Annotated in this window: 44 protein-coding genes and 1 other RNA gene (2 of these 45 running past the window's edge); 18 read left to right on the top strand and 27 right to left on the bottom strand. The window is 55.5% G+C overall.

Annotation, left to right across the window (positions count from 1 at the left end; all coding sequences use genetic code 11):
* A protein-coding gene (locus L384_RS20345) for a BapA/Bap/LapF family large adhesin (protein WP_023323642.1) crosses the window boundary here: on the bottom strand, nucleotides 1-10,140 show its 5' portion. It extends 1,284 nt beyond the left edge of the window; only the first 10,140 of its 11,424 coding nucleotides appear in the window; the start codon lies at nucleotides 10,138-10,140; the stop codon falls past the left edge of the window.
* A gap of 893 nt (nucleotides 10,141-11,033) precedes the next feature.
* Entirely contained in the window at nucleotides 11,034-11,951 is a 918-nt protein-coding gene (locus L384_RS20350) for a LysR family transcriptional regulator (RefSeq protein WP_023323641.1), read from the bottom strand.
* 98 nt (nucleotides 11,952-12,049) lie between these two features.
* On the opposite strand from L384_RS20350, the gene L384_RS20355 reads away from it, so the two are divergent.
* Nucleotides 12,050-12,772 carry an SDR family oxidoreductase gene (locus tag L384_RS20355; protein ID WP_023323640.1) on the top strand — a complete coding sequence of 241 codons (723 nt, stop codon included), beginning with the start codon at nucleotides 12,050-12,052 and terminating at the stop codon, nucleotides 12,770-12,772.
* A gap of 39 nt (nucleotides 12,773-12,811) precedes the next feature.
* Here L384_RS20355 and L384_RS22745 read toward each other — a convergent pair whose 3' ends face one another.
* The 8 genes from L384_RS22745 to L384_RS20390 are packed head-to-tail and all read right to left on the bottom strand — an operon-like array spanning nucleotide 12,812 to nucleotide 24,659.
* On the bottom strand, nucleotides 12,812-13,237 hold the full coding sequence (locus L384_RS22745) for an SDR family oxidoreductase (protein ID WP_050583628.1): 426 nt from the start codon (nucleotides 13,235-13,237) through the stop codon (nucleotides 12,812-12,814).
* Nucleotides 13,238-13,272: 35 nt separating this feature from the next.
* Nucleotides 13,273-15,471 (bottom strand): glycoside hydrolase family 2 protein, encoded by a 2,199-nt coding sequence (locus tag L384_RS20360; protein WP_023323638.1) that lies wholly within the window; start codon nucleotides 15,469-15,471, stop codon nucleotides 13,273-13,275.
* Nucleotides 15,440-18,160, bottom strand: a complete 2,721-nt coding sequence (locus L384_RS20365) for a hybrid sensor histidine kinase/response regulator (protein WP_023323637.1) — start codon at nucleotides 18,158-18,160, stop codon at nucleotides 15,440-15,442. The genes L384_RS20360 and L384_RS20365 overlap by 32 nt, the downstream gene beginning before the upstream one ends.
* 2 nt (nucleotides 18,161-18,162) lie before the next feature.
* Nucleotides 18,163-18,597, bottom strand: coding sequence for a globin family protein (locus tag L384_RS20370; RefSeq protein ID WP_022651691.1), 435 nt, complete (start codon nucleotides 18,595-18,597; stop codon nucleotides 18,163-18,165).
* Nucleotides 18,594-19,988 (bottom strand): DUF3131 domain-containing protein, encoded by a 1,395-nt coding sequence (locus L384_RS20375; protein WP_023323636.1) that lies wholly within the window; start codon nucleotides 19,986-19,988, stop codon nucleotides 18,594-18,596. Before L384_RS20375 ends, L384_RS20370 begins: the two co-directional genes overlap by 4 nt.
* Nucleotides 19,973-21,520 carry a DUF3131 domain-containing protein gene (locus L384_RS20380; protein WP_023323635.1) on the bottom strand — a complete coding sequence of 516 codons (1,548 nt, stop codon included), beginning with the start codon at nucleotides 21,518-21,520 and terminating at the stop codon, nucleotides 19,973-19,975. The genes L384_RS20375 and L384_RS20380 overlap by 16 nt, the downstream gene beginning before the upstream one ends.
* A complete protein-coding gene (locus tag L384_RS20385; protein ID WP_003862249.1) occupies nucleotides 21,517-22,848 on the bottom strand; it encodes a DUF3131 domain-containing protein in 1,332 nt (443 codons plus the stop codon). Before L384_RS20385 ends, L384_RS20380 begins: the two co-directional genes overlap by 4 nt.
* Entirely contained in the window at nucleotides 22,845-24,659 is a 1,815-nt protein-coding gene (locus L384_RS20390) for a glycosyltransferase family 2 protein (RefSeq protein WP_023323634.1), read from the bottom strand. The genes L384_RS20385 and L384_RS20390 overlap by 4 nt, the downstream gene beginning before the upstream one ends.
* Nucleotides 24,660-24,941: 282 nt before the next feature.
* Here L384_RS20390 and opgC point away from each other — a divergent pair, with 282 nt between their 5' ends.
* The 5 genes from opgC to L384_RS20415 are packed head-to-tail and all read left to right on the top strand — an operon-like array spanning nucleotide 24,942 to nucleotide 29,047.
* On the top strand, nucleotides 24,942-26,159 hold the full coding sequence (gene opgC, locus L384_RS20395) for an OpgC domain-containing protein (protein ID WP_023323633.1): 1,218 nt from the start codon (nucleotides 24,942-24,944) through the stop codon (nucleotides 26,157-26,159).
* A 10-nt stretch (nucleotides 26,160-26,169) separates the two neighbouring features.
* The gene (locus L384_RS20400) at nucleotides 26,170-27,069 is read left to right on the top strand and encodes a hypothetical protein (RefSeq protein WP_003862255.1); all 900 of its coding nucleotides are present in this window, start codon (nucleotides 26,170-26,172) and stop codon (nucleotides 27,067-27,069) included.
* A gap of 8 nt (nucleotides 27,070-27,077) precedes the next feature.
* The gene (locus L384_RS20405) at nucleotides 27,078-28,292 is read left to right on the top strand and encodes a PP2C family protein-serine/threonine phosphatase (RefSeq protein WP_023323632.1); all 1,215 of its coding nucleotides are present in this window, start codon (nucleotides 27,078-27,080) and stop codon (nucleotides 28,290-28,292) included.
* Nucleotides 28,282-28,620 (top strand): STAS domain-containing protein, encoded by a 339-nt coding sequence (locus L384_RS20410; protein WP_023323631.1) that lies wholly within the window; start codon nucleotides 28,282-28,284, stop codon nucleotides 28,618-28,620. The genes L384_RS20405 and L384_RS20410 overlap by 11 nt, the downstream gene beginning before the upstream one ends.
* A 7-nt stretch (nucleotides 28,621-28,627) precedes the next feature.
* Nucleotides 28,628-29,047, top strand: coding sequence for an ATP-binding protein (locus L384_RS20415; RefSeq protein ID WP_022651685.1), 420 nt, complete (start codon nucleotides 28,628-28,630; stop codon nucleotides 29,045-29,047).
* Between the two features lie 100 nt (nucleotides 29,048-29,147).
* On the opposite strand, the gene L384_RS20420 is transcribed toward L384_RS20415, so the two are convergent.
* The 6 genes from L384_RS20420 to L384_RS20445 form a co-directional block, all read right to left on the bottom strand.
* Entirely contained in the window at nucleotides 29,148-30,323 is a 1,176-nt protein-coding gene (locus L384_RS20420; RefSeq protein ID WP_023323630.1) for a cupin domain-containing protein, read from the bottom strand.
* Nucleotides 30,324-30,334: 11 nt separating this feature from the next.
* Nucleotides 30,335-31,126: an HpcH/HpaI aldolase family protein gene (locus tag L384_RS20425; RefSeq protein ID WP_022651683.1), complete on the bottom strand. Its 792-nt coding sequence runs from the start codon at nucleotides 31,124-31,126 to the stop codon at nucleotides 30,335-30,337.
* Nucleotides 31,108-31,851 carry an alpha/beta fold hydrolase gene (locus L384_RS20430; protein ID WP_023323629.1) on the bottom strand — a complete coding sequence of 248 codons (744 nt, stop codon included), beginning with the start codon at nucleotides 31,849-31,851 and terminating at the stop codon, nucleotides 31,108-31,110. The genes L384_RS20425 and L384_RS20430 overlap by 19 nt, the downstream gene beginning before the upstream one ends.
* An 8-nt stretch (nucleotides 31,852-31,859) precedes the next feature.
* Complete coding sequence (locus tag L384_RS20435) at nucleotides 31,860-32,624, bottom strand: SDR family NAD(P)-dependent oxidoreductase (RefSeq protein ID WP_023323628.1); 765 nt, start codon at nucleotides 32,622-32,624, stop codon at nucleotides 31,860-31,862.
* A 3-nt stretch (nucleotides 32,625-32,627) separates the two neighbouring features.
* Entirely contained in the window at nucleotides 32,628-33,950 is a 1,323-nt protein-coding gene (gene hisD / locus L384_RS20440; protein ID WP_023323627.1) for a histidinol dehydrogenase, read from the bottom strand.
* 75 nt (nucleotides 33,951-34,025) lie between these two features.
* Complete coding sequence (locus L384_RS20445) at nucleotides 34,026-35,264, bottom strand: MFS transporter (protein WP_003862274.1); 1,239 nt, start codon at nucleotides 35,262-35,264, stop codon at nucleotides 34,026-34,028.
* Nucleotides 35,265-35,572: 308 nt separating this feature from the next.
* Between L384_RS20445 and L384_RS20450 the strand changes: the two genes are divergently transcribed.
* The 5 genes from L384_RS20450 to L384_RS20470 all read left to right on the top strand — a co-directional run bounded on the left by L384_RS20450 (nucleotide 35,573) and on the right by L384_RS20470 (nucleotide 41,519).
* Nucleotides 35,573-36,643, top strand: coding sequence for a LacI family DNA-binding transcriptional regulator (locus L384_RS20450; protein WP_003862277.1), 1,071 nt, complete (start codon nucleotides 35,573-35,575; stop codon nucleotides 36,641-36,643).
* Nucleotides 36,640-37,611, top strand: a complete 972-nt coding sequence (locus tag L384_RS20455) for a nuclear transport factor 2 family protein (protein WP_015571630.1) — start codon at nucleotides 36,640-36,642, stop codon at nucleotides 37,609-37,611. The genes L384_RS20450 and L384_RS20455 overlap by 4 nt, the downstream gene beginning before the upstream one ends.
* Before the next feature lie 105 nt (nucleotides 37,612-37,716).
* Nucleotides 37,717-38,859, top strand: coding sequence for a nuclear transport factor 2 family protein (locus L384_RS20460; RefSeq protein ID WP_015571629.1), 1,143 nt, complete (start codon nucleotides 37,717-37,719; stop codon nucleotides 38,857-38,859).
* On the top strand, nucleotides 38,860-40,155 hold the full coding sequence (gene hisD, locus L384_RS20465; protein WP_022651679.1) for a histidinol dehydrogenase: 1,296 nt from the start codon (nucleotides 38,860-38,862) through the stop codon (nucleotides 40,153-40,155). It begins immediately after the preceding gene.
* Nucleotides 40,156-40,208: 53 nt separating this feature from the next.
* On the top strand, nucleotides 40,209-41,519 hold the full coding sequence (locus L384_RS20470) for an amidase (RefSeq protein ID WP_023323626.1): 1,311 nt from the start codon (nucleotides 40,209-40,211) through the stop codon (nucleotides 41,517-41,519).
* A 421-nt stretch (nucleotides 41,520-41,940) separates the two neighbouring features.
* Here the strand turns inward: L384_RS20470 and L384_RS20475 are convergent, their stop codons facing one another.
* The 5 genes from L384_RS20475 to L384_RS20495 are packed head-to-tail and all read right to left on the bottom strand — an operon-like array spanning nucleotide 41,941 to nucleotide 45,650.
* Nucleotides 41,941-44,274, bottom strand: a complete 2,334-nt coding sequence (locus tag L384_RS20475) for a primase-helicase zinc-binding domain-containing protein (RefSeq protein ID WP_023323625.1) — start codon at nucleotides 44,272-44,274, stop codon at nucleotides 41,941-41,943.
* Nucleotides 44,275-44,288: 14 nt separating this feature from the next.
* Nucleotides 44,289-44,609 carry a DUF5375 domain-containing protein gene (locus L384_RS20480; protein ID WP_023323624.1) on the bottom strand — a complete coding sequence of 107 codons (321 nt, stop codon included), beginning with the start codon at nucleotides 44,607-44,609 and terminating at the stop codon, nucleotides 44,289-44,291.
* A complete protein-coding gene (locus L384_RS20485; protein ID WP_017692848.1) occupies nucleotides 44,606-44,833 on the bottom strand; it encodes a hypothetical protein in 228 nt (75 codons plus the stop codon). The genes L384_RS20480 and L384_RS20485 overlap by 4 nt, the downstream gene beginning before the upstream one ends.
* On the bottom strand, nucleotides 44,830-45,387 hold the full coding sequence (locus L384_RS21600) for a host cell division inhibitor Icd-like protein (protein WP_071789838.1): 558 nt from the start codon (nucleotides 45,385-45,387) through the stop codon (nucleotides 44,830-44,832). The genes L384_RS20485 and L384_RS21600 overlap by 4 nt, the downstream gene beginning before the upstream one ends.
* The gene (locus L384_RS20495; RefSeq protein WP_023165627.1) at nucleotides 45,384-45,650 is read right to left on the bottom strand and encodes a helix-turn-helix transcriptional regulator; all 267 of its coding nucleotides are present in this window, start codon (nucleotides 45,648-45,650) and stop codon (nucleotides 45,384-45,386) included. Before L384_RS20495 ends, L384_RS21600 begins: the two co-directional genes overlap by 4 nt.
* Nucleotides 45,651-46,187: 537 nt before the next feature.
* On the opposite strand from L384_RS20495, the gene L384_RS20500 reads away from it, so the two are divergent.
* The 5 genes from L384_RS20500 to L384_RS20520 all read left to right on the top strand — a co-directional run bounded on the left by L384_RS20500 (nucleotide 46,188) and on the right by L384_RS20520 (nucleotide 51,672).
* Nucleotides 46,188-46,931, top strand: coding sequence for a hypothetical protein (locus tag L384_RS20500; protein WP_023323622.1), 744 nt, complete (start codon nucleotides 46,188-46,190; stop codon nucleotides 46,929-46,931).
* A gap of 2 nt (nucleotides 46,932-46,933) precedes the next feature.
* The gene (locus L384_RS20505; protein ID WP_023323621.1) at nucleotides 46,934-47,152 is read left to right on the top strand and encodes an ogr/Delta-like zinc finger family protein; all 219 of its coding nucleotides are present in this window, start codon (nucleotides 46,934-46,936) and stop codon (nucleotides 47,150-47,152) included.
* A 28-nt stretch (nucleotides 47,153-47,180) separates the two neighbouring features.
* On the top strand, nucleotides 47,181-47,744 hold the full coding sequence (locus L384_RS20510; protein ID WP_023323620.1) for a phage polarity suppression protein: 564 nt from the start codon (nucleotides 47,181-47,183) through the stop codon (nucleotides 47,742-47,744).
* 300 nt (nucleotides 47,745-48,044) lie between these two features.
* Nucleotides 48,045-48,992 carry a HamA C-terminal domain-containing protein gene (locus L384_RS20515; protein ID WP_023323619.1) on the top strand — a complete coding sequence of 316 codons (948 nt, stop codon included), beginning with the start codon at nucleotides 48,045-48,047 and terminating at the stop codon, nucleotides 48,990-48,992.
* A gap of 22 nt (nucleotides 48,993-49,014) precedes the next feature.
* Entirely contained in the window at nucleotides 49,015-51,672 is a 2,658-nt protein-coding gene (locus L384_RS20520; protein WP_023323618.1) for a DEAD/DEAH box helicase, read from the top strand.
* Between the two features lie 12 nt (nucleotides 51,673-51,684).
* On the opposite strand, the gene L384_RS20525 is transcribed toward L384_RS20520, so the two are convergent.
* The 3 genes from L384_RS20525 to smpB form a co-directional block, all read right to left on the bottom strand.
* Nucleotides 51,685-52,878, bottom strand: coding sequence for an integrase domain-containing protein (locus tag L384_RS20525; RefSeq protein WP_023323617.1), 1,194 nt, complete (start codon nucleotides 52,876-52,878; stop codon nucleotides 51,685-51,687).
* Nucleotides 52,879-53,061: 183 nt separating this feature from the next.
* Nucleotides 53,062-53,425, bottom strand: a transfer-messenger RNA (tmRNA) gene (gene ssrA, locus L384_RS21595).
* Between the two features lie 89 nt (nucleotides 53,426-53,514).
* Nucleotides 53,515-53,997, bottom strand: a complete 483-nt coding sequence (smpB, locus tag L384_RS20530; RefSeq protein WP_003863115.1) for an SsrA-binding protein SmpB — start codon at nucleotides 53,995-53,997, stop codon at nucleotides 53,515-53,517.
* Between the two features lie 156 nt (nucleotides 53,998-54,153).
* On the opposite strand from smpB, the gene L384_RS20535 reads away from it, so the two are divergent.
* Entirely contained in the window at nucleotides 54,154-54,591 is a 438-nt protein-coding gene (locus L384_RS20535; RefSeq protein ID WP_196344390.1) for a type II toxin-antitoxin system RatA family toxin, read from the top strand.
* The gene (locus tag L384_RS20540) at nucleotides 54,581-54,868 is read left to right on the top strand and encodes an RnfH family protein (RefSeq protein ID WP_003863119.1); all 288 of its coding nucleotides are present in this window, start codon (nucleotides 54,581-54,583) and stop codon (nucleotides 54,866-54,868) included. The genes L384_RS20535 and L384_RS20540 overlap by 11 nt, the downstream gene beginning before the upstream one ends.
* A gap of 61 nt (nucleotides 54,869-54,929) precedes the next feature.
* Here L384_RS20540 and bamE read toward each other — a convergent pair whose 3' ends face one another.
* The 3 genes from bamE to nadK form a co-directional block, all read right to left on the bottom strand.
* Nucleotides 54,930-55,268, bottom strand: coding sequence for an outer membrane protein assembly factor BamE (gene bamE, locus L384_RS20545; RefSeq protein WP_003863121.1), 339 nt, complete (start codon nucleotides 55,266-55,268; stop codon nucleotides 54,930-54,932).
* Between the two features lie 138 nt (nucleotides 55,269-55,406).
* Nucleotides 55,407-57,068, bottom strand: a complete 1,662-nt coding sequence (gene recN / locus L384_RS20550) for a DNA repair protein RecN (protein ID WP_023323616.1) — start codon at nucleotides 57,066-57,068, stop codon at nucleotides 55,407-55,409.
* A gap of 85 nt (nucleotides 57,069-57,153) precedes the next feature.
* On the bottom strand, nucleotides 57,154-57,671 hold the 3' portion of the coding sequence (gene nadK, locus L384_RS20555; RefSeq protein WP_003863124.1) for an NAD(+) kinase. The gene runs 361 nt beyond the window's last position; only the last 518 of its 879 coding nucleotides appear in the window; its start codon lies off the right edge, out of view; the stop codon is at nucleotides 57,154-57,156.

Raw genomic sequence — 57,671 nt, 5'->3', positions numbered from 1 at the left:
CGCGTTGATCCGCAGCGTACCGTACTCGCCGGTGATCTCCGTCAGACCGCTGCTGTTCACCGCCACGCCGTTAACGTCGGAGACTACGGTACCCGCTGGCGCAATATCATCCGCCAGCACATCGCCGGTGGTGCTCTCGCTCACGCTTGCCACGCTGTAGACATGATCCTGCAAGACGTTCAGCGTGTAGGCCGTCAGCGCGGTGATCCCCGCCGCCGTATTGAGCAGGAACAGGTACTCGCCAGCGGGCAGGTTCAATGTCAGCTGCGGGGAGGTTCCGCCCAGCAGCGGCGCGCGCAGCCAGCCGGGTTCAACGCGCATCTGCTCGAAGGTCTGCGTCGCATTGTTGAACTTATAGATGTAAAGGTCGAACACCGAGGCCAGCGCGACGCCGCCCACGGACGCCTGAACGGTCATGGTGCGGGTGGTGCCTTCTTCCACGTTATAGATGATCGGGTTGGCCAGATCGTCCAGCAGGTTCAGCCCCAGCGTATTGCCAAGGTTGATCCCCACCAGGGTAAAGCCGCCCTGCGACGAGGTGCCGTTGTTGATCGCCTCCACGGTGGTATCGAAGGTCAGCGAGGCGGTATCGTCCACGGCCACGATACCGCTGCTGCTGGTGCCTTCGCCCAGCGACAGCACCAGATTTGCCGAGGCGCTGGTGCCGTTGTGGGTGATGGTGTAGGTAAAGTTCTCCGTGCGGCCAATGACGGCGGCGCTGGTGTTGGTCAGGTTATAGGTATAGCTGCCGTCCAGGTTGATGGTCAGCGTGCCGTACTGCCCCTGAATCACTGTGCCGTCAGCCGTAACGCTGGTGGTGGTGCCCTGGGCGTTGGTGACCGCAGTGACGGTGGTGCCCGCCGGGGCGTTGTCGCTGCCTGCGGTTGGATCCACGTCGGTGATGACGTTACCGACAATGTTGGTTTCGCCGGACACGGTGCCTGCGCTGGTCTCTTTCACCGCCACATCGAGGCTGGTGTAAGAACCGGTTGCCAGCAGGTTAGTGTTGTAGCTCAGGACGCGATACTGACCATCCGCCAGACCGGTCAGGTTCAGCGACACCCCCGTCGCGCCGAGGGTCAGCAGGTCAGCGAACTGCGGCTGTCCGGTATCGACCACGGTGGTCCAGGTGTTGTTGGCGGCGTCAAAGCGCTGTACCACCAGCTCAAGGGTATTGAGCAGGGAAAGAACGGCACCCGTGGCGTTGGCGTTCACGGCAATATCCGCACTGCCGCCGTTGCCGACGGTGAAACCTACCTGCGCGGTGTCGTTGCCGAGCAGCGTCAGCACGTTACCTACGGCACCCACCAGCAGGAAACCATAGTCGCTGTACTGCGAGTTGGTCACCGTTGCGGTGGTCGTCAGCGCCAGCTCTTCAACGTTGGTGCTGGCAGAGAGCGGCACCACCGGCGCAAGGGCTGAGCCGGGCAGCGAGACGTTCCCTGCCGCATCGGTGGCGGTGATTTGCAGCGTCTGGCCTTCCGTCTGTTTATTGAGGAAGGTGTAGCTCCAGGATCCGTTGCTGTCTGCCGTGGCGGTGACCGTTGAATTGTCCGCCAGACGGATGGTGACGGTGCTGCCCGCTTCGGCGCTACCGGTCAGTACGCTGCCGTCTGCGTTGAAGGTCCCGGTTGGAGCCGTTGGCGCAGTGAGATCGACAATGACGGTGGTCGACGTGGAAATCGGGCTGGTGCCCGAGCCGTTGCTCGCCGTGGCGGTGAAGGCATGTGGCCCTTCGCTCAGCACCGGTGTGGTGAAGCTCCAGTTGCCGCTGGCATTCGCGGTGACCGTGCCCATCAGCACCCCGTTGTTATAGAGGGTGATGGTCGCGTTCGGCTGCGCCGTGCCGCTCAGGGTTGGCGTAGTGTCATCGGTGGTTTTCCCGTTGGTCAGGTTGCCCGTCACCGTGCCGACGTTATCGTCGATGTTAGCGATAACCGGCGCGTTCGGGATCGTGGTGATCGGGGCAATCACGGAGGTGGTGATACCCGCGTTACCGGCCTTATCGGTAGCAAAGACAATCAGTGACTCCCCGCCGGTCTGTGGAGGGGTGAGGGTGGCGCTGAAGTTTCCGCTGCCGTCCGCAACGGCTGTGCCAAGCACGGTTCCGGTGCTGCTGGTGATGGTGACGGTACTTCCCGCTTCCGCCGTACCGGTAACCTGCGTCCCGTTGGTGATCACCGCCAGCCCGGTTGGGGCTGCTGGCGGCGTCAGGTCAACGTTGATCGTGATAATCGGCGATGGCGCGCTGGTATTGCCCGCGGCATCGGTGGCGGTGGCGGTGAAGCTATGCGCGCCTTCGATCAGCGTGGTGCTGGTTTGCGGCAGCGTCCAGTTGCCGTTGGCATCGGCAGTGACGGTTCCCACCAGCGTCGTGCCGTCGTAAATACGTACGGTGGCATTGGCTTCCGCCGTACCGTTTAAGGTCGGACGGGTGTCGTTGGTTGGGTTGGTGCCGGTGACAGGGCCGGTGACGGTTCCCACATCATCCACAATCGAGGTGATTGCCGGTGCGACAGGGGCGGTGGCATCCACATTGATGGTGTAACCCCCGGTCTGTGCGCTGGCGTTGCCCACGGCGTCGGTGGCGGAGAAGGTCAGATTATGCGGCCCGTCAGCCAGCGGGGTGGACGGCGTAAAGCTCCACGCGCCGCCGGTGGCGACCGCGGTGCCAATCTGTACCCCATTGTCGTAGATGGTTACCGTCGCGCCGGCTTCTGCCGTACCGGTGAGCGTTGGTCGTGCATCGTTGGTTAACCCGCCGTTGGCGACAGGCGTCGCAGCATTACCGACGTCGTCGGTGACACTGGTCAGCACCGGTAGGGCTGGCGGCGTGGTGTCAATGATCAGGCTGAAGTCGGCGGACGGCGCGCCGGTGTTACCCGCCTGATCCGTTGCTTCTGCGGTAAAGGTGTGTGACCCGGTGCCCAGCGGCAAGGTGATATCGACGGTCCAGTTGCCGTTAGCATCGGCAGTACCGGTGCCCACCAGCGTAGTGCCCTCATAGATATTCACGGTGGCCAGCGGCTCGCTGGTCCCCACCAGCCGCGGGAGAGGATCGTTCGTGGTCTGGCCGGAGCCAATCGCCCCGGTGATGGTGCCAACATCGTCTATCGCCTGGGTGATAACCGGCGCGGCAGGCACAGTTGTATCCACAACCAGCGTAAAGCCCGGTGAGGCAGGACTGATGTTGCCCGCGGCATCGGTTGCCGTGGCGGTCCAGGTGTGGCTGCCGTTTGCCAGCGTGCCGGTAGTAAAGCTCCATACGCCGTTGGCATCAGCCACGGCGGTGCCCACCGGCTGACCATTCTCATAGATGGTAATGGTCGCGTTGGCTGCCGCGGTGCCGTTCAGCGTTGGCGTGGTGTCGTCTGTGCTTTGTCCCGAGGCGACCGGGCCCAGCACGGGACCGGCATTGTCGGTGGCAGGGGTAAAGACCGGTGCTTCGGGCACCGACGTATCCACCGTCAGGTTGAACGGTGGCGAGGTGACCCCGGTATTGCCTGCGGCATCGGTGGCGTTAAAGGTAATGGTATGCGGCCCTTCACCCAGCGCGGTGGTCGGCGTGAAGGTCCAGTTACCCTGGGCGTTGACGACCGCCGTGCCGATTTCCACATCATCGACAATAACGTGCACCGTTGCGCCCACTTCCCCCGTACCGTTGAAGGTTGGACGGGTGTCGTTGGTGGAACCGTTGCTGGCGATGATTCCCGTTCCCGGGCTGACATCGTCTATCACCGTGGTGACCACCGGGGCCGCAGGGCCAGTGGTATCCACCGTAAAGGCGAACACTGGCGAGTTGGCGGAGACGTTTCCAACATCATCGCTGGCGTTTACGCGCAGGTTATACGTCCCGTCCGTCAGGACCGGATCCGGCGTAAAGGTCCAGTTACCGTTGCCGTCGACCGTAGTGGTACCAATCTCCACGCCGTTATTCAGAACGTGAATAGTGGTGCCCGCCTGGCCGGTGCCGCTCAGGGTTGGCGTGGTGTCATTGGTCACCTGCCCGGCAGTAAGCGGGCCGGTTACACCACCCGGGGCGTTGTCGCTGACCGTAACGATCGCCGGCACCTGTGGCGCAGTAAGATCGATTTCGACGCTCCAGGCGTTGGACGGCTGGCTGACGTTGCCCTGCGGATCCGTGGCTCTGACGGTAAAGTCATGCGTCCCTTCGCCGAGGGCGGTTTCAGGAGTAAATGTCCAGACGCCGGTACCGTCTGCTGCCACGGTACCAATCTGCGTGGTGCCATCAAAAATGGCGACGACGCTGTTCGGCTCAGCGGTACCGGTCAGGGTTGGCGTGGTGTCGTTGGTTGGATCGCCGCTTGGAACAGGCGTTGCCGCATTGCCTGCGTTATCCGTCACGCTGGTAATCACCGGCGTGGTGGAGACGGTGTCGACCACAATGGTGATCCCGGCCGACGGGGTGCTCTCATTGCCTGCCGGATCGGTGGCGGTCACGGTCAGGGTGTGGCTGCCGTCGTCCAGCGCAGGCGGCGTGTAGCTCCAGGTGCCAGTCGGACCGACAACAACGGTGCCCAGCGGGTCGCCGTCATCGTACACCGTAATGGTGTCCCCGGCCGTGCCTGTCCCGGTCAGGGTAGGACGGTTGTCGTTGGTGCTCTGCCCGTCGGCGATTGGCCCGGTGATCGGACCTACGTCATCGGTCACCGCACCGATGGCTGGCGCTGTCGGGGCGGTAAGGTCGACGGTGACGGTCGCGACAGGCGACTGCCCGCTGGTCGCGCCGGTGGTAGTGTTTGTAGCGGTCACGGCGAAGGTGTGTGGCCCTTCCGTCAGCGGCAACAGAGGCGTGTAGCTCCAGTTGCCGTTTGCATCCGCAACAACGTTGGTCAGCGGAACCAGCACCCCATCCTGATAAATGGCGATCACGCTGCCCGGATCGGCGGTGCCAGTAAGGGTAGGCGTGATGTCATTGGTGGTTTTATCTTTCACATCGCCAGTGACAGGATCGACGTCATCGTTGATCGCCGTAATCACCGGCACCGCAGGCAGATCGAGCGGGGAGTCCGGCACGTCAAAGGTGGTTGACGGGCTGGCATTGCCTGCGGGGTCCGTGGCGATCAGCGTCAGCGTCGCGGCATCCAACTGGGCCGGGGAGAGGGCAATGGAGAAGGAGCCTCCCGTCGCGACCCCGGTCCCGATGATATTGCCGTTGGCGTCACGAACCGTCACCGTGGTTCCGTCATCCGCCGTCCCGGTCAGCGGGGTGCCCTCCGCGGCAATGGTCATATTCGTTGGCGTTGCAGGCGGCAGGGTATCCACCGTCACGCTGAGATCGCCGGAGCTGGCGGAGGTATTCCCCGCCGCGTCACTCGCGACCACTGAGAAGGTATGCGGCCCCTCGTTGAGCGCAGGGTCGGCGGTCCAGGACCATGTCCCGTTCGGCTGAACCTCCACGACCACCGGCGAGGCGACACCATCAACGGAGACGGTGACGCTCGAACCCGGCTCGCCAATCCCGGTGAGGGTTGGCGTACCGTCGCGGGTGTAAAGCACGCTGTTGGTCAGCTGGCTGTCAGAGACGGCGTCAATTTGCGGCACGGTTGGCGCCTGCGTATCAACCTCCACCGTAAAGACCGGACTTACCGGGCTAACGTTACCGGCATCGTCCACCGCGGCGACGGTGATATTCAGCGGGCCGTCGGTTTGTGTCGGCAGGGTATAGGACCATTCATTATTGACGACCTCTACGCGCGCGACTTCCACGCCGTTGTTGTAGATGATCACCGTCTCGCCGGTGGTGCCGGTTCCGCCGATGCCTGGCGTAGTGTCGTTGGTAGACTCGCCATTCTGCACGCCACCAATGGCACTGATAACCGGAGTATCCGGGGCGAGGGTATCGACCGTTATCGTGATACCGGCTGATGGCACAGATTCATTCCCGGCTTCATCGGTGGCGGTCGCCGTGTATTCGTGCGTCCCTTCGCCAATGTTGCTCTCAGGACGCCAGCTCCAGTTACCGTTACCGTCCACCGTAACGCTGCCCACGGCCTGCGGCTCGCCTGTACCCACCTGGTCATAGATGGTAATGACGTCATTCGGCGTACCGGTGCCACTCAGAACCGGACGCGGATCGTTGGTGGATTCGCCATCCAGCACGGGTCCGGTGATCTGGCTTACGCTGTCTGTCACCGTTGGGGTTCCCGGTTGGGCAGGCGCGTCAGTATCAATGGTAATGGTCACCGGCGTGGACGGCGCGCTTTCGTTCCCGGCGCTGTCCTGGTTAGTGACCGTCAGGGAGAGATCGTAGGTGCCGTCAGGGAGCGGATCATCCGGCGTCCAGCTCCAGTTACCGTCGCCATCGATCTCGGCTTCACCAATTTTAGTAGCGCCATCGTAAATGTTCACGATATCCCCCGGCGTGCCCGAGCCGCTCAGGGTTGGCGTGGTATCCCGGGTGGTCTCCCCTGGATTCAGAGCCGTCCCCGGCGTGCCGCCGTCCGGGTTGACGGTGATCTCAGGAATATCCGGCGTTGCAGGCGCGGTCGTGTCGATCGCCAGTTCAAACGGCGGCGAAATGGTGGTGTTACCCGCCTCATCCGTTGCGTGGACCGTCAGCGAGTGCGGGCCGTCCGTCAGCGGCGTGGTTGGCGTAAAGCTCCAGCCGCCGCTGCCGTCGAGCACCGCCGTGCCGAGCAGGGTGGTTCCGTCATAGATCGTGATGGTGGTGCCGTCCGGTGCGGTTCCCTGCAACTGCGGCAGCGTGTCGTCGGTGGTGTCCCCGCTGTTAAGCGGAAGCTGCACGGGCCCCACGTTATCGGAGACGGTGTCAATGGTGGCCGCTGGTGGCGGGGTGGTATCGACGGTAAGGGTAAAGCCGGCTGATGGTGCGCTGGCGTTACCGGCCGCATCGCTCGCGACGACGGTGAACGTATGCTGCCCGTTCACTAATGGGGTAGCAGGTGTGAATGTCCATGCGCCACCGCTGTTAACAACGGCAGTACCAATATCCTGTCCGTCCAGGCGGATCGTCACGGTGGAGCCCGGCTCACCGGTACCGTTCAGCGTCGGGAGCGTGTCGTTGGTAGTTTCATTGGTGTCGAGCGCACCCGTGCGGCCCGGTACGTCATCAATGACCTGCGTAATGGCCGGCGCGCCCGGCGCGGCGGTATCCACCGTGATGCTCCAGGTGTTCGATGTCCCGCTGAGGTTATTATTGGCGTCAACCGCCGTCGCCGTCAGCACGTGCCCGCCGTCCGGTAGCGCGGTTTCCAGCGTGATGGACCACTGACCGTTCGCCGAAACCAGCGCGGTGCCAAGCACGGTAGTACCGCTGTAGAGGGTGATGGTGGTGCCAGGCTCGCCCGTTCCGTTGATGGTTGGCGTGTTGTCGTTGGTGAGACCGTTCTGGCTGACAGGACCGGTGACGCCTGGGGCATCATCCACCACGCCCGTGATGACAGGGGTTTGTGCCGCGGTGATGTCCGGCGCGTCAAACGGCGCGGTCGGGCCGGTGTTTCCGGCGGTATCGGTGGCATCGGCGGTCAGGGCTTCGCCGTTGGCTTTCGGCGGGATCAGTTCAACGCTGAAATTCCCCTGATCGTCGGCGACCGTTTCCCCGACCTTCACGCCATTTTCACGGATGGTGACGGTGCTGCCCGGCTCGGCTGTACCGGTTACGGTGGTGCCGTCGGCAGAGATCACCACGTTTTCCGGTGCCAGCGGTGGGGTGCTGTCTGGCGCGTCGGCAAAGCCAGACGGGCTGGTGTTACCGCTGCCGTCGGTGGCCGTCACTTCAAGGGCTTCGCCGTTGGTCTGGGCTGGCGAAATCGGGATGGTGAAGGTGCCGTCCGGGCCGGCGGTGGCCTGGCCGATGATCGTACCGTCCGGCGCTTTAATGATAATCGTGCTGTTTGGCTCGGCGGTTCCGCTGACGCTGGCCCCGTCTTCCGCCACCACCAGGTTGCCCGGTGCGGCAGGTGGGGTGATATCCGCTGCGTTGACCAGCGCCGGTGAGCTCTGGTTGCCTGCGGCATCGGAGGCGACCACGGAGATAATCTCGCCGTTGGTCTGCGCAGGGTTCAGGTTGACGACATAGTTGCCGTTGCTGTCGGCAGTGGCGGTCCCGATTTGCAGCCCGGCATTGTTGGTGATGACGATTTTACTGCCCGGCTCGGCGGTACCGGTGATCTGGGTGCCTGCGGAGTTGAGCGTCGCAACCGGCATGTCTGGCGGCGTAAGATCGACGGTAAAGTTGATCGGCTGAGACAGACCGCTCTGGTTGCCTGCCGCATCGGTTTCCCGCAGGGTAATCGAGTGTGCGCCTTCTGCCAGTGGACTCGTCGGCGTGATGCTCCAGGTGCCGTTCGGCAGAACGGTGGTGGTGCCGATAACAACGCCGTTATCGTAAACCGTGATCGTGCTGCCCGGTTCGCCTCTGCCCGTCAGACGTGGCTCTGAGGCATCGGTAAACTGCCCGGCACCGATCGCTCCTTTCAGTACGCCCGTGTCGTCGTTAATGATAAACCCGGAAGGCGTTTGCGGCGCGGTGACATCTACCGTTACGGTAAAGACCGGCGAGGCCGGGCCAGTGTTACCGGCGACGTCGGTGGCGCGCACGGTAAGCTGGTGGCTGCCTTCGCTCAGGTTCACCGACGGCGTAAAGCTCCAGCTTCCGTTGCTGCCCACAATCGCTGTGCCAATGGCAATGCCGTTATCATAGATGGTGACCGTCGAGCCCGCTTCCGCCGTACCGGTGAGCTGTGGCCGTGGGTCGTTGGTGCTGCTTCCACTCCCGAGTGTGCCGGTGCCAGGCGCAACATCATCGGTGATGCTGACGATCGCTGGCGCGCCAGGCGCGACGGTATCGACCACGAAGCTTACCGCCGTGGACGCCGGGCTAGTATTGCCTGCGGCATCGGTCGCGGTGGTGGTAATGGCGTGGTTGCCTTCAGACAGGTTGGTCGACGGGGTAAAGCTCCATTTCCCGGTGGCATCGGCTGTGGCGGTACCAATCGGTTTCCCGTTGTCATAGAAGGTAATGACGGTGCCGGCTTCACTGATGCCGCTGAAGGTCGGGCGGGCATCGTCCGTGCGTTGTCCGTTGCTCAGCGGGCCTGTTTCGGCGCCTACGTTATCATTGACGGTGACAATCTCCGGTGCATCCGGCGCGGTTAAATCCGGTGCCGTGACCTGAACGCCCGGGCTGGTATTGCCGGACGGATCGGTGGCGGTAGCGGTGATCTGTTCCCCGTTGGTGAGCGGCGTACCCAGATCAATCGTAAATTTCCCGTCGCTACCCGCTTTGCCCGTTCCGATGGTGTTGCCATCGGCATCTTTCAGGGTAACGGTGCTGCCCGGCTCAGCGGTACCGGTGACGGTTTTGCCGTCAGGGGAGACCTCAAGATTGGCCGGGGCATCCGGTGCGGTGAGATCCGGTGCCGTGGCCTGACCGCCCTGGCTGGTATTGCCGGATGGATCGGTGGCGGTGGCGGTGATCTGTTCCCCGTTGGTGAGTGGCGTACCGAGATCAATCGTAAATTTTCCGTCGCTGCCCGCCTTGCCCGTTCCGATGGTGTTGCCATCGGCATCTTTCAGGGTAATCGTGCTGCCCGGCTCAGCGGTACCGGTGACGGTTTTGCCGTCAGGTGAGACCTGTAGATTGGTGGGGGCATCCGGAGGCGTGGTATCTGGCTCGGAAGGATTTCCCGGATTGCCGGGATTCGGGCTGTTGTTATCGTCATCTCCGCCACCTCCACCGCCAGTTCCCGCCGCAATGGCAATCCCACCTGCGGCGGCCAGGCCACCCAGCACCCAGGGCCACGCAGCGGCGCCGCCGGCATCACTCCCTGACGCCGCCAGTAATGCATCGGTGGAGGCGATGGATTCATAGGTTGCGGCACCGGTTGGATCTTCAATCCACCACAGCGCACCGTCGCTCTCCTCAAGCACCAGCTGGCTCACGCCCTGCGCGTCGGTGACGTAGAAATTCTTGAGGGTAATCACTTCGCCCGAGTTGAGGGTAATCACCAGATCGTTTCCGCTGCGGGAGTAACCTGAGATGTCGGCGCGATCCACGTTAAGTTTAACGATTGAGGAGTGATCGAGTGTTATCTGTGTCCCTTCCGTGGTCGTTTCCACGCCAGTTAATTTAGATATAACAGATATTTGGCTCATACAATTATTACTCCAGCTGAGTGATTGGTTACGGCGTGTAAAACAAAGCCATCGTTTCTGAAGAGACGAACGCGCTCCCGGCGTAAATACTGTTTAATAAACAGGATTTACCGTTACTTTCTTTAGCGCGACCGATGCCCGCCAGGATTAAAAGTGGCAACCTCAGGGCAAAGCTAATTATTTACACAGGAAATAGTTGTTTATTTATATGTTTGCGATTTATAAGCCTTATTATTTGTGCAGGTATTGATTTATTTCGTTATGAAAATGATATAGCTATAAATGTCTGAATATGCAAATTAAGTGTTCGTAAACCCAGTACGGCTATTGCAGGGGCGATTAATTGATAGCGTTAATATATTTCGTTAGCTATGAGGGCGCGTGGGTAAAGGGTTTTGGCGTTAAAGGTGCAACCCTTAAAACGCTGCTGGTGGGGCGATAATAATAATTAAAATGTGCGGTAAATATTTAATTTTGGTTAGGTTTAATTTCTGCTTAATAGTAATTTAAGTTAGGGTGAAATATCTGGTGTATGATATATTTTAAATTCTCTCATTTATAAAATATATTTTTACGTGCGGGTTAATTTCTGCTACTCCAAAAATAACGTGATTTCTTCTCATGTTTAATAAATAAAAGGCCGCAAGCGTGGCCTTTCAGAGGCAATCGGTATTAGCCTAAAGAAATTAAGCCGATTTCCACGAGGGCGGCTAATGTCAAAAGAATAAAGAGGATAACAACTATTGGTCTGTACATTTTTAAGGTTCCATCCTTGTGTGAAGTCCTGCCCATCGTGTCCGTTGTCATTTTCCATGGTAATGACGTGCTGTCGTTGATGCTCATCAAAGGGACGCAGCAGATTGAGGAAAATCTGCATTCAGGGTTGGAACCATTCAACGCTGTGTGGGTTGCGTGGCGGGGAGCTGTCGCCACTGGCGGATGTGCTCGATCAGGGCTCTGAGCTTGGGGGCCATATTGTGGCGCTGGGGAAAATAGAGATAAAAACCAGGAAAAGATGGAAGAAACGCATCCAGTAAGGAAACCAGCTGTCCTGATTCAATGTACGGTGTGAAGGTGTCCTCGGTGGCAAAGGTTATACCACCGCCGGCCAGCGCGAGGCTGAGCATAAGACGCAGATCGTTAGTGGTGATTTGTGGTTCAATTGCCACATCGAAAGGGACGCCTGCTTCCTCAAACTCCCAGCGATAGGGGGCAACGTCCGGGGAAGGGCGCCAGCCGATACACCGATGAGCGACCAGCTCACGGGGATGCGCCGGTGCGCTGTGTGTCGCCAGATAGGAAGGTGAAGCCACCACCCGTTCACGCTGCTGGCCCGTAAGGGGAATCGCGATCATGTCTTTTTCGATAACTTCGCCCAGTCTCACCCCAGCGTCATAGCCCGCTGCCACGATATCGAATTCCTCATCTGACACGAAGACATCAAGCGATACCGCAGGATGCGCTGCCGCAAACGAGGCGAGCAGTGGGCCAGAAAGAAACGCTTCCGCTATTGAGGTGACAGCGATCCTGAGCTGTCCGCGCGGCATGCTGTCCGAGGTGACATCGTCAAAGGCCGCCTCAATGTTGGCGATGGGCCCCAGCAACGATTTATGCAACCGTTCACCCGCTTCGGTGAGCCTTACCGAGCGCGTGGTGCGCATCACCAGCAGGGTCTGAAACCCATCTTCGAGACGTCTTATCCCCTGGCTGACAGCGGAACGGGTGATGCCCAGCCGCCCGGCGGCCGCGCTGAAGCTGCGCTCCTCGGCGACCGCCAGAAAAAGCGGTAACAAATTAAGATCAATTTTCATTGTTTAACATTGCTAACCAGTGAGTCCAGTAAAGGCAGGATACAAGAAACAATGTTGAGACTCTATGATTGCTTTGAACTCAACTGAAGGAGCAAAACATGAACAAAGTGATCTTAATTACCGGTGCCTCCAGCGGTATTGGAGAAGGTATTGCCAGAGAGCTGGGAAAGGCAGGCGCAAAAGTTTTCCTGGGGGCACGCAGGCTGGAGCGCATCCACGCCCTGGCTGATGAAATCCGCAGCGCAGGAGGAGAGGCAGAGGCTCAGGTATTAGACGTTACCAGCCGCCAGTCTATGGCCGCCTTCGTTGAGGCAGCACGGGAAAAGTGGGGCCGCATTGACGTTCTTATTAACAATGCGGGCATTATGCCTCTGTCTCCGCTTTCGGCTGGCAAGCAGGATGAGTGGGAACGCACCATTGACGTGAATATTAAGGGGGTACTGTGGGGAATTGGCGCGGTTCTGCCGATTATGGAAGCCCAGAACTCGGGGCAGATCATTAATATTGGCTCGATCGGTGCCTTGTCCGTCGTGCCCATGGCCGCCGTCTATTGCGCGACCAAATTTGCGGTCCGGGCCATTTCCGATGGTTTGCGTCAGGAAAGTTCAAACATCCGCGTGACCTGCGTCAACCCCGGAGTGGTGGAAAGCGAACTGGCCTCGACCATTACGCACAAAGAAACCATGGCGGTGATGGATGCGTACCGGGCTATTGCTCTCAAACCAGCTGATATCGCTCGCGCCGTGCGCCACATCATCGAGGCGCCTGAGAGTGTCGATACCACCGAAATCACCATCAGACCTACGGCCTCCGCAAACTAACGTAGCGGGTCAGGCATCAGCCTGAACCGCTTCACTCTCTTACCACGGCTGTTCGGGCGGCATAATAAACAGCTCTGCCACGTTCACATGTTCCGGTGCCTGCAACACGTAAGGAATCGAGTCGGCGACATCATCGGCTTTCAGGAACGTCATCTTCTCCTTCAACTGTTCCATCGGTGCACGATAATTTTTGTCACTGATATGCTCGAATAATTCACTTTCAACGGCACCCGGCTGAAGCGAGGTGACGCGAATGTTGAACTGAGGCGCCAGCTCCACGGACGGGGGGGTTATATGCCGCTGCCAATGGTCGAGGAAACTTTCGCAGCGGGAAAACGGGTTACGCTGAACGTGCAGATGCAGCCCGACGTCGGGACCGGTTTTTCCATGCGGGCAGTGCACCTGGAAGAACATGCGCCCGGCCAGGCCAGATGCTGGTTCGTTAACACGCTGAAAGGCTGACATGCCGGGTATCAATAGCATCGTTGGGTAGCCAGCATTCATTGCTCAGGAGGGCTTTCCACTCTCTCATTGCGCTGGTTGGAACCCACGGTGTTACCGGCGCGATCCGAAATCTCATACTCAATGGTAACGTTATGCCTGGTGGTCGGTGTGACGGTGATGTCCTTGATCCTGCTGCCCGAATCGGGGGGAAGCGTGAGGCTTGTATTGCCTTTAGCCAGCACCCGACCATTTTGCTTCACCTGCCACTTCAGACGACACGCCTCACAGGCGGACCAGGTGTCATTGATCGCCCACAGGCGAACCGTTGCTTCGCTTCCCTGACGCCACACCGCCGTCACGGGTTCAATCGACGGCAGAATGGGCTGATAGGCTTTTTGCAGGGCGTAGTAGCCCGCTTTCGGCTTACGCAGATAATCCACGACGCCCCAGTTGATGGAGGGCCAGGTTTCTACAAACATAAAGTGGAAGAGGGCAGTTACCGGCTGGTAGCGCTGCCGACGATAGCTCTCTGCCGCCATTGCCACCAGCTCTGCCTGGTAACGCTGGGTGTTGGCAATCATCTCCTGAATGGTATTGCCCCGCGGAATATTGGCAAATCTAAAGGTCTGGAAGGGCTGGAAGTTATGGTATTTCCAGTGCGTCCAGCCGGGATCGTCGGCGGCGGTGCTTTTCGGCCACATCAGGCGGGCGGGAATGATGGTTTTCAGGGTTGAGAGTCGCGGTAGCGCCTGAGCGCCAAACTCCGTGATGATCGCGGTTTTGGCGGGGCCAAGAAGATCGCGCATGGTGCCAAAGTACCATCCGGCCCAGTAGTGTTCTTCCACCGCAGAAAAACGATGCACTATGCGCGAGGTATCTTGCGAAAGCGCGTCTCCGACGCGTTTCGTCAGCGTCTGGTTCAGGTTTTTATTCCAGTCGGGAAAGCGTTTTTCCATCCACGGTGAATTCCATGGCGGCTCGTTATGACCGCCCCAGACGATAATGGCCGGGGAATTACCAAACTGTTCAACCATCTCGCGGGTCTGTCGCGCGGCATTATCCGCGAAGGCGTCGCTGTTATTGTAACCCCATTGCAGGGGGACATCCTGCCAGATCATCAGCCCCATTTCGTCAGCCACATCGTAAAGTGCCCGGCCTGCCACATGCGAGTGAACGCGTATCGCGTTGGCGTTCATTGCCTGCACCAGCCTGAAATCGCGGCGATATTTTTTGCGTGTCATGGTGCTAAGCCACGGGGAGCCGATGTAATTACTCCCTTTGATAAACAGGCGTTTGTCATTAAAGAGCCAGCCCTTGTTGTCAGGCTGCTTCACTATCTTGCGTAACCCGGTACGGGCAACTGCGGTATCCATCACTCCTTGCTTATCCGTCAGGGTTGCGCGCACTCGGTACAGGTTTGGCCTGCCATAGCCCACTGGCCACCAGAGCCTGGCGCCTTGCATTGGCAGCGTGACGCGAAGCGATTGCGGCTTTCCGTCCGTTCTCGCAAGGTTTACAGGGAATTCCTGCTTTACAGGCGGGCCCGTAAAATTGTCTGGCGTGGCCGACAGGCGCAAAGTTACGTCACCGGCAGACAACGCCCGGTAGCGGATCTCGGCGTGCAGCGCTGGTTTGCTCAGCCCTTCACGCCAGTCCGGACGCAGTATTACCTCGTCGATGGTCACTCCGCGGCTCAAATGTAGCTTTACCGGCGACCAGATCCCCCCGGAGTTGGCATCCTGGCCGTCCTCTGACCAGGCCCCGCCAGGGCGGGTATCGTGCTGGTTAAGTACGCCTTTAACCATCGTTTTATGCAGCGGCCAGATTGTTTTCGGATCTTCCCAGGGACTGTCCACCCGCACGGCGAGCTTATTGTGTCGCTGCAAAGCATCGCTTATGTCTACCGAGAAGCGCTGAAAATACCCCTCGTGATGGGCAAGATGCCTGCCGTTGAGCGTGACGTCGGCAAAATAGTCCACGCCATCAAAGACCAGGGTGGCCATGGTATCGGGCGCGCGCCTGGGCAGGGTAAATTCGTGCCGATACCAGAGGGCACCCTGATGATCGTATCCGGCGCTGTACCAGTTGGCCGGAACCGCAATCGATCGCCAGTCGCGGTCAGGCGCGCTGGCGCCATCAAAGGTGCTGAGGTTGGCGTCATGCACGCGCCACATTCCGGCCAGTGACCAGGTGACGGGCTGGCTGGCCTGGGCCAGCAGAGGGCTAATTGCCAGCAGCAGAAGAAGCCTGATCATCTTTAACCTCCTGTGCTCTGCGGCGCAGCCAGGCCGCAGAGCGTCTGGCCTCCTCGATAAGCTCGCCATGTAAAACGCTCAGCCCCGTCTGGTTCAGCGAGACCGCCTGACTCTCCAATTGCTGGAGCACTTCTGAAAGACGAATGAAACCGAGGGTGACGGCTTCGCCGCGAAGCTTATGAGCGGCCCGCCGTAGGGCATCGCGGTCATTATGCGCAATGTTCAGCGCCATGGCTGCCACCGCCTCGTCAAGACCTTTGCCGAACAGCGCCAGCAATTCATTAACCAGTTCAGGATCGTCCGCGCACTGTTTTAACAGCTGTGCCTCATCCGGCAGACCCTTATCTTCTCCGGCGAGAACATGGGCTATCTCCTCCCTGAGCGCCTCCTGACTTACCGGCTTGGCAATATAGCCGTCGAAGCCCATTGCCAGACAGCGCGCCTTGTCACCCTGCATGGCATGGGCGGTCATCGCGATGGCGGGCTGGTGGCTACGCCCCCGCGTCAGTGTCTCCTCACGAAGCAGGCGAATGGCCGTTTCACCGTCCATTTCTGGCATTTGCAAGTCAACCAACATCAAATCCCAGGACTGTTCACGCCAGCGTTCGAGGGCCTCCCGGCCATTGGATACCACTTCGCAACGGTGGCCGAGCTGCTCCAGCAGGCGTCTGGCGACTTTCTGATTCACCAGGTTGTCCTCGGCCAGCAGGATACGCAGACTGGCCTGCGCAGTAACGGGCGCAGTAACGGGCGCAGTAACGGGCGCAGAAGCGGGCACAGCCGCGGGAGAGGTAAGGGGAGCGGGTGCCAGGACGCTGGCTATGGTTTGATAGAGTTCACGTTGGGCAACCGGCTTATGCAAATAGTGGGCAACCCCGATGCGCTTGAGCATATTGGCATCGAAATGGCGGCTCATGGAACTGAGCATAATGATGTGGCTTTGCTCGGCCTGCGGCATAACAGAGAGCTCAATGGCCAGCGATACACCGTCCATATCCGGCATCTGGGCATCCAGCAGGATCAGCGGCCAGTATCCCCTTTTTGCGGTCAGGCTTAACGCTTCCCCGGCGTTGTTAACACAGGTCGGTGTCAGACCCATCTGGCGAAGCATGGTGTCCAGCAGCCGCAGGTTGGTACTGTTGTCGTCTACCACCAGTACCGATTCGCCGTTAAAGCGTGCTACAGGAGCATCGGTTGCTGAGACAGCCAACTGACCTTCCAGTGGCAACGTAAAAGCAAATTCGCTGCCTTCACCCGGCTCGCTCTGAACCGTTAGCTCTCCGCCCATAAGACTTACCAGGCGGGCAGAAATGGTCAGTCCGAGGCCAGTACCGCCGTAGCGGCGGGTGGTAGAGCTATCGGCCTGGCTGAACGCCTCGAAAATGGCTTTTTGTTTCTCCATCGGGATGCCAATGCCGCTGTCGCGTATGCGAAAACGCCAGTGCCCTTCACTTTCTGTAGGCTCTATTGCCAGCATAACCTCACCGTGATGGGTGAACTTCAGCGCGTTGCCCAGGAGATTAGTCAGAATTTGACGTAGTCGGGGACCATCAACGATGAGCACTTCCGGCACCCCCGGAGCGATATCCACCAGCAGTTCAATGCCTTTTTCGCTGGCGGAGGGCATATGCGGGCGGATGAGCGACTGCACAAAGGGGCGGATTTCCAGCGGCTCTGTATCGACGGTCATCTTACCTGACTCAATGCGTGAGAAATCGAGAATGTCATTGATGATATGCAGTAGTGACTGCGCTGAACTCATCACCAGAGAAAGATATTCACGCTGTTCGGGGGTGAGCTGTGTATCGAGGCAGAGCTGAGTCATGCCCAGAATGCCGTTCATCGGGGTGCGAATTTCGTGGCTCATGTTGGCGAGAAATGCACTCTTCGCCTCGTTGGCCTCCCGGGCCACTTTCGCCGCTTCAATGGCTAACAACTCGGCCTCCTTGCGGCGGGTGATGTCCTGTAGGGTGCCGATCACCCGTTCGGCCTGCTGCTGCATACTGAGGGTGACCACCTGTCCCGAAACCAGCATCCAGCGCCAGCCCTGCGTCGCGTGTTGCACGCGAATCTCACTTTCAAACACCGGCATGTGCTCCTGCCTGGAGGCGATCATCGCGTTGCGCAGGACGGCACGATCCTCTTCATGGACCAGATTCAGTAAAAAGCGCAGCGGGTAGTGCAGCTGCGTACGTGACTGACCCACCATCGCCAGCAACGTATCGTTCACCTCCAGGCTGTCGTGAGAGACCTGCCAGTTCCAGATGCCGATCTGAATGGACTCTGCGGTCAGTAAAAAATCATCGTGCAGCTGCTGGCGCGAGCGCTGGGCGTCGTCAAGCTCGGTAATATCGGTATGCAGGCTGAGAATGCCGCCATCGGCGAGACGCTGATGCTGCACGTAGAGCCGCCGGTTTCCCGACTGCCGCACCTCTCGATGGCTTGACTGACGGCAGTTGCGAACGATCGCTTCACGCAGGGTCCGGCGGCGGGTGGAGTCGATGTTATAACCCGCATCAATAAATTTCTCCGCCAGGCTCTCGAGGGAAGCGCCGGCGATCAGCCAGGGGGCGATCACCGGGTAAAAGCGCGATATCTGGTCATTCCAGGCCAGCAGATGCTCGGCGGGATCGTAAATCATCACCCCCACAGGCAGCGCGTTGAGATCGAAACGGGATGTGGCTCGCATGGTTACTCACCTCTGGCCTTATAGTGCAGCTCCGCCTGGCGGCGCAGATACTCCAGCCCGGGGGCAATTGCCATCGCCCAGGCTGTGAGGATCTCTTCATCGCAAAGTGGATCGCAGGCGCGCACGGTCCTGAGCATTGCCTCCCGCCAGAGGCCGAAAAATCGCGGTGGCAGGCCTAGTCCTTCATCACTCTGCTCCCGCGCCAGGCGTTCCAGAAAATCGGGTACAAACAGCGCACCGTCAACGGCAAGCATGGCGAAAAAGCTCTTGAAGATCGTCTGCTGGCCATCTCCGCCCTGGTCCCGGGCAAAGTGCTGTTCTGTCTCCGGTGACATATGGACAAACGTTTCCCAGAACGTTTCAAAAAAGTGCCGTTTATCATTTTCCGGCAGGACGCGGTTCAGGCTGGCGTCAAAGAGATCGCGATAAAATTTCATGGTGCGGCCCTCAAGGCACGTTCGCCGGGCAGACAGAGGCCGGGCGGATTGAAAGGATCCGACGTGCGGCGGGCAAAATAGCCATCATTCTTCACAAGGCCGTTTTCAAACAGCGGTCCGGCGTTGTGTTTGTACAGCAGCGCTTCCAGCACCATGGCGTTCGTCGAGAGGGTTAGCGTCGGGTTGATATCGCCGGTGGCCTCAACGCGGCCCTCAAACCAGCCCTGTTGCGGGTTATTCAGGTGTCGGGTTATAGCCATCAGGGCATCGGTATATTCGTTTTCCCACAGCGTCCAGAGCATGAAGACCGCTTTGGTGGTCACCTGTGCCAGCCGGGGATAGCTTTTACCGTCATCGCCCAACGTATTCCAGGCGTAACCATTTCCCCAGACGGTGTCCTCGACGTGCCATGGCGCCTGAGAGAGGTAAAAATCGGCGCGTGCGGTGAGTATGCCGTCGTGCTCCCAGCGCGTTTTTTGGCTGAGCCATACTCCTTCGCCCCGGGCGCGCAGCCTTTTTTGAATATCGACGGCCACTCCGGGAGCCTGCCAGCCAAACTCCAGACCCGGGAGCATCGCGGGGAGGGTGGAGAGCAGCGATGGCTGCCAGGTTGTTCTTGGATCGCGCGCGTCAACGGCGAGGCTGCGCTGGTACATGATGACGTTCTGGGAAGGCGGGGAAAATGCCTTGCCCGCCGGGAATCCCCACAGCCGAAACGCGCTGGCGGCATATTCGCTTTCACCCAGCCGCAGTTCGTCGCGTACCAACAGCTGTTCGTTCTGCTCGGACGCAGACCACAGCTCCCCGTCTTTATCCACCACCGGACAAAAATTCCAGCGCAGGATGATTTTTTCCAGATATTCGCGGTACTCAGGTGCTCGCTCGGCAGTGAGACGCAGGGCCAGCATCAGCCGCGCCATATCTTTCGCCGACCATCCGCGCTGCGCCGGTTTTCCTGTGAAATCGATGGGCGTGGCCGTACGGCTGGAATAGAGTCTGCCTGGCGTGCGGGTTTCGGTCAGCGTCAGGCGATTGAGTGTTCCGAGCAGGCGCGTCAGCCGTGCATCAAACTCGGCCGCCTGGATCAGACCCAGCTCGCGAGCTGCCAGCAGGGCGATAAGCGTATCGCCCATTTGCCACAGCGTAACGCGTGGCTGTTTATCGCTACCGTTGACCAGCCCTGTCTGAGGCTGTGTGTTATTCTCAAAATAGCGCCAGGCGATACCCGCCCACTCCCGCTCCTGTGGAGTCAGGCTACTGATGCGAGCGGTGGTGTGCCAGCCGCCTTTGGTCAGCCAGCGCCACCCTGCGCTTTCGCAGCTGAACAGGGCGAAGGCGATAATAAGAATGAGGACGGCGGCAGCCAGCCAGCGGGCTAAGGTCTTAAGCATTGTGCGGTCACCGGCGGCAGTTTCACAGGCTCGTCCGTATTACAGGTAGCACATTGACAGGCCTGGCAAGCGGGTTTGGTGCGCAGAGTGGTCCCGGTTTGTTCACACCATGTCTTCACTGCGGGCGTACTGTTCAGGAATGGACGGTTGCGCGAGGCATTATTAGGCTCAAAGAGATCCACCAGCTTTTTTTCCCACAGGGAAGGGGCAAAGTGGGGATCTTTGGGATTATCGCTGTTGAACTGCAACAGCTTGCCCTCTTTTTTGAACAGCAATGCTTCAAGCATGATGCCGTTGTTATTGGCCGTGAATTCTTTGATGGGGCCGTCGCCGTTTTCGTACAGCCCTTCATAGTAGCCTTTGCCCGCCTCGTTGGCGTTTTCAATGGCGTCCAGCAGGCGGTCGGTATAAGGCGAATTCCAGAGAACCCACATCCCGAGCGCCGCTTTCAGAGAGACGGCGGCCGTATTGGGAACGTACACGCCTTTATCGGTGATGGTGTTCCAGTTGAAGCCGTCGCTAAAGACGGTGTCGTAGACGAAGTAGGGTGACTGATCGAGTTGATGCTCAGAGCGAGCAGATAAAATACCGGTGATGGCGTAGCGATTCTCCTGAGCCTGGTAAACCCTGTCGGCGAAGTTTTTCATCCACGGATGGGTGTAGTCACGCGGGCTGTTTTCCCTGTCCGTCGGTTTGTCGAAACCAAATTCGAGGCCGTAAAGCACATAGGATTCGGTTACGACGTAATTATGCTGGCTGGTAAGGCGCGGATCGCGCGAGTCATAAGGCACCATTACGCAGTAGATCTCAGCCAGCTCGTAGGGCTGAGGCTGGCTGGCCTGACAGGTGCCAAAACCCCACAGCGCAAAGCCCGCTGCACCATACTCTTCGTAGCCCAGCCGCCCCTCCTGCACGTACTTTGGCTGGCCATTTTCCAGGTAGGCTCCGTACATCATTCCACAGGGGTTGATGACGTTGGTGAAGTTCCATCCCAGCAGCACGTTATCAATGCTGTTGCCGTATTCCGGATAGCGCTCCTTAATGACCTTCAGCCAGATCAACATCCTGCCGATGTCCAGCGCCGAGAAGCCAATCTCGCCAGGTTTGTTCTGGTAGTTAACCTTCTGACCTGTGATGGTGTTATAGGCTTTATTGGGCAGTTCGTTGCGGAATAAATCCAGTTTGTTCAGGGTAGCGAGTAATTTCAGCATTCTGCGATCGAACTCAGCTTTATCAATAATCCCCAGCTCCCTTGCGGCCGTCATCGCGGCCATATAAGAGGCGCTGTCCCACATAGTGGTTGAGGGGTATTTATTAACGGCATTTACCAGGCCGGTTGTGGGCTGATAGTTAGCAACGAAATATTGCCAGGCGTTTTTGGCAATAGTCATCTCGCGAGGCGTGAGTTCGCCGCTACGCGGTGGGTAATCAGAAGCGGGAAGTCCAGCCGCTGCCTGTGCCGCAGAGAGTGAGAGCCAGCACGCCACAAGCCCGGCCAGAAGAGGAAAAAAGAGTATTGATTTCAGCTTCATGGCTTCGCTCCTGCTGAAGAGGTTTGGGGAGTGGCGGGGCCAGGGCAGGCCAGACAAAGCATCTGACCGTGGGCAATGTACGCCAGGCTTTCGAGGACGACCGCATTGGTATCGGCATCAACGATCTCGTTCACGCTGCTGTTGAGGTTAAGCCCGCGCTGCCAGCCCTTGCCTGGTACCTGTAGCTTTTGCACCTGCTGGCGCAGTGCTTCGCTCCAGCCGTTGCGGAACAGGGCGTACCAGGCAAAGGCGGTGCGGGTCGAAGTCATCGCCGTTTGCTCCGGCGTGGCGTCAAGCAGAGCGCTATTTTGCAGCGGCTGGCGATTGGGCAGATCGTTGACGTAATCCGGCGCGGGCTCGGCGTAATCGGTGCTGATCGGCGGCTTGCGGACCCGAAGGCTATGTCGACGCTGTTGGATCTGCATTATGCGCCATGTGATTTCTGCGCTCTGCGCATCAAAACCCAGCTCAAGCCCCGTTAATAAATAGGGAAGGCTGATAAGCGAAGGTTGGCGACCCCACGGCGTACGCAGCCCCTCGTCGGGCACCATTATTCCGTCGATGTCGATCATCTGCTGCCCTTCTGGTGGATTCGTCACTGCCAGTCCCGCCGCGCTGTCGATCAGCCGAAGCGTATGGCTTGCATAAAGACGATAGCCGAAGCTGTTTCTCGGCTCGTCCGTCGCCAGCGCCCAATGGTGGAGCGGGACCGCGGCCTGGCTGGTGGTGTTATTGGCAATCAGGGCGCCCATCTTCCAGCGATCGAGCAGATTGCGTACGGCGCCAGCGTGCTGAGGATAACGCCACAGCAGCGTTTGCAGGGCGTTAAGCAGGCGGCCCATGCCGATAGCCGAGGCGTCCGGTTTGCCCAGGGTCTCAAGTGTGTCGGCATGGTAATAGGCGGCGGGCAGCCCCTGAGGATTGAGTGGAAGGCTTGCGAGGGCCGCCAGTGCGGCCGCGATGCGTTCATCAAACTCCTCGGAAGTAAGAACGTTGAGCTGCCTGGCGGCTGCAACCGCAAAAAGATAGCTGCCGGTGCTCCACAGGCTGAGCCAGGGTTCGCCGTCGTGCGCGTTGGCCAGGCCATTCGGCTGCGTGTTGTTCACATAATATTGCCAGGCCACCCGCGCCCAGATGGCTTCTTCGAATGTCAGTTCACGCGGAGCGGGCAAGGGTGGGAAATCGTTACTCAGCGATATCCCTGCGCTGCTCTCAACGCGTGTCGGCATCTGTTTTTCAACCCAGACGACAATAGCGAATCCCAGCAGAAAGCCGAGCAGAATGGTGAGGTAGCTGCGGGCTGACAAAAGTGCGTCGCGTTTTCTCATTCGCTCACCTCTTCTTCAGCCGGGGTCCACATGGCGGCGAAGATCAGCGGCAGCATGGCGGCAATGTTGACTGCACCCCAGAAGATATTGATAACGTAGCCGGACGGATCGTCAACCTGCCCACGTGCAACCTGAATACCGCCCCAAATCAGCCCCGCCAGCGTGAGCACGACGATGGCGATTTGCGGTTTCACCAGGTATAGAAACCGTCCCGTCTGCCTCTCTTTGGGGGTAACGTGGAATTTGATCTGCTCTCCGCGCAGGACTGTGTTGAGCGCGCGCAAATTCATGGAGAAGAATGAGAGATACGATGCTCTGCCATCCCAGGCTGATATTCCCCAGGTGCCGAACATAAACGCCAGCTCCGAAACAATAAAAAAGGGCAAAAAATGAAGATAAAAGGGTTCAGACCAGGCTGATACAGGCGGAATGCCGGTAAACAGGTAAACAATGGGCGATATCAGGAAAACAGTGTTCCACACGCAGGCCAGATAGGACCAGAAGGTGGTGGCGTACATCAGCGTTTGCGGCAAAGAGAGCTTAAAACGGCGGCGGCTGAAAATATTGTCATGGAACAGAATATCCAGTGAACCCGCGGCATATTTGAAGCGCTGGATCATCCACGTCAGCATATCCTGCGGTGAGAGCATTTTCGATTCGATCCGCGGGTGCATTACCGAGCGCCAGCGGCGGGCGGCATCGCCGTGGAGCAGGATGGAGGTATAAATATCTTCTGAAACGTGAAATTTATAGGGCGTGAGTTCCGTGTCGAAGGCCACGTGGGGACGCATGGCGTCCTGAAGGGTTTCACGCATGACGGGATCGCGAATGTCCCGCGTGTGGCGATCGATCTCTTCTTCTATCGTCCAGACGTAGCTGCGCAGCGCTGCCTGCATTACCGCTTCGCGCCTGTGTACAGAGGCCGCACCGCAGCAGAAGGCGGCGTTGGCCCAGTTTCGCCGTCGCAGAATGACGTCATAAAACATGCGCGGATCGTTAAAAAAGGGATCGCGGCCGATGGTTACTGGCCCGATGAACTTCTGGGCGAGCCATCCTAGCCCGTATCCCGTTTTGCCTGCTTTTCGCCCAAGCCAGCGCGCGAGGTTTTCCCCCTCCGGCAGGTCGAAGAACCACTGCGGTGTCTGAACCCAGGCCACGTCAGGGTCACGAAAGTAGCCCAGCGTGTGGCTGAGCAGAGTGGGGAAGACCCGGGTATCGGCATCGCAAATGATCAGGAAATCACCGTCGGTTTGCTCAAGTCCGTTTCGCAAGTTACCGGCCTTAAAGCCAATATTGGTCTGGCGGGAGATGTAGTTTGCGCCTTCCTGATCGCAGACGGCTTTCATCTCCGGACGCCGGCCATCATCGAGCACGTGCACCTTGTAGTCCAGCGGGCCGGGGTAATCCATCTTCATGGCGTCCCGAATTGAAAGCCTGACCAGCTCAACATCTTCTGAATAGGTTGCGATAAAAAGATCGACCTTGATGGGTCTTGAGGCTTCCGCGTCTTCGGAGCGCAGGCAATCATTGATCTCAATCGGGGGCGGATTTTGCGGCGGATCGTCTTCTTTCCACAGGTTTATGGTGAATAGCACTGTGCCGATCCAGGCCAGGGTTTCAGCCAGCACTAATGGAATGGCATACCACAGCGCGTCGGTATTTAAGGAAGCTGTCCAGCGCCAGTAAATATAATTAGCGCCTAAAATCAGCGAGGCAACCGCCAATACCTGCCATGTTAACATGACCCATCGCGGTGTCTTAAGCGGTTCAGGCGGCTGGCGATGTTCAAAACGGGTAAAATAAAAATCCATAGAGAAGGATATCCTGTTTCCACGATAGTTATTAATTACAGACCCGTTACTGACAGGGAGCGCAAAACGGAAAATAACGTCCGTAAACAAAAAGTAAAGTAAGTGTAGATGGCGGAGGAAATAATTCCAGAGAGGTTAAAACTCGATTGTTTACACGCGCTAAAATAACTGTTAACTACGCTTAATAATATTTGAAGCGTTATCAAAAATTGCCAGATGCTTTTGTTTACGCTATCTAAATAAAATACAAGAAACTTTTTAGCATGGAGAACGCGACGCCCCATGAGCCAGATTGCGCCTGTGCTTATAAATAAAGACGTTGAAAAACCAACGACATGGCGTTACATCGCGTCGGATAAACGTGATTTACGTATTGATTTTATGCGCGGTATCGCCTTAGTGATGATGGTGGTGGCGCACACGGAAGTGATGTCGATATTTAATATATTTACCTGGGAAAGGTTTGGTCTGGTCACCGGCGCTGAGGGTTTTGTGATCCTTTCAGGATTTATGCTGGGAATGTTAAACCGTGTAAGATTGCAAAAAGCAGTATTGTTGACTATATCCTGGGGGCTTTATCTGCGTGCATGGAAAATATATCGGATAAATATCATCATTATTCTTTCATTTTTACTGTTAGGATATCTGCCGTTTATTAACGTCTTTGAGGTGACCCATTTTACCGATCGTTACTCAGGTACAACCTGGTCACTGTATCCGGTGACGCCGCAAATTAAAGAAACCTGGTTTAACATTGTCCTCTACCTGCAAATTGGCCCTCATCAAACGCAAATCCTTGGGCTCTATATTTTTCTTCTGCTGTTAAGCCCCCTGTTTTTGGGGATGCTCCAGAAAGGATACGTCTACTGGCTGCTGGGTTTATCGTTGCTCGTCTACGGCGGCTGGCAGATGTGGCCGGTACGCGCTACGCCGTCTCAGTTTGAATTCGCGTTTCCGCTGCTGGCCTGGCAGTTTATTTTCGTGCTGGGTATGTGCAGCGGTTGGTACAAAGAGGATTTGATCTCTTTTGCCCGTACGCCCGCCGGTAAGGTCGTGCTCGTGGCGCTGGTGATAATTGCGCTGCTTCTTGGCTTTATCGCCCAGAACCATACCAACCCGTTTATGCCGCCCGCACTGCTAATGCACAGCCTCTCGCCGGAGGACTTCAACGCTTTTTATCATACCTGGGCGGCAAAAAATGGCCTTGGGCCCGTCAGGGTACTTAACGATATCTGTCTGATGGTGACCGTCTATTTGGTGCTGACCTGGCGCTGGCTGCCCCTGTATCGCCTCGCAGGCTGGTTTCTTATCCCGCTGGGTCAACATTCGCTTTATACCTTTATTTTGCATGTCTACGTCGTATTTCTGGTAAGCCAGTTCGTCACGTTCGATCTGTGGCGCCAGGACTGGATAGTGAATACCTTCATTCACGCTGCGGCGCTGGGCGTGCTGTGGCTGATGGCGAAATATAACGTCGCCGCGCGCTGGATACCTAACTAAGGAAGGGCTGATGCGGGATAAATTTTTGCTGACCTGCGCACTGCTGTGCGTTGCCACTGGCGCAGAGTCGGCGCCGAAGGACGATGCGGATTCACTACGTGACAAGAACGGCGAGCCGGTGCAGGCTGGCGTGTTCACCAGCCGCTGGGGTCGCCTGTTCTCCGGTAATGAAGACGTCTTCTCTGGCGCGCTGAGCTTTAGTTCGGGACTAAAAGAGCAGTGGATGACTATCCCTAACAGCTCGGACACCGCAGAGCAGAAACGTAAATACAACCAGACGCTTAATCTCAGCCTGCAATACTCACCCTACAGTTACTGGTTTGCGAACGTGACATCGCGTTTGCCGGTGACGGACACCAGCCGCTACACGGCCGATTTTCGTTACAGTTTTGGCTATGATGACTGGCATGCCAACACTTTCAGCCTGGTGTACAGCAATTACGGGGATAACCGCTTCTGGACGTCAGGAAACCGTCGCCACACCTATTTTGAGCAGGGGGCCGTGACGCTGGCGTATAAATTTTCACTGCCGAAACCGATAGAGAATACGCTCCTGATTAACAAAGGCGATTCTATCATTTGCCAGATGGGCTACAGCTGGGTTCCGCGTTATTACGATCTGGACAGCAACGATATCCGCAAAAACAAGAACGTGGTATTGGGCGGGTGTGGTTATACCTTTAAGCAGCACTTCTTCGTGCGCGCCACGGCGTTCTGGTTTCCGGACAGCAGCCAGCAACAGCCCTGGAACGGCGACTACAGCTATAGTTTTGGCTATGCGGGTTATACGCCAGGTTCATTCTCTGTTCAGTATGCTAACTACTCCGGCACCCGTTACCCCGGTCACCAGAGCGGCAGCGGTAAATTCCGGGAAGGCACCGTCAGCGTCATCTGGTTCTTACCGCTTTAGGAGGGCGTATGTTGTCACAGCACGTCCTGATAGTTGAAGACTCACTGGTTTATCGTCGCCTGCTTAGCCGCATGCTGACGCAGTGGGGGTATACCGTCTACGAGGCGGAGAACGGCGTTGCCGCGCTTGAGATCCTCGAAAACCAGCCAGTCAGCCTGGTGATCAGCGACTGGGATATGCCGGAAATGGATGGCCTGACGTTGTGCCGGGAGGTTCGCAGCCGTCAGTTCGGACATTATGTTTATTTAATTTTGCTTACCGCACGCGAAGAGCCGGGCGATCTGACGGTGGGGTTTGACGCCGGTGCGGATGATTTTCTCAACAAGCCGGTCGAGCAGAGTGAGCTGCGGGCGCGATTGCACGCGGGGGCACGGGTTCTGTCCCTTGAGGCCACGCTTGCTACGCGTAATGCACGCCTCAGTGAGGCGTTAAGGCAGATAGAGCAAGACCTTGAAGTGGCGGCGCGGATCCAGCAGTCGGTTCTGCCTGCGCATCAGTTGCGTTACCGGGATTACTTTGCAGACTGGATTTTTTTGCCGTCAGCCTGGGTGTCCGGCGATATTTTCAATGTCTTCCCGCTGGACAATCACCTGGGATTCTACTGTGTAGATGTGTCGGGGCACGGCGTTGGTGCGGCGATGATGTCACTTGCCGTGGCCCGTCAGTTTCTGCATGGCAGGGCGGTAGAGCGTTTTCTGTTTGCGGACGATAGCGACGTTGCCTCCCCTGCGGAAGTCGTTCGGATCCTGAATGGTCGCTTTTGCAGCGAAGAGGTTGAGATAATGAGTTATTTCACCATGATTTACGGTGTTATCGACCTGACAACAGGTGAAGGCAAGCTTTGCCAGGCCGGGCATCCTACGCCGTTCATTGTGAACCCTGGCGGCGAGGTCAGGACGGTCGGTGAAGGCGGCGCGCCGGTAGGATTGATGCCGGATCTCAGCTGGTCAGACGTAAGCTTCTCGCTGGCGCCGGGTGAGCGCCTCTGCCTGTTTAGCGATGGCATCACCGAGTGTGAAAATCCTGACAACGAACAGTTTGGTCAGGCTCGTTTGCAGCGTCGGCTTCAGGATGACGCCACGCTCGCACTGGAACGGCTCTTACCGCAGTTTGCGCAGCATCTTATACGCTGGCGCAGCGGAAAATGCCGTGAACAGCAGGCCATGGCAGACGATGTTTCCTTATTAGTGATTGAGCGTACAGGAGTAAACGATGAACATTGATACAGACCGACTGGACGACGTAAACATTATGACGCCTTCGGTGCGCCGACTGGACGCCTCGGTGGCGGCGGTATTTAAGGAAACTATTGCCCGGGAGATTGGGGTGGATCGTAAAGCCCTGATAGTCGATTTCAGCAAAATCGATTTTATCGACAGCAGCGGCCTTGGCGCACTGGTTTCCCTGCTGAAGATGATGAACGGTAAAGGTGAAATGATGCTGTGTGCGCTGAACCCCGGTATACGCAACATGTTCACCCTGACCCGTATGGATCGCATATTTCGCATTTGCCCGGATCGCGCTACGGCACTTTCGCATCTATATCAGTGAGTTGACTGTGGCTAACGACATTACTTTTCCCGCCACGTTAACCTCCGTCTCGCCGCTTGCGGCATGGCTTGAGCGTCAGATGGCTTCGCTGTCCGTTAGCGATGACTGGCGCTTTGCGCTCGATCTCGCCGCCTGTGAAACGGCTACCAACATTATTCGTCATGCGCTACATGAGGATCCGGAACGTTGCTTCACCGTGGAGTTCATCGTTACCGTCTCGGACGCGGCGCTGCGTTTTACGGACGATGGCGATAAATTTCCCGCTGAACGTCTCGCGGCGGTGCGTGACGACGCGACGTTCGATGCCTCTCTTTTGGCTGAAAGCGGCAGAGGACTGAAACTCATTTTGTTGTATGTGGATAATTTCACGGTAGAAAATATTGCAGGGAAAAATATCACCGTTCTGGAGAAGAGGATGGTCGGATAATTGTGACGTTTAAGAAGGTCCGATCAGGGCTGTATGTGGGTATTCACAATGGCGCAGTGATCAATCTGCGCCAGTATCGTGATGACGAGCACAAGCCCAGTCAGGCCTCCGCCTGCCATTTTGCCAGTATCGCACCGGCCCGACGGGCCGTAGCTGGCAGGATGTCGGCATCCGCCACGTAGCCATCAGGATCGATACAGCGATTGTGTTCTCTCGCCTCGTGCAGGATCGCCTCGTCCCAGTAGAGGCGCTTACGCTGATCGCCCCGGGTCGTCAGAATAAACTCCACATTGCCATCAACCGCGCGGTAGCGGCGCCAGCTGTTTGCCGGAATGGAGATCACCGAACGTTCCGGGGCGATAATGCTGACTTCCTTACCCGCCTCGTTCCAGGTCACCTCCAGCTGGCCTTTAAAGACCATGATCACCTGAATATCCGGGCAGAGATGGCGACCGACAATGTGGTCGTCAGCAAGACGCAGCCATTCGACGGAAAAACCGTGCGGGCTCAGGATAGCGGGAGCGGAATCCCGATCCTGTGAAATGCCGAAACCGATAACCGGCGCAATTTCGCCGCCGTGTCCCGGCAGCACCGAATCCAGCAGTCCCTGTGCTGACCAGCGGCGGTCATCGCCGGTTACCGCACGCTGGCGCATCTCCTCAACGCTGTAGTCACGCAGACCGGCAATATATTGCTCTGACAGCGGCGTCAGCAGCGCGGCGGGATCGGGCGTTGGTTCACCTGGCTCCTGCGCAATCAGCATATTATCCTTGCTGAGATACATACCGTATTCGCTGGCGGCCGCCAGCACTGACGGGTGCCAGATGATGCCGCCCGTGTTGTCCCCGCCGAGCACGGTAAATACCATGCCGCAGGTATCTTCTTTACTGACGTTGGTGAAACCGCGGAAGATCCAGGTCGGTATTGAGAGGATGGTGGGCGCGCTAAATTCAGCTTCATGCTCGCCGTTGGCGCCCCAGCGAAAACGCCACGTCCCTTCATGGATCAAGAACACTTCTGCGGTGAAATGCAGATGCAGGTTATTCGTCACCCCTTTTGGCATAGCCGCCGCGCCAATGTTAAAGCCGTGCGGCTCGGGAATATTGACGACCTGCTCGCTGGACTGGGTTACACCCGGGCCGATGAAGGAATAGTTTTGTTTGAGATGCGAGCCGGGCAGCTTGCAATCAATAAAAGCAAGATTGCAGGAGACCATATCGTCGGGGGCGATTAACCGTGTTCGTGCCTGGCTCTGGGTAAGATGGATAGTTTTCATCATTTCTCCTTTTAATAACCGGATGCACCGGTGGTAGGGATGGCGTTGCCGCGGGCGAGGGCAATGGCTTCACGTGAGGCGCGACCCAGCTGCATAACGTCGTTTGCAGGGGTAACAAACTGGAAACCCTGAGCAATACGCGCTGCCGCGGCCGCACCGGAAGTGCAGAAAATACCGGCAATCTTTTGCTGCTGGCGGCAGCAGTGAATCACCCGCTCAATAGCAGCAAGCATTTCGGGATGTTGGGATTCGGCGCTGGCACTGCCGGTCAGCGTCAGCGAGAGATCGTTGGGGCCAATAAACACACCGTCCAGCCCTTCGGTATCAAGGATGGCGTCAAGATCCGCCAGCCCTTGGCGGGTTTCGATCATTGCCAGCGTCAGGATCTCGTCGTTGGCGTGCTGTGGATAATCGCTGCCGCCATAGAGTAGACCTCTGGCCGGACCAAAGGAGCGAACCCCCAGCGGTGGATAGCGACAGGCCGCGACAAAACGGCGAGCCTGTTCCGCGCTGGAGATCATCGGGCAGATTACGCCGTAGGCTCCTGCGTCTAATACGCGCATGATTTGCGCCGGATCGTTATCTGCCACCCGCACCAGCGGCACGGCAGGCGTGGCCGATAGCGCCTGTAGCATCGACAACGCGCTGGCAAAATCAATCATGCCGTGCTGCAAATCGACGGTGACGGCGTCGTAACCCTGATGGCCCATAATTTCCGCGCTATACCCGGAGGGGATTGCCAGCCAGCCGTTAACGATCGGGGTATTTTCCAGAAATGCGGTCTTTAAACTGTTTTTGCGCACTGTATGCACTCCGTTATCCACTGACGCAGCAGCGGCGCGATCTCATCCGGGGTTTCCAGCGGAATAAAATGCCCGCCAGCCTCCACCGTATGCCTGGTCACGTTCGCATTGCCTGCTGCCAGTAGTTGATGATGATGAGGCGTGCAGATAACGTCCTGCGCGCCGTTTAGAAGTAATGTGGGGCAGTCGAGGGCGTTAAACGCAGTCCGGTTGTCCTGCCGGTGAATGGCCATTTCAGTTTGCCCGGCAAAGGTCTCAATGCCGCACTCTTGCGCCATTCGGCAAATAGTCTCTTGCAGGATCCGATCGGACAGACGTGACGGGGTGACATAGCTCTGCCACAGCGAGGAGACCAGCCAGTCGGCCAGGCCCCGCGCCTGTGCGGTGTGTACCGCTTCCCGGCGTGAAGCGAGGGTGTCTGGCGCAACGGGCAACGGATTAACGGAAATCAGCGTCAGCCCGTTCACTCTTTCTGGCGCGTCGGCGGCCATTTGCAGCGCGACAATCGCGCCGAGCGAAAAGCCCGCCAGCAGAAAGCGCGGCGGCAGAACCTTTAATAACCGCCGTGACGCCTGCGGCGCGGACTCTGCGCCCGTCAGCGTGATGCACAGCACCGCTGAGATGTTCAGCCTTTCAATAAGGGGCTGCCAGAGCCGGGCGTTACACAGGGTGCCACCAAGCAGCACCAGCGGTAGATCGGTATTGTCCAGAAGCGGATATTCCATTGCATCCCTCACGTAGCCGTCCAGCCGCCGTCAACCATCAGGGCGCTGCCGGTGATCAGCCCGGCGGCCTCAGAGGCGAGGAACACTACCGGCCCCATAATGTCCTCCAGCCTGCCTGGCCGGCGCAGTTTGATGTTGTCCAGCACATAGCGGCGAAATGCCGGGTCGGCGAGTGACGAACGCGTCAGGTCGGTTTCAATGAAGGTCGGGCACAGCGTATTGACGCGGATCCCCGCATCGCCCAGCTCCAGCGCCATCGTTCGGGTTAACCCTTCAAGCGCGAATTTGGAAGCGCAGTACACGCTACGCTCGGGGCCGCCAACGTGTCCCATTTGCGATGAGATGTGAATAATCGCTCCTCCCTTACCGCCCGCCCGCATTCTGCGCGCCACGCGCTGGCTGACAAAAAAGGTGGCGCGCAGGTTAAGCGTCATCACCGCATCGAAATTGTCCTCGTTCACCTCAAGAAACGGCTGGTGGCGGGCCAGCCCGGCACTGTTCACCAGAATGTCGGGCGTGGGCAACGTCGCCAGCACACGCTCCACCTCCTGAGCGTCGGTAATATCCAGTTCCAGCGGGTGGAATGCGAGGCTGTGTTCCGCTGCCAGACCTGCGGCATGCGCAAGCGCCTCGCGGCCCCGGGCGGCAATCCAGACCTCTGACCCTGCCTGTGCGAGGGCGACGGCGGCAGCGAAGCCAATCCCTCTTGACCCGCCGGTCACCAGCGCGCGTTTGCCGTGCAGGGTGAAAGAGGGCGTTTGCAAAAGCGTCATGGCTTACACCTTTTCCCTGACCGGGGCCGGTGTGGCGTAGGGAACTTCCGTCTGGCCATAACGGCGCACGCGAATATTGGCCTGCTCGGCATGTCCGGCGAACCCCTCCAGGAGCGACAGACGCGAACAATAGCTGCCGATTTCGGCGGTGGCTTCGTCGCTGAGGACTTTCTGGAAGGTGCAGGTTTTCATGAACTTGCCCACCCACAGGCCGCCGGTATAACGTGCGGCTTTCTGCGTGGGCAGGGTGTGGTTGGTGCCGATCACCTTATCGCCGTAGGCCACGTTAGTACGTGGTCCAAGGAACAGCGCGCCGTAATTGGTCAGGTTAGCCAGGAACCAGTCGTCCCGGTCGGTCATCACCTGAACATGTTCGGAAGCGATACGATCTGCCTCCAGCAGCATCTCTTCGTAGCTGTCGCAGACGATGATTTCCCCGTAGTCCTGCCACGACTGGCGGGCAATGTCGGCGGTAGGAAGCTTTTCCAGCAGCCGTTCCACTTCGCTGAGCGTCTCTTTGGCAAGCTGGAGCGAGTTCGTCAGCAGGATGGCAGGGGTGGTGACGCCGTGTTCGGCCTGGCCCAGCAGATCCGTTGCGCACATTTCCGCGTCAACCGTGTCATCGGCAATCACCAGCGTTTCCGTCGGACCGGCAAACAGATCGATACCTACCCGGCCGAACAGCTGTCGTTTGGCCTCCGCGACGAAGGCGTTACCGGGGCCGACCAGCATATCGACCGGTGCCAGCGAGTCCGTGCCCAGCGCCATGGCGCCTATCGCCTGAATGCCGCCAAGGGCATAGATTTCCGTTGCGCCAGCCATTTTTTGCGCCGCGACGATCGCCGGGGCGGGCTGACCGTTAAACGGCGGGGCACAGCTGATAATTCTTGAGCACCCCGCCACGCTGGCGGTAATGATCGACATGTGCGCGGAGGCGAGCAGGGGATATTTTCCGCCAGGCACGTAACATCCCACGGCGTTAATCGGAATATTTTTATGCCCGAGAATAACGCCGGGACGCGTTTCAATTTCCAGGTCCCGCAGACATTCTTTCTGCGCGCGGGCAAAATTCGCGACCTGCTGTTGGGCGAATTCAATATCCTGAATATCCTGACGGCTTAACTGTTTTATGCAGCGGTCAATCTCCGCGGACGTCAGACGATAATCCTGACGGTCATAACGATCGAATTTAATGGATAATTCGCGAATGGCTTTATTTCCGCGTTTTTCAATATCTGCAAGTATTTGTTCAACCGTTTCTCTTATTTGCTGGTTGGCTTGCTGGCGCTCTTCGGTAGATTTACCGGTTTTTAATTTCCAGGACACTCGCTTCTCCTTACCTTTTTCAGATGTCAGTTGTCCTCCCGGCGAGCCGGGAAAGGGTATTTACTTCAGAAAGGGTTATTGATCCGGCGCGGCAGCGTACGCACCGTTTTTTAATAATTGGGCTGAGGTTTGCGATTTACGGGCATATACCCATCGAGCGGACAGCGGCGTGGCAATAGCGGCCACAACGGAAAGGGCGGCAATCAATATATAACCGGACGACAGGTTAATATGTTGCATCATTACGCCCATCATTACCGGCCCGACAAACATGCCGCAGGAATAAATGGTCTGGAATAGCCCCATTCGCGTGGATTGTTCATCAGACGAGGTATTCACTACGCTGAGCGACATGAATGCTGCAAAGGCCATACCGAACGAGAACCCCGCCAGCGCCTGCCACAGGTAAATAACATAGATATTGCTGGTGAAGGGAATGCCGAAAGTGGATATCACCTGTAAAACGATGCCGAGCACGGCGGTTTTTACCAGCCCAAGGCGCTGATAAAACACCGAGCTGCACAGGGCGATGGCCAGCCCGTAAAAAAGAAGGTGAATGTTACCCAGCAGCGCGAGGATCCCCGCCCGGGCGCCAAGCTGCTCGGCATAGACCGGCGTCAGCGTGTCGCGGGTGGCGAAGGGCACCAGAATGACGACGGTCGCCAGAATGCCAATCAGCCAGACGGAACGGTCGGCCAGCTGCTGGCGCGCGCCGGTAATGCAGGCTTTAAGCGTGGGGGCCTGAACCGGGTCGTGCACGTCCTGAATGCGGGTCGTCAGGATCAACGCCACCAGGGCGGAGATGCAGGAGACAAAAAAGGCGATGTTATTGGCGAAATAGTGAATCAGCACCGCGCCAATACAGTTGCCGAGAAACACGCCGATGGGCCCTGCAAGCGCCAGCAGCGCGACGGCGGCAGGGGCTTCGTTGCGACCGAAGTAACGCATGAACAGGATGTTGTACAGCACCCAGGTCGCCGCCGTGACGCCGTCTGCCGCTTTCGCCAGATACAGCGTAATGGCATTGGGTTCAAGCCAGGCAATCGGCCAGGCGATAATTGGCAGCAGCAGGCCAATCTGGATGAAGATCCTGCGGCTTTTAACCACGTCGGAAATAATGCCTAACGGGAAGCGTATCAGAAGGGTTGCCAGACCAGACGCGCCCATAATGATGCCCATGATCTGTGGCTCAATGCCCTGGTTGATCATCATGGGGGCCAGGAATGCATCAATGCTATGGATGCAGATAAAGAACAGGATGCTGATGATAAAAAAGAGCCGGGCTTCCCGACGGCGTAACAGTGCTTGAAACATGGTTTTGAACCTCTTGAGAATTAATGGGTTATAACCAGTCAGGGACGACGTTTACCGGTTCAATCCTTTGGGCGACTCCTGTTCTCTCCGGTACCATTGACGGTATGAAAACTCTTTGCATACGTATTCAAGATTTGAAGTTACGAAAAGGTTTCATGTTTGTAAAGTGATCTCGATCTTGTTGTGAGAATTTTAATTTTTTGTGTTGCATACGCATGCAAAGGTGGTGTAAGTATAAAAAACACCCACTTGCTGAGGCGTTTGAAGCACGCGCAAATGGGCAGGACGTTGATAAGGAATCAGGGGTAATGAAACGTAAGACTTTTGCAGCAGTCACATCCCAACAGGTCGCTCAGCTGGCGGGGGTATCGCAATCTGCGGTGTCGCGAACGTTCACGCCGGGGGCCAGCATTTCGCCGGCAACGCGTGAAAAAGTGCTGAAGGCAGCGCGCGAGCTGGGTTATCGCCCGAATGCGATTGCCCGTTCGCTCAACACGGCTCGTTCGCGCATTATCGGTGTCGTCATTTCTTACTTTGATAACCCCTTTTACTCGCAGGTGCTGGAGGCGCTGGCGCAAAAGCTGGATACGCTGAACTATCACCTGCTGCTGTTCGTTGGCGACCGGGAGGGCAACGTTGACCGTATTTTTGACCAGATTATGCAGTACCGGGTGGATGGTATTGTGCTGGCCTCGGTGACGCTGTCGCTGGAGTTATCTGAAGAATGCCTTGCCGCCGGGATCCCGGTAGTGCTGTTTAACCGCAGCGAAGAGAGTGGCATGGCCTCCAGCGTCAACAGTAATAACGAAGCGGCCGCGCGGCAGATTGCCGAGTTTCTGCTGGCGGGGGAGCACAAGCGTTTTGCCTACGTGGGCGGCGTGGCCGATTCCCCGGTCAATATTGCCCGCCAGCGCGGGTTCATCTCCACGCTGGAAGAACATGGCATCACCGATGTGCGGGTGGTGCACGGGAATTACGACGCTCAGCAAACCACCCGGGCAGCCTATACCCTGTTTTCGACGTCGCCAGCGCCGGATGCGGTCTTTGTCGCCAACGATCATATGGCCGTCACGGTAATGGATGTGGCGCGCTATGAGTTTGGTTTGCGCATTCCGGAGGAGGTCTCCGTTGTCGGGTATGACGACATTGGCCCTTCCGGCTGGCCCTCTTATGCGTTGACCTCGGCGTCGCAGCCGGTGGGCGCGATGGTGGATGCCACGGTGGAACTGTTAATGAAACAAATTGACAGCGGAACCATAGAGCCTGAACAGATTACGGTGCCCGGTACGCTGGTGATACGCCACTCGGCGCGTCGCCCACGCAGCGGCGTTATCGAAACCAATGGTTTAACGCTATTCCAGTCTAAGGAGCGCACATGACCAGATTGCGGGGCTTCAGCCCTCAATTCGACTCTATCCAGCAGTTCATTTTGACGCTGACGCACGTGGTGTGGGAGCAGAAAGATATCGGCCAGCTGGCGGATTTTTACGCCACGCCGGTGGTTTTCACTACCCCCGAAAAACAGCTGCATGAGCTTTCCCAGTTTATGCGCCTGACGCTTGAGGCGATGCACAGCTTCCCGCAGCGAGCGGTGCTGACGGAGGATATTCTGTGCAGCCAGAACCCGGGGGATGAGTACTATGCGGCGCAGCGTACCGTAGCCCGCATTCAGCACCAGGGGGAGGGATTTTTTGGCCCGCCGACGGGGAAAAATGTCTGGGTCCGCACCTGGGCCGATCGCATCTGTGTTGATGGTGCCGTACGCCAGGAGTGGCTGCTTCAGGATCGTGCCGCGATTGTGGCGCAACTGGGGCTGGATGTCCGCGACTTTGCTTTTAACCTGGCGACCATGCGCCAGCAGCTTGGGCTGGAATCTGTGTCTGCTGAGACGCTGGACGCCCGCTGGGCGGGCGGGCCCGAGGGCGACGACGTGGAAGGGGCGCTGGCCGGGGTCGTTGAGCGCTACTTAACGATGTGGGCGGGCGGTAACAGCGGCGTGGTGCCCGGTCTCTATCACCCGGCGGCGACGCTGTACGCGCCGGGGCACTGCCTCTGCACCGGCGAACAGGAAATTGGCGCACAGCTTTCCGGTTATCGCGCTTCATTTGCCGACAGCGAAACGCAACTTCATCACCTGATTGTGCGTAAAGATCCTAATGAGCCGATTCGACTTTCATTGCGCTGGTCGTTGTTAACCTGGCATGACGGTTACGGCAAATTTGGTGCGCCGACCCGTAAACCCATATCAATTACCGGTATCAGTCAGCTTGAATTACGTGATGGTTTAATTTTCCGTGAATACCTGGGGATCGATGAATTAGCGATTTGGTCGCAAATATTTAATTAATGGGGCGGCAGCCCCCTTATTCCGGCTGCAAATATTAACCGTGTTTAATTCACCCTCACTTACGGGTGCGGGTTCTTATTGTCTGAAAACAGAGCAGGAGTTTATATGTCTTCCACCGAAGCAACAAATAAAGCACCAGCCGTACCCGAAAAAAGCAGCGTGAAATCTCTGAAAGAGGAACCTGTATTACAGGTGGAGCGTCGTGATTTTGTCGATCTGGTACCGGAAAAAAGACCGCGTGTGCAATCATTACGCGGCTTTGATGACTGCTATACCGATATTGTCGATTATATCGTTCGCTGCACCCATAAAATATGGGATGAGCGCGATGTCGGCTTAATTTATTCTCACTATACCCATAACTGCGTGCTGTATAACGCGCTGGGGACACTCTATAACCGTGAACAGGTGGTACAGGATACGCTGCAACGCTTAATTGCCTTCCCGGAACGGCGCGGAATGGCAACCCAGGTTATCTGGAACGGAAATGATGTTGACGGTTTTTATACCTCTCACCTGGTGACGGGAAGCGGGCGGCATACCCAGCACAGCCATTTAGGCAAGCCGACCAACCGCACCTTCGTTACCCGGACCGTGGCGGATTGCATGATCCACGAGAATAAAATTTATCGGGAGTGGGTGGTCAGCGACAACATGTCGTTAATGAAACAGCTTGGCCTGAACACCGATCAAATCGCATTTAATATGGCAAAAGAGCAGTTCGATAAAGGCTTCCGCGTGATGGACATCGGCGAAAACGGCCGCATGCTGGGGCAATATCCGCCGGAGATGGAGTGCGATGTATCCATTGCGCACACTGATACTGAGGAGCAGTGCCTGCGTTGGCTGCATGAGATCTACAACCGCCGGATGTTTGGCAAGATCAAAGAAGTGTATGCGCCTAACGTACAGTGGCACGGTCCGCTGATGAAAGAGCTGTACGGCACCGCGGCGGTAACCCATCAGACGCTGGCGCTGGTGGGGATGATCCCTGACGGCGCGTGGCTGCCGCAGCATATTTGTTCCAACCCGTGCGATGAAGGCGGCGTCAAAGTGGCCGTTCGCTGGATCATCGAAGGGCATCACCTGGGTTACGGCGAACTGGGCAAGCCGACCGGAGAACGACTGTTTGTGATGGGCATGTCGCACTACCACATCGTCAACGGAAAAATTGTTGATGAGTGGGTGGTTTACGACCATCTGGCGCTGCTGGCGCAAATCAAACTCGGCCAGATGGAGGACGCGTAAATGTTAAATAAGGTGAGCTGGATTAAGCGCCCGCAGGGGCAGGATGCGCAGGCCGATCGTTCCCTGACGGAGAAGGTCAGCGCCATTATCGAGCGCGTGAAAACCGAAGGCGATACGGCGCTAAGAGCCTTTTCGCAGCAGTTTGATAAGGTCGTGCCCGCGCAGTTTGAGGTGAGCGAGCAGGAGATCGCCGAAGCACTGGAGGGGATGGATGCCCAGACGCGCCGCGACAGTGAGTTTGCGATTAATCAGGTGCGTCGTTTTGCGCAGGCGCAGCTGGCGACCATGCAGCCGCTGGAGGTAGAGACGCTGCCTGGCGTGCATCTCGGTCACCGGATCATCCCGGTGCAGACGGTGGGCTGCTACGTGCCGGGCGGTCGGTATCCGATTCTCTCCGCTCCCGTGATGTCGATTGTTCCTGCGACGGTGGCGGGTTGTGAACAGATTATCGCCTGTCTGCCCCCGGGCGCCCATCCGGCGATGATTGCAGTTTGCCATCTGGCAGGCGCGCACCGCATTTTCAAAGTTGGCGGCGCGCAGGCCATTGCGGCTATGGCCTGGGGAACGGAGAGCATTCCGTCGGTGGACAAAATCGTTGGGCCAGGCAACGCCTTCGTTAATGAAGCGAAACGCCAGGTTTTTGGTCGGGTCGGCATTGATGCCCTCGCCGGTCCGAGCGAGATTTTCACTATCGCGGACGACAGCGCCGACCCGCGCATTCTGGCCGCCGATATGCTGGCGCAGGCAGAGCACGATATTCATACCCGCGTCGGGCTGGCGACAACCAGCCGGGATATCGCTGAGCGTACCCTGGCGGAGGTTGAGCGTCAGCTCGCCAGCCTGCCAACGGCGGCAACGGCGGGGGAGGCGTGGCGCCGGCAGGGTGAGATTGTGCTCTGCGAAGATGAAGCGCAGCTGATTGCTTTTGCTGACCATATGGCGACGGAGCATTTGCAGGTGCATACCCGCGATCCGCACGCGACGGCGGCGAAGATCCGCAACTATGGCTCGCTGTTTATTGGTCAGAACGCCAGTGTGGTGTTCTCTGATAAATGCTGCGGCACCAACCACACGTTACCGACGATGGCGGCGGCACGCTATACCGGCGGTCTGTGGGTAGGGGCGTACGTCAAAATCTGTACCCATCAGTGGATTGACGAGCAGGGTATCCCGGCAATCGCAGAACCGGCGATCCGCCAGAGCCGTACCGAGGGGATGCAGGGGCACCGACGGGCGGCGGAAATTCGTCTGCGTCCGCAGGACATTGATGCCATTACTACCGGCATGCGGGACTAAAACGTATCCCGGGCAGCCTTCTGCCCGGTTTTCAGCACGGGGAGCCTGAGATTATGAAGCGCCTGATACCGCCAGACGACTGCCCGGAGGAAATTGCCCGCCGTCTCGACGTCATACAGCAGCACCGGGCGCTCAACGCGATCCTCGGGGTTAACCCTGACGCTATGTCTCAGGCGGAACAGCATCAGCAGCAGCGTCGACGTGGAGAGCCGATCGGCCCCCTGCACGGCGTGCCGCTGATCGTCAAAGATAATATTGCCTGCGCGCCGATGCCGATCACCCTTGGCTGCCGTGCGTTGGCCTCACTTAACGCGACAGCGGATGCACGGGTCGTGCAGCGATTGCGCAGCGCGGGGGCGATTATTCTCGCCAGGGCCAATATGTCCGAGTTCGCGTTCGATGTGCGCTCGCGAAGCTCGCTGGGGGGCGATGTGGCGAATCCACTTTGCCCGACACTCACCGCCGGAGGTTCCAGCGGAGGATGCGCTGCGGCCGTGGCGGCGGGAATGGCGGATGGCGCATTGGGTACCGATACCGGCGGCTCTATCCGCATTCCCTGTAGCTATACCGGGCTGGTGGGGCTACGGCCTGCCTTTCGCCGTTCACAGCTGGACGGTGTAGCGCCGCTCTCGCCCAGCAAAGATACCGTTGGGCCAATGGTACATAGCGTTGAAGATGCCGCCTTGCTGCATGCGGTGATCCATGGCCTGCCGCCGGTTGCGCTTCCTGTGCGTTCGCTGAAAGGCGTTCGCTTTGGTGTGGTGACCGCGTTACAGGGAGAGGATGAGGTACAGCTGGAGGTCTGGCAGTCGGCGCTGCACACGTTGCGCCGTGCCGGAGCGACGCTGGTGGAGGTTTCACTCCCTTTCCTTGAAGAGGTGAGGCAGGCCACCTGCCTCAGTCTGTATGAATTTCGCGTGGCGATTGACGACTGGCTTAGCAAACAGCCTGGCGCTCCCTCCGGACTGACGAGCATTGTGGACTCCGGCGCTTTCCTGCCGGAGTTTGCGCCGTTTCTACGTCAGATGCTGGCGAGTAACACGCTGAAAACCCCGCTCTGGCTGGCGGGGCGTCGCTTTCAGCGCCTGTTGCGGCAGAACCTTTGCCAGGTGGCGGAGGCGCAGCGCATCGACGGATTTGTGTATCCCACCGTACAACGATTACCAGAAAGTATGGCGAAGATGCCGCCAGGCTGCGCGCCGGAACTGGCCGCCATCAGCGGCCTGCCTGCCATTACGTTACCGTGCGGCGTAAGCCGTATCGGTCTGCCGGTGGGGATGGAGATGTTATCGGTGCAGAAGGATGAGGCGGCACTGATGGTGCTGGCGCTGGCGTGTGAGGGGGCGCTGGGCGAGAAGGGATAGATACAAAAAAGCCCGCAGAGCTTGCGCAGTGCGGGCTTTCTGTACTTCACCGGACATATCCGGATCATTATTTGGTGGCTGGCGGAGTCTGAATAAATTTCGCAATGTATTAAATTTAAATGATTTTTCAGTATTCAACTTTCAGTTGTGTACCTAAACGTGTACCAATTATGAAATGTCATAGTAATACGCTCCCTCTTTAGAAATGTGTCGCCTTTTTCATGTGGTCTTTTTTCTCAAACAATAAGCAATGAAAAAAAGTTTTTTTGCATTTAACTATTCACACTGTTCACCTTTTGTTTTTTATCAATAATTTCAGTGCGATATAGGGTGAATATACGGTGAAGGGTGAACAGTGGAGTGTTCACCCTATGGCAATTGCCAGAAAGAAAAAGACCGGCTGTTGCCGGTCTGGAGTTGGTTAAGTCGCTGCGGGTTCGTCGCATTTCGGCAGCCAGTCGCCGTAGCTTTGTTCTTTCAGCGACAGGTTGGTCTGTATCCCCTGCTTTGTGTGCCGCTTTTCATAATTCAGGCCGTACTCTTTCAGCATCATGGGCAGCCCCAGCCCGAACATTTTCAGGCTGAGCACGTTCCTGTATCCGTTAGCCTCCATATAGGCCAGATACGCATGATAGAGATATTTACGGTAATTGCGCGGGACGATGCTGGCATTACCCATAAACATCCCGTTGGTCTGCGGCAGCATTTCCAGATAGCCGCAAAAATCAAACGTCGGGTCAGCATCGCGCTTGATGCAGAGCGCCTCGTCGGAGTTCTGCTGCGACTGGAGCAGTGCGCGCGCGGCCATCGGGTCGCTGAATTTCTGCATAAGCTGGCGCACGATAACAGCCAGCTCGCGCGCAATTTTATCCCTGAGCTGCGGGTCGCGTTCCTCCGGGGCAATCTGCTCCGGGAAATGAATAATCACCCGGCGACGTGACACACCGCCGCTGCGGTCGGTGAAGCGCATTGGGTTATTGTTCACGGCCAGAATCACCGCAGGGATATGCGTTGAGTACGGATTCTGGTATTTCGGGTCAACTGAAACTGCATCGCCGCCGGTGATGGCCTTCAGCCCTGCACCGTCACCGCTCCATTTTTCCTGGTCAGGCAGACGTATCAGCGAGAAGCCAATCAGGGATGCACGCTTGCGCGGGTCTTCCAGCGTATCGATATCGGCCGATGTGGCGTTATCCTCTCCGGCGAGCAGGGTCGCAATTTCGGCCAGAATACTTTTTCCGCTCCCGCCGGGACCGGTGACTTCGAGAAAGAGCTGCCAGTCGTAGCGGTTCGCCAGCACCATAAAAAGCGCAGCCAGTATCACGTCGCGCTTTTGTGGATTTTTACCGGCCGCCCGGTCGAGCCAGCGCCAGAAGTTCGGCGCGTGAGTCTTCAGCGTTTCCCCCTCGACCGGCGGAGTAAAATCCACGTCGCAAAGCGTGCGCAGCCAGTGCGATTTACTGTGCGGGCTGAACAGGCCGCTCTGGGTATCAAGTACCCCGTTGCGAAAACCAATCAGACGCCGTGCCGGTGCGGCCTGCTGCGGAATAATCAGCTTCAGGGTCTCCACCACCGAGGCAATTTTCCCGGATGAGAACGGGGCGCGTAAGCGCTGGAATAAATCTGCCACATTACGTGAAAAAGTGGCGGCAGGAATATTTTTCCAGATGCCGTTTTCATAGCGGGACAGGAGCTGGCCGTTCGCATCCACCGCCAGCGCTTCACCGTAATGCTCATGCACCCGCATTGCCTTGTCACTGGCGCTCATGGCGGTAAATTCCGCCTCGCTCATGGTATCGAACGGACTTTGTACCGGTGGCCGGATGGCATCATAAATCGCTTTTCGGGTGGCCTCCCCGCCGTGCTGCATAAACGCATCATTCCAGTCACCGAACACCGGAGGCAGGGCGACAATGCCCTCACAGGCTCCTGCGGCCGCTGCGGCTTTGTTCTGACCGTCACCGTTAAGGTCACGGTCAGCAGCGAGGACAATCTGACAGGCCGGGTGTTTCTGGCGGACAAGGCTCGCCAGAGAAAGGAGGTTCACGGACGACAGCGCCACCATGACGGTTTCACCGGTCAGGTGATGCACGGTGAGCGCGGTCGCATAGCCCTCCGCTATCCACAGGCGTTTTCCGGCCTGTTTTTTCCCTTCGATGGTATGGCACGCCCCTTTTACCGCCCCACCTTTCAGGGTGCGTTTGAGACCGTCAGAATTGATAAGCTGAAGGTTAACCAGTGCGCCGGTATCGTCATACAGCGGGACAACCACATCACCGGCGCGAAACGTCACGCCGCCGGTTTTGTGTGTGGCCGACAGTATGAGACATTCATGACCGGGGAATCCCTTGCGGTTCAGATAGGCGTTGCCGCTGGCCGTGCGGGTTTTCTCCATCAGTCTGACGGCCAGTGCGGCCGCCGCTTTGCGGTCGGTATCGGTTTCAGCCTCTGCGGCCGCAATCACTTTCGGGGCAACCGGCGGCAGGTTGCCGGTCACGGCGTTCACCTTCCCGGCAGCCTCTGATGCGGTCACGCCGAACACTTTCTCAACCAGCTTAAGCCCGTCACCCGCGCCGCACTGATTACAGAGCCACGTCCCGCGCCCCTCTTTATCGTCAAAGCGGAAACGGTCAGAGCCGCCGCACACCGGACAGGCCTGATGCCGGTTTTTTATGACCTTCACACCCAGCGCCGGGAGAATGCGCGGCCAGTGGCCGCACGCCTGTTTTACCGTCTCTGTTACGTTCATTTTCATCGTTATTTTCTCCCTCAGTGCACAACAGGCGATTGAATGTGACGGGCGCACAGTTCATCCATCACTGCGAGCCCGAGGAAGGACAGTGAGGGCGCGGTCTTGAGTGGTCCGTCTTCCATTAAATCTTCCAGCAGTGCACAGGCAATCTGACGGCCTTTTTCCTCGCCGTGCTGGCGCAGGTAGAACCCCTCCAGCTCGTCGGCAATCGCACTTTCCAGCGCGTCGAGGGTGAGGTTTGGGTAGCGGCGCTGATGTTCGCATACCGTCAGCCATGCACAGGCCACGGCGCGACGATACAGCGCAGCGCGTAATACGTGCGGTAATGGCTTTTTCATACGTTGCCCTCCCCGGTCAGCCAGCGCTGATTGCAGCGCTCTACCACGCCGTCGAGCTGGGCGGTCATAAGGTAAATCACAGAGGTGAGCTGTGACTGCTGCGCAGGGTCACGACGAACGGTGGCGCAGTCCTGCACCTGCATCAGCTCATTGACGAGCTGGCCGACGTTGCGCATATGCTCCAGACATTCGAGGTCACGGGCAGTAATGGTGGTGTGTCTCATGCACGCACCTCCGCAACCGGCAGACGGCCAGCGAATGAGAGGATGTAATCGCGAACAAGGGAACGACGTGCAGCGTGTTCATCACCGGCAACGGTGCGGAGCATACAGATACAGGGTTTACGGTCTGCGCGACGAACGGCGGCAAACACAAAGACAAACTGCGGGTACGACGGGGTGAGGGTAGTAGCCATGATGGCAGCCTCCTTGAAGTAGTTTGAAAAACTACCACCGGAAACGCCAATTTCACTGGTGGCAGCCCGAACGGGGTTGGCGTAACCGGCCTTCAAGGAAACCGGCCAGCCCGAAGGCTGCCCCGCCCGGACTACCATTATCAGAAAAGGACTCGGGTGCACGAATAAACACCACAGCCCTGAAAATGGGTGTGCCTGAGCAACGACATAAAAAAACACGCATGGCGCGTGTCGTGTCGCCTTGAAGTTATTCGGAACGCCAATTCCGGCTGCCGATTTTGCGACAGCGGGAAAACTATACCTGGAAACGGCGAAAAGAAGCAAGCCAGAAAAAGGGGCAGTTTGCTGAACGGTCATCATCATGCGTCATAGCCCCGGTTGCGTTCGGCAATGCGATCCGCCATCCATGCCGTGATTTCAGACTGCGCCCACGCCACGTTTTTGCCGCCGAGGGAGATTTGTTTCGGGAAAGCCTCCCGGCTGATGAGGTCGTAAATGGTCGACCGGGACAGACCGCAAAGATGCATCACTTCAGGCAGGCGGATAAAGCGCTCCTGAACGGCATCAGAAACCGGCATCAGTGGTGCGGCAGGGGCAGAAGACGGGGAAGAAAAAGCGGTGTGCATCGGGCTACCTCATAAAGTCCATACAGGGCCGGTCATGTCCGTCCGGCTTCGGGTAGCTCCTTATTATGTCTATATTTTTCCTCAGGTCATGTGAGATTTTCGGGGAAACAAACATTGACTTTTCGCTCTGGCAAACAAAGACAAACGCAGGCAAAGATATGCAAATCACTGCATTACAATGCAGCAATATTTATTGCTTTTGGTTATATTTTTTTTATTTTTAATCGGAATAAAGTCTAAGTGGTATCGACAGAGCAAAACAGGAGGGTGAACAGTGGTGAACAGACGGTGAACAGTCAGACCCTCAACTGTTCACCCTTTATCTTACTGTATTACTTATATTTTTATTATAGGTGAACAGTGGTGAATAGTTATAAGTAAAAAAACAAACGATGAGTAAGGTTTTGCTGAGACCTTTCCCTGGCAAGCCGGGTTTTGAGTGGTGTTTGTGCCAGAACTGCCACAACTGCAATGAATCGAGATGTTGTGTGATGAAGGGCAGAATCATTTCAGGTTGAATAAACGGAGAGCCTGAAAATGAAACCCGAAACAGTCATTACCGCCCTGCAAGATGTTGCCGCCAGGCAGTCCGCAGAGAACAGCCAGCACATCACCGACAAGCTGAGCGCATTCACTGCGGCCAGAGACACCCACGCGGCCAGCATGCAGGTACTGAAAGAGATTAATAAGTCCATTGAACGCTGTAAGCAGGAGCGGCAGACCGCCCTCGATGAGAGCGCAGAAGCGGAGCAGGACTGGCGCAGCCGCTTTCGCACCCTGCGCGGCAGTCTCACCCCTGAAATGAAAGCTGAGCACAGCAGGCGTATCGCCAGTCGCGAGCTGGCCGACGAGTTCACCGGCCTGATTGCGGAGCTGGAGACTGACCGGACACGCGCCATGCTGAATGCCTGCTCCACCGGCAATAAATACCTTTCAGCGCATGAAGATGCCTTTACCGCTTACGCCGGTGCGGAATGGGCTCAGGCTGTCAATTCGGTTCCTGTCGCCCTCATCCGCGCTTTCCTGCTGCGCATTCGTGCCCTCGAAATGAAGGGGGAGAGCGCCCCGCAGTCCGTGGTCATCAGTGAGCTGCGCGATGCGCTGAGCCGTCAGGGCAGCCTGTATCACTTCGATATGAAGCAGGAGCCGGTGTTGTCCGTGACGGGCATGCACCGGCCGCAGATTACTGACGTTGATACGGAGCTGTTACGCAGCCCTGCGAAGAGAATGATGCTCGCCAGAAAGCTGGCTGAGAATGGCGAGACAAAAGCAGAGGAGTAAGCATGTTTCACTGTCCGTTCTGCAAAACCAGCGCGCATTCCCGCACCAGCCGGTATCTGTCCGATAACGTCAAACAGCGCTATCACCAGTGCATGAACATCGAGTGCTCGGCCACGTTCCGCACGCTTGAATCCATCGACGGGGTTATTCGTTCACCGGTGACAGAGCCGGTTATCCCGCTACCCGCACCGGCGGCCACCGTTAACCGTGCCGGTGCGTAAGCACGGCCAGTCATCAGGAGAAACATACGTGACCACACTGACGCTACAGAAAGCCTTTGAGGCCTGTCAGGCAAATAAATCCGCCTGGCTGCAACGCAGGGAAGAACTGACGCAGGCCGAACAGGCATACCGCGAACAGCTTGCCGGCAGCGGCCACAGCGGCCGGAGCCTGCAAACGCTGCGTGAGATTATCGACGTGAAAAAATGGGAAATTAATCAGGCTGCCGGTCGCTACATCCGCTCACATGAGGAGGTGCAGCGCATCAGCATCCGCGACCGATTAAATGATTTTATGCAGGCGCACGGCGCGGAGTTGGCCGCCGCCCTTGCCCCTGAACTGATGAATTATTCCGGGCAACATTCCGCCGTTCAGCGCTGCGCTATGCAGCACTCACTCGATTATCTGCGCGAGGCGCTACAGCTCTGGCTGGCCGCCGGTGAAAAAATTAATTATTCGGCGCAGGACAATGACATTTTAACGGCCATCGGATTCAGGCCTGATGCGGCTTCGCGAGATGATAATCGTGAAAAATTCACGCCTGCACAGAACCTGAATTACACCCGCCGCCGTGCAGAACTGGTCGTGCAATAGCCCGCTTGAAAATCCCCGAAAATCCCGCCATTTTTACGTATATAAGCCATGCATGCATAGGTGCATGGTGTTGCATGCATTTTAACGACACTGAATCCCCCGCCAGCGCCAGCACTGGCGCGCTCTGAGGCCGTTCATGCACCTGCATTAAAAACGCCCCCTTAAGCGGGCAGGCGTGGCGGGGAGAGCATTGCGCGCGAAGTAATGATACTGAATCAAAGCTGGTTAAATGATCAGCTATGGGCTTAGCGTGTTTTGATAGAGAATGAGACTACTCTGAATAAAATTGACTGACTTATCATGGACAGTGTAGAAAAGCTCAAATCGATAAACTGGAAAGAGTTGATTACGAACAATCACAAATGGATTGAATCAAGGTTGGTTAATCACCCTTGTGAGAGTCAAGCTAAGATAGTTTCAAGGATTTTTACCATCCCATTCAGCGGAGTTATACAAGAGCATCATCACTTAGTTGAGTCTATGGCTGATGCTATTGAACACTACGTTTTTGATAAAGAAGCTCTTGCTAAAATGAAAGCGGATGGCGTTACCCCTTTTAGAAAAGCTGCACAGTTTTTTGGGGATACTAATCCAGTCAAGGATGGTAAGTACGGGGAGTTGCTCCTTTATATCCTATCTGAGGCTATACTTAATACACCGATGGTCTCACATAAAATCACTAATTTAACTAACTTAAACGATCAGGTTAAGGGTGGTGATGGTGTTTTCTTCGGTGTGTATAGAGAAAATCTTTCAATTTTAATTGGTGAGTCGAAAATATATAAGAGTTTTAGTGGCGCGCTGGAAAGCGCATTTGACTCTCTTGACAGATTTACAAAAAGTTATACTAGTGGTGCACTTGGTCATGAACTTTTCATGGCAAGAACTAATATATCAAGTAATTTTGATTTTGAAACTATGGAGTTAATTTATAAAGCATTTACTCCTGGTGATGATATTTACTCTGAGTGTGTTAAAACACACCCCGTTCTGCTTATATTTGAAGATGCAGAAATTAAGAGCATAGAGGAAAAAGCAATAAACAAGGCGGAGGCCGAAAGACTGTTTGATGCATGGCTTACTAAAAAAAAGGAAGCGATAAAGTCAGACATCGATGCAAAGTTAATCAAATACCCTAACGTTAAACCTTGCTTCTTAGACTTTTTCCTAATACCTATGACAGATGTTGGTGAGTTCAAAAAGTCGTTGTATAGAGCTATCCACGGAATAGATTACAAAGAAAATTAATAAAATATCTTTTGGAGTTGCTATGGCTAAAAGTACTGCTACAACAGCATTAAATCATCAAGACTTTACAAGCGTTTTTAATTTATTGATTGAGCATTTGTTTTTGAAAAATAGAGGTAAGGAAGAAAAATATAAAATATCTGATGAAATGATTAGGAGAGCAACTTGGCTTGCATCACTTGGATCATCAGGCAACGAAACCGATAAAAATATTGCAAGTGCATTCGGTACATTGCTCTATTTATACGACACAAGTAATGATCTATATCTCAAAGCTTGTTATATTCTGCAATCTAGAGCTGGTAATATAGTCTCTGCTAAGCATTTAGAAGGTCTTTTTAGTCAAGGGAATATTATTAAACACTTTAGTTCATCATTGGATTTTGAACTCACAAGTCAAAAGTTTCTTCTTGAAAAAAGAGTTTCTGACAATAATTATATTTATTTTACTCATTTTCAAAGAAGTCTGTGGGACAAACTAGAACGCGGTGAAAACGTTGCAGTATCTGCACCAACATCGGCCGGTAAATCATTTGTAATTAAAAGGTATATTTACGATAGTGTTATATCTGCAAATGATGGTTACTTCGTTTACGTTGTACCCTCAAAGGCGCTGATAAACCAAGTCGGCAATGAAATGTCTAGAGAGTTAAAAGACATAGCTACAGTGATGACAACCTATAAGGATTCAGAAAATGATGATTTAAAAATAGTATATGTTCTCACGCCTGAAAGATGTATGCGATTGTTAAATGAGAATGGTAAAAAAGCACCTAAAATAGTTTTTTTTGATGAAATACAAAATTTAGAGGATAAAAGTAGGGGTAATGTTTTTGAGAATGTTATCTATAGAATGACAAGCTTATGGCAGTCAACTCAATTTATTATGGCTGGCCCATACATAATAAATTTACATCATTCACTCAATAAAATTATTGACCTTAATCTAGTTGAGCAAACAACTTCTACAACCCCGGTTTTGCAGTTAAAAGTTGTGCTTACAGTACATAAAAATAAGAAAACCGTTAATTATAAATTAATAAGCCCGGTTGGGGATGCGGTGTTAGGTGAGTACGATATAGGTAAGGCATTGTATAGTAAATTATCTTCATCAAAGGGTGCAGCATTAAAGCATATCACTTCTATTCTAGATGCTGATGAACAAAATATAATATACGCACCTAAGAAGAATTTGGCTGAGGGATGGGCGCTGGCAATTGCTCAAACTAACAATGAAGATTCGGAGCTAGATGAAGATAATACTGATTTAGTGTATGATTCAAGAATAGATAGTTTGTGTTCATTTTTAGAAAATGAGATACATCCTCTGTATTCTCTTGTTAGATGCCTTAAGAAAGGGGTTGCATTTCATCATGGTGGCTTATTGGATGTGGCAAGGCTCGAGGTAGAGGATCTTTTCGCTGATGGTGCGATTAGGAATTTGGTGTGCACCTCAACTTTACTACAGGGCGTAAATCTTCCTGCTGATAGAATGATTGTAATATCCCCAAAGATTGGTGACTATGAGTTATCTCATTTTGATTTTTTAAATCTTATTGGCCGTGCAGGTAGGATTAGTACATCTTTATATGGTGAGATTTTTTGCATTCAGCTTGTTGATGAAGAGTGGGCTGAAGATAAGATTGAGTCGAATGAAACAAAGGAGATACAATCTTCAGTTTTAAGAAAGCTCAATGAATATGGTGAGTCAGTTGTAAGTTACATTGATGTCTACACTAAAGATATTGTTGATACTCAAGGAGAGCTTCATGCTGTCAATCTTGCCTCCTATCTGCGAGGCCAGTTTTTAGTAGATAGAGAGCATTATGAGAAAATAATAAGCAACTCCAATCTTACTCTTAATCAAATTAGAGTGATGACGAATAGATTGGAAGCGTTGGAAGATATTTTAAATGTACCGAAGGATATAATATATAAAAATCCTTTCATCGATCCCCTCTTGATTGATCAGCTTTATTTTTTGGTTGAAAGCGAAGGTGTCAATAAATGGATGATTGATAAATATCCTAGAGTTAAATCTGGAGTGGCAGATCCCAATGCTGAATTTCAGCATATGAATTATTATAACCAATATAAAAGCATAATTTTACGGCTGAATGATATTTTTGAGATAGAGAAAGAGATTAATTATAAAGAAGATGGTGTGTCAAGAAAGTCAAGTCATTTCGTTTCTATCTTTAAGTTAGTAAACGACTCACATAAGTGGATGCAAGGTAGAAATTATAGGTTTTTTATAGATGACATGATTACTAAGAAATTAATAAATAAAGGCATTCCAGTTGATTATAAGAAGGTTGACGGGATTACCAATTTTGTAACTACACACATCAATACTAATTTGACATTCATTTTGGTTAAATATCTCTCGCTTTGGGCTGACGTAGTAAGCTCATTTATGTCTGAGGAAGAGCGTACGTTGAATGCATTTTTCCTCAATCTCTCATCTATGTTAGAAATGGGTAATTATGATCCTCAGGTTTTAGAGGTGATGGCTTATGGAATAAATAGAAGTACTGCAATTGAATTATTGAAAAAACAAAAAATAAACAATGAGCAAACCACTTGGCAATATTTACTGCAATATAATTTGGATAAGCTTTCACCATTGCATAGGAAATATTTGCAAAGAGCGGGCTTTGGGTCTTCAAAGCCTGCATAATGATATTGTAATTTACTTTGCTTTATCGATGAGGTCTCCCCACCAGGCAAGTAAATCTTGCCTTTGTGGGAGATAAATAGAGCGATTATAAGCTCTTCGAACTTCATCTTTATCGCTATGAGCTAAAGCCGCTTCGATAACATCCGCATTGAAACCGGCTTCATTCATAGCCGTACTTGCGATAGAGCGCAGACCATGAGCAACAAGTTTTCCACCATAACCTATACGTTTCAAAGCGGCATTAGCTGTTTGGCTATTCATAGCTTGCTTTGAATCATTCCTGCTCGGGAAAACATATTCTCGGTGAGCACTGATAGGCTTCATCACTTCCAGAATCTCTAATGCCTGAGGAGATAGAGGTACAATGTGTTCACGTTTCGCCTTCATCCGTTCTGCTGGGATCGTCCAGAGTTTGGCATTGAGGTCGATTTCTTCCCAACGAGCGCCAGAAGCCTCAGATGGGCGCACCAGCGTCAGGAGTTGCCATTCAATTAGACAGCGGGTAGAAACTGAGAGATTCGACATCACCAAAGAGCGCATGAGTTTTGGCAATTCTTCTGGTCGAAGCGTCGGCATGTTCTGCTTTTTCGGTTTCTCGAATGCCATCCCAACACCCGATGCTGGATTTGCATCGATAAGACCAGTGTTAACTGCGTAGATCATGATTTCGTTAATACGTTGCACAAGGCGGCGAACCGTCTCTAATGCACCACGCGCTTTGATTGGCTCCAATGCTTCAACAATTGTTCTGGCCTTAATCTCCTGAACAGGTATCGCGCCTATTGCGGGGAACACGTCCTTATCTAAAGAGCGCCAAATATCTTTCGCATAGTCTTCAGTGACGCTTTTTCTCTTCATTTTGAACCAGTTGGCGGCCACAGTTGAGAAAATGCTATCTAGCTCAATCTGACGCTGTTCTGATGCCTGCTCTTGTTGCTGTTGCGGATCCATACCTTGTGCGAGCGCGGTTAAGTGCTGATCGCGTATCTGACGAGCGGCTGCGAGAGTAAGAGCAGGGTATGAGCCGAGACTCAAATTGGTTCGGCTGCCACTGACCGGACGTTGATAGCGGAAGCGCCAGAGTTTTTTACCGGTGGTTTTGACGAGCAAGAACAGGCCGTCACCATCATGAAGAGTGAAGTCTTTTTCCCTAGATTTGGCTTTAAGGATTTCGTTGTTAGTGAGGGGGCGTGTGATGCGCGCCATGCCTAGATCCCTTCCATAATTGGTACACGTTTAATGGACCACAGTATAGCGTGTACCTAAACGTGTACCAATTTTCTCTGGATTTAGCCGGATATTCTCGGACAACGACAGACACAAAAAAGCCCACAGGGCTTGTGCCATGCGGGCTTTATGTACTTCACCGGACGTATCCGGATCATGATTTGGTGGAGCTGGCGGGAGTTGAACCCGCGTCCGAAATTTCTACATCCTCGGTACTACATGCTTAGTTTGTCTTTACATTCGCACGCCAGCTGCGGACAGACACGCCACTAACGAACTAGCCTGATTAGTTTTAACGCTTCAACCCCAGGCAGGGTTTCCACGCGATCTCTTTTGGGTTTGACCTCTCTTTGATCCCCGTCTTAAGAGCGGAAGCTAGGGAGAGAGGGCTCTTAGCAGGTTATTAAGCTGCTAAAGCGTAGTTTTCGTCGTTTGCGACTATTTTTTTGCGGCTTTTAACGAGGCAAACCGCCCCTCGGCATGCACCTTGGGTTTCGCAAATCCCGTCGAATCCAGAATCAGCCCCAATAGTGTTGAACTCAGTATACCAGATTTCACTTCCTCGACACCAGCCCGAAACGCTAACTTATTGAATAGTACAATAAGTGCGCAGAATCAACGTCCTGCGTTTTTCATGATACGTGCTTTGTCGAGCTGCCACTCGCGTGCTTTCAGGTCAGTACGCTTGTCGTGCTGTTTCTTACCTTTCGCCACGCCGATTTTCACTTTGCACCAGGCGTTTTTCCAGTACAAAGAGAGTGCCACCACGGTGAAGCCTTCACGGTTGATGCGTCCGTAGAGGGATTCCAGTTCGCGCTTGTTCAGCAGCAGCTTACGGGTGCGGGTAGGATCGCAAACGTAATGTGAAGAGGCGACGGTCAGCGGCGTAAAGTTCGCGCCGAACAGGAAGGCCTCACCGTCTTTCAGGATCACGTAGCTGTCGCCGATATTGGCTTTCCCGGCACGCAGCGATTTTACTTCCCAGCCCTGCAACGCAAGGCCGGCCTCGAATTCTTCTTCGATGAAATACTCGTGGCGAGCACGCTTGTTAAGCGCAATGGTCGCCGAACCAGGTTTATGTGCTTTTTTCTTCGTCATAAGTGTCGTAAAGCCGTCGGTAATCTGATGTTAAAAAGTCACCTCATTGCGTCCTGTGAGGTCTAACGCGCTATATTAGCACGAGATAAGGCTTAGCGTTTTTTTAACAGGTGATAAATGTTATTATTTGTCTGTTGTGTGACCATGGAAAATGCTATGCCTCAGATTAGCCGTACTGCGCTTGTTCCCTACAGCGCGGAACAAATGTATCAGTTAGTGAACGACGTTCAGTCCTATCCGGAATTTATTCCAGGATGCACCGGTAGCCGGGTGCTGGAATCTGGCCCGACGCAGATGACTGCGGCCGTGGATGTCTCCAAAGCGGGGATCAGCAAAACGTTCACCACGCGCAATATCCTGACGAGCAATCAGAGTATATTGATGCATCTGGTGGATGGTCCGTTTAAAAAACTGATGGGAGGGTGGAAGTTTACGCCACTGAGCGCTGACGCCTGCCGCATTGAGTTTCATCTGGATTTTGAATTTACCAATAAGCTGATCGAACTGGCGTTTGGCCGAATCTTTAAAGAGCTGGCCTCGAATATGGTTCAGGCGTTCACCACGCGCGCCAAAGAGGTTTACAGTGTCGCATAAGATTGCTGTTGAGGTGGTGTATGCGCTGCCGGAGAAGCAGTATTTGCAGCGCGTGACGCTTGAAGAGGGCGCCACCGTTGAGGCGGCTATCCGGGCCTCCGGCATCCTTGAACTTCGCCGTGATATTGACCTGGCGAAGAATAAAGTCGGCATTTATAGCCGTCCGGTTAAACTCGGTGATGTGCTGAAAGAGGGCGACAGGGTTGAAATCTATCGTCCGTTGATTGCCGACCCGAAAGAGTTGCGCCGTCAGCGAGCAGAGAAATCCGGTAAGTAGCCAAATAAATGTACACAAAAAAGGTGCTCATTGAGCACCTTTTTGCGTTGCTGACGCCTGATTATTTGGTCAGGGCAGGCTTGTTGTCGATGTTGGTCAGCACGCCGGCACTGCTGAAGGTCAGCGTCAGGGTTTGCTGGGTTACATCTTCATGACCAGGCTGCTGGCGGAATACATAGAACCAGGTGTTTGTGCCGAAGGGATCGGACATCATCGGGGTTCCCAGGGCATAAGCGACCTGCTGTTGTGTCATACCCACGCGGATTTTGGACACATCGTTAGGGGTAAGGTAGTTCCCCTGGTTGATGTCAGGACGGTAAACCACTTTCTCCAGAGTGGAACAGCCTGCGGTCAACATCAGAAGAACCGCTGCGGCAGCGGTCAGCGTTTTACAGCGCATAGTGATTTGATTCCTTTTCGGGCCCGAGCAGTACGCGGCTCATATGTAATATGCCGATGATAATAGACCTTGCCCCACTTTGAAACCGGTCTGGCGGCGTTTTTGTTGTTCTGTATGACCCTGAGATCCCGAAAAAGTTTATGCCGCCAGCAGTTCTTTCGCATTCGCGAGGGTATTGCGAGTGACTTCACTGCCGCCGAGCAAGCGTGCCAGCTCCTGCAAGCGTGAGCGTTTATCCAGCGGCTTCATGTGCGTTTCCGTCATTTCACCATCGGTTTCCTTGCTGACGATAAAGTGGTGATGACCACATCCGGCGACCTGCGGCAGGTGAGTCACACACATGACCTGCGTCGATTCACCCAACTGACGCAGCAGTTTGCCGACAACGGCCGCGGTCGGGCCGCTGATACCCACATCCACTTCATCGAAAATCAACGCCGGGGTTTCCATTTTACGGGCGGTAATCACCTGAATGGCCAGGGCGATACGCGACAGTTCACCACCGGAAGCCACTTTCGAAATTGCCTGCAAAGGCTGGCCCGGGTTGGTGGTGACGCGGAATTCTACGCGGTCTGCGCCTTCCGCCGTCAGGTGATTCTCTTCAAAGCGAACATCTATGGTGAACACCCCATGCGGCATCGCCAGCGTATGCATGCTGTCGGTAATGTGCTGGCTAAGCTCCTGCGCATAGTGTTGCCGCACGTCGTGCAGCCGTTTCGCCGTTTCCAGCGCCTGCTGATGATGCAGATTAACCGCCAGAGACAAGGTTTCAAGGGAATCGGCCTGATCGTCCAACTGCTGCTGTTCCTCCAGCAGAGACTGATAGTAATTCGGCAGCTCTTCCGGGGTAACGTGATGCTTACGCGCCAGTGAAATCTGACGGGAGATGCGTTGCTCAAGCTCGAACAGACGGTTCGGATCGAGATCCAGACGTTCACAGTAGTGGCGCAGCTCATCCCCGGCTTCTGAAATCTGAATCGCGGCCTCTTCCAGCATTTCCAGTACGCCAGAAAGCTTATTGTCCATGCCGGTCAGTTCGGTCACAAGCTGACGCACGTTGTACAGCTGGCTCTGCAAATTCACGTCTTCGCCATCCGCCAGCATGTTAAGGGCAGTCTGGCTGGTGGAGAGCAGCTGACCGCTGTTGGCCAGACGCTTGTACTCTTCGTCGATTTGCTCAAATTCACCCGTCTGCGGGTTAAATTCGTTCAGCTCTTTCAACTGATATTCCAGCAGCTCGGCGCGCGCGGTACGCTCCTGGCTTTGCTGCTGATGCTGCGCAAGTTCGCGGCAGCTTTGATGCCACTGACGATAGTGCTCCGCCATGAGTTGAGTAAGCGCGTACTCACCTGCGTAGCCATCAAGCAGGGCTTTCTGTTGTTCGGGTTTGATTAACTGCTGGTGCGCATGCTGACCATGGATCTGGATGAGCAGCTGGCCCAGCTCGCGAAGCTGGGAGAGGGGAACCGCTGTACCATTGATAAAACCGCGGGAGCGGCCATCGCTGCTGATGACGCGGCGAAGTAAACACTCACGTCCGTCTTCGAGCTGGTTTGCTTCCAGCCAGCGCAGGGCGGCAGGTGTGTCTTTTAACGAGAAGCGGGCGCAGAGATCGGCACGGGCGGCGCCTGTGCGCACCATATCCCCCTCTGCACGACCACCGAGGCACAAGCCGAGGGCATCAATGGCAATGGATTTACCTGCACCGGTTTCACCGGTAATCGCCGTCATTCCGCTATGGAAGTCGATCTCAAGCTCACGAACAATGGCAAAGTTGCTGATGGTCAGTTGTGCCAGCATAATTGTTTTCCTGTATGAAAAACCATAACTGTGTTTGTATACAGTATAAACTGGTTTTATATACAGTAAAGTGCTGGATGCAAAATCAGAACAATTTTTTTGACCAGCCGAGCTTGGAGCTTAATGTGTTGAAATAGCTGTAATCTTTTGGGTGAATGAGGTTCAGGTGGTAATCGCAGCGGCGAATGAGGACATCTTCACCTTCCTGAATGGGGAGCGCAATCTGACTGTCGCAGCTGATCTCCAGATCGCTGCGGCGATGAGAAAAACGCAGGCGGATGGTGCTGTCGCCGTTGATCACCAGCGGACGCGCCGAGAGCGTATGCGGGAACATCGGCACCAGGGTAATGGCATCCAGCGATGGCGTAAGGATTGGACCTCCGGCTGAAAGCGAGTAGGCGGTGGACCCCGTCGGGGTTGAAATAATCAGCCCGTCAGACCGCTGCGAGAAAGCGAAGATTTCGTCGATATAGACTTCGAATTCGATCATGTGCGCCACTTTACCGGGGTGGAGAACCACCTCGTTAATGGCGGTGCTGATGCGCTTCTGGCAGTCCTGCTGACACACCTGGGCTTCCAGCAAAAACCGTTTTTCACTGATAT

The sequence above is a fragment of the Enterobacter sp. MGH 38 genome (assembly GCF_000492855.1).
GTDB lineage: Bacteria > Pseudomonadota > Gammaproteobacteria > Enterobacterales > Enterobacteriaceae > Enterobacter > Enterobacter hormaechei_C.
The sequence above is the reverse complement of the archived record's forward strand: the minus strand, read 5'-3'. Positions and strand labels throughout refer to the sequence as shown.

Bases quoted from the DNA above. Each gene is read 5' to 3' on its own strand.
- L384_RS20350 (WP_023323641.1), bottom strand. From the start codon at position 11,951: ATGAAAATTGATCTTAATTTGTTACCGCTTTTTCTGGCGGTCGCCGAG.
- L384_RS20355 (WP_023323640.1), top strand. From the start codon at position 12,050: ATGAACAAAGTGATCTTAATTACCGGTGCCTCCAGCGGTATTGGAGAA.
- L384_RS22745 (WP_050583628.1), bottom strand. From the start codon at position 13,237: ATGTCAGCCTTTCAGCGTGTTAACGAACCAGCATCTGGCCTGGCCGGG.
- L384_RS20360 (WP_023323638.1), bottom strand. From the start codon at position 15,471: ATGATCAGGCTTCTTCTGCTGCTGGCAATTAGCCCTCTGCTGGCCCAG.
- L384_RS20365 (WP_023323637.1), bottom strand. From the start codon at position 18,160: ATGCGAGCCACATCCCGTTTCGATCTCAACGCGCTGCCTGTGGGGGTG.
- L384_RS20370 (WP_022651691.1), bottom strand. From the start codon at position 18,597: ATGAAATTTTATCGCGATCTCTTTGACGCCAGCCTGAACCGCGTCCTG.
- L384_RS20375 (WP_023323636.1), bottom strand. From the start codon at position 19,988: ATGCTTAAGACCTTAGCCCGCTGGCTGGCTGCCGCCGTCCTCATTCTT.
- L384_RS20380 (WP_023323635.1), bottom strand. From the start codon at position 21,520: ATGAAGCTGAAATCAATACTCTTTTTTCCTCTTCTGGCCGGGCTTGTG.
- L384_RS20385 (WP_003862249.1), bottom strand. From the start codon at position 22,848: ATGAGAAAACGCGACGCACTTTTGTCAGCCCGCAGCTACCTCACCATT.
- L384_RS20390 (WP_023323634.1), bottom strand. From the start codon at position 24,659: ATGGATTTTTATTTTACCCGTTTTGAACATCGCCAGCCGCCTGAACCG.
- opgC (WP_023323633.1), top strand. From the start codon at position 24,942: ATGAGCCAGATTGCGCCTGTGCTTATAAATAAAGACGTTGAAAAACCA.
- L384_RS20400 (WP_003862255.1), top strand. From the start codon at position 26,170: ATGCGGGATAAATTTTTGCTGACCTGCGCACTGCTGTGCGTTGCCACT.
- L384_RS20405 (WP_023323632.1), top strand. From the start codon at position 27,078: ATGTTGTCACAGCACGTCCTGATAGTTGAAGACTCACTGGTTTATCGT.
- L384_RS20410 (WP_023323631.1), top strand. From the start codon at position 28,282: ATGAACATTGATACAGACCGACTGGACGACGTAAACATTATGACGCCT.
- L384_RS20420 (WP_023323630.1), bottom strand. From the start codon at position 30,323: ATGAAAACTATCCATCTTACCCAGAGCCAGGCACGAACACGGTTAATC.
- L384_RS20430 (WP_023323629.1), bottom strand. From the start codon at position 31,851: ATGGAATATCCGCTTCTGGACAATACCGATCTACCGCTGGTGCTGCTT.
- L384_RS20435 (WP_023323628.1), bottom strand. From the start codon at position 32,624: ATGACGCTTTTGCAAACGCCCTCTTTCACCCTGCACGGCAAACGCGCG.
- L384_RS20445 (WP_003862274.1), bottom strand. From the start codon at position 35,264: ATGTTTCAAGCACTGTTACGCCGTCGGGAAGCCCGGCTCTTTTTTATC.
- L384_RS20450 (WP_003862277.1), top strand. From the start codon at position 35,573: ATGAAACGTAAGACTTTTGCAGCAGTCACATCCCAACAGGTCGCTCAG.
- L384_RS20455 (WP_015571630.1), top strand. From the start codon at position 36,640: ATGACCAGATTGCGGGGCTTCAGCCCTCAATTCGACTCTATCCAGCAG.
- L384_RS20460 (WP_015571629.1), top strand. From the start codon at position 37,717: ATGTCTTCCACCGAAGCAACAAATAAAGCACCAGCCGTACCCGAAAAA.
- hisD (WP_022651679.1), top strand. From the start codon at position 38,860: ATGTTAAATAAGGTGAGCTGGATTAAGCGCCCGCAGGGGCAGGATGCG.
- L384_RS20470 (WP_023323626.1), top strand. From the start codon at position 40,209: ATGAAGCGCCTGATACCGCCAGACGACTGCCCGGAGGAAATTGCCCGC.
- L384_RS20475 (WP_023323625.1), bottom strand. From the start codon at position 44,274: ATGAAAATGAACGTAACAGAGACGGTAAAACAGGCGTGCGGCCACTGG.
- L384_RS20480 (WP_023323624.1), bottom strand. From the start codon at position 44,609: ATGAAAAAGCCATTACCGCACGTATTACGCGCTGCGCTGTATCGTCGC.
- L384_RS20485 (WP_017692848.1), bottom strand. From the start codon at position 44,833: ATGAGACACACCACCATTACTGCCCGTGACCTCGAATGTCTGGAGCAT.
- L384_RS21600 (WP_071789838.1), bottom strand. From the start codon at position 45,387: ATGATGATGACCGTTCAGCAAACTGCCCCTTTTTCTGGCTTGCTTCTT.
- L384_RS20495 (WP_023165627.1), bottom strand. From the start codon at position 45,650: ATGCACACCGCTTTTTCTTCCCCGTCTTCTGCCCCTGCCGCACCACTG.
- L384_RS20500 (WP_023323622.1), top strand. From the start codon at position 46,188: ATGAAACCCGAAACAGTCATTACCGCCCTGCAAGATGTTGCCGCCAGG.
- L384_RS20505 (WP_023323621.1), top strand. From the start codon at position 46,934: ATGTTTCACTGTCCGTTCTGCAAAACCAGCGCGCATTCCCGCACCAGC.
- L384_RS20515 (WP_023323619.1), top strand. From the start codon at position 48,045: ATGGACAGTGTAGAAAAGCTCAAATCGATAAACTGGAAAGAGTTGATT.
- L384_RS20520 (WP_023323618.1), top strand. From the start codon at position 49,015: ATGGCTAAAAGTACTGCTACAACAGCATTAAATCATCAAGACTTTACA.
- L384_RS20525 (WP_023323617.1), bottom strand. From the start codon at position 52,878: ATGGCGCGCATCACACGCCCCCTCACTAACAACGAAATCCTTAAAGCC.
- smpB (WP_003863115.1), bottom strand. From the start codon at position 53,997: ATGACGAAGAAAAAAGCACATAAACCTGGTTCGGCGACCATTGCGCTT.
- L384_RS20535 (WP_196344390.1), top strand. From the start codon at position 54,154: ATGCCTCAGATTAGCCGTACTGCGCTTGTTCCCTACAGCGCGGAACAA.
- bamE (WP_003863121.1), bottom strand. From the start codon at position 55,268: ATGCGCTGTAAAACGCTGACCGCTGCCGCAGCGGTTCTTCTGATGTTG.
- recN (WP_023323616.1), bottom strand. From the start codon at position 57,068: ATGCTGGCACAACTGACCATCAGCAACTTTGCCATTGTTCGTGAGCTT.